Annotated in this window: 34 protein-coding genes, 1 tRNA gene and 2 pseudogenes; 19 read left to right on the top strand and 18 right to left on the bottom strand. The window is 53.8% G+C overall.

Annotation, left to right across the window (positions count from 1 at the left end):
* Nucleotides 1–127: 127 nt before the first annotated feature.
* Nucleotides 128–490: pseudogene (gene radC / locus E0L35_RS23295) on the top strand (DNA repair protein RadC); the annotation flags it as partial.
* A gap of 193 nt (nucleotides 491–683) precedes the next feature.
* Here the strand turns inward: radC and E0L35_RS23290 are convergent.
* The 5 genes from E0L35_RS23290 to E0L35_RS23270 all read right to left on the bottom strand — a co-directional run bounded on the left by E0L35_RS23290 (nucleotide 684) and on the right by E0L35_RS23270 (nucleotide 10,365).
* Nucleotides 684–2,081 (bottom strand): DUF2235 domain-containing protein, encoded by a 1,398-nt coding sequence (locus tag E0L35_RS23290; RefSeq protein WP_138801562.1) that lies wholly within the window; start codon nucleotides 2,079–2,081, stop codon nucleotides 684–686.
* Nucleotides 2,082–2,513: 432 nt separating this feature from the next.
* Nucleotides 2,514–3,956: a hypothetical protein gene (locus tag E0L35_RS23285; protein ID WP_138801561.1), complete on the bottom strand. Its 1,443-nt coding sequence runs from the start codon at nucleotides 3,954–3,956 to the stop codon at nucleotides 2,514–2,516.
* 358 nt (nucleotides 3,957–4,314) lie between these two features.
* Nucleotides 4,315–8,148, bottom strand: coding sequence for an anti-phage defense-associated sirtuin Dsr1 (dsr1, locus tag E0L35_RS23280; RefSeq protein ID WP_138801560.1), 3,834 nt, complete (start codon nucleotides 8,146–8,148; stop codon nucleotides 4,315–4,317).
* 370 nt (nucleotides 8,149–8,518) lie between these two features.
* A tRNA-Ser gene (locus tag E0L35_RS23275) sits at nucleotides 8,519–8,609 on the bottom strand.
* 49 nt (nucleotides 8,610–8,658) lie between these two features.
* Nucleotides 8,659–10,365: a potassium/proton antiporter gene (locus tag E0L35_RS23270; protein ID WP_009287833.1), complete on the bottom strand. Its 1,707-nt coding sequence runs from the start codon at nucleotides 10,363–10,365 to the stop codon at nucleotides 8,659–8,661.
* A 152-nt stretch (nucleotides 10,366–10,517) separates the two neighbouring features.
* On the opposite strand from E0L35_RS23270, the gene E0L35_RS23265 reads away from it, so the two are divergent.
* Nucleotides 10,518–11,654 (top strand): ABC transporter substrate-binding protein, encoded by a 1,137-nt coding sequence (locus tag E0L35_RS23265; protein ID WP_027959544.1) that lies wholly within the window; start codon nucleotides 10,518–10,520, stop codon nucleotides 11,652–11,654.
* Between the two features lie 105 nt (nucleotides 11,655–11,759).
* Nucleotides 11,760–11,996 carry a hypothetical protein gene (locus E0L35_RS23260; protein WP_321169480.1) on the top strand — a complete coding sequence of 79 codons (237 nt, stop codon included), beginning with the start codon at nucleotides 11,760–11,762 and terminating at the stop codon, nucleotides 11,994–11,996.
* A gap of 34 nt (nucleotides 11,997–12,030) precedes the next feature.
* Here E0L35_RS23260 and E0L35_RS23255 read toward each other — a convergent pair whose 3' ends face one another.
* The 3 genes from E0L35_RS23255 to E0L35_RS23245 all read right to left on the bottom strand — a co-directional run bounded on the left by E0L35_RS23255 (nucleotide 12,031) and on the right by E0L35_RS23245 (nucleotide 15,723).
* Nucleotides 12,031–12,834 (bottom strand): alpha/beta fold hydrolase, encoded by an 804-nt coding sequence (locus E0L35_RS23255; protein WP_138801559.1) that lies wholly within the window; start codon nucleotides 12,832–12,834, stop codon nucleotides 12,031–12,033.
* Nucleotides 12,835–12,874: 40 nt separating this feature from the next.
* Nucleotides 12,875–13,543 carry a 7-cyano-7-deazaguanine/7-aminomethyl-7-deazaguanine transporter gene (locus E0L35_RS23250; RefSeq protein ID WP_009287831.1) on the bottom strand — a complete coding sequence of 223 codons (669 nt, stop codon included), beginning with the start codon at nucleotides 13,541–13,543 and terminating at the stop codon, nucleotides 12,875–12,877.
* A gap of 206 nt (nucleotides 13,544–13,749) precedes the next feature.
* Nucleotides 13,750–15,723, bottom strand: a complete 1,974-nt coding sequence (locus E0L35_RS23245) for a propionyl-CoA synthetase (protein ID WP_263364928.1) — start codon at nucleotides 15,721–15,723, stop codon at nucleotides 13,750–13,752.
* 278 nt (nucleotides 15,724–16,001) lie between these two features.
* Here E0L35_RS23245 and E0L35_RS23240 point away from each other — a divergent pair, with 278 nt between their 5' ends.
* Nucleotides 16,002–16,322, top strand: coding sequence for a metalloregulator ArsR/SmtB family transcription factor (locus tag E0L35_RS23240; RefSeq protein WP_022523354.1), 321 nt, complete (start codon nucleotides 16,002–16,004; stop codon nucleotides 16,320–16,322).
* A gap of 17 nt (nucleotides 16,323–16,339) precedes the next feature.
* On the opposite strand, the gene sohB is transcribed toward E0L35_RS23240, so the two are convergent.
* On the bottom strand, nucleotides 16,340–17,383 hold the full coding sequence (sohB, locus tag E0L35_RS23235) for a protease SohB (protein ID WP_022523353.1): 1,044 nt from the start codon (nucleotides 17,381–17,383) through the stop codon (nucleotides 16,340–16,342).
* Nucleotides 17,384–17,564: 181 nt separating this feature from the next.
* Between sohB and E0L35_RS23230 the strand changes: the two genes are divergently transcribed.
* Complete coding sequence (locus E0L35_RS23230) at nucleotides 17,565–17,876, top strand: SCP2 sterol-binding domain-containing protein (RefSeq protein WP_022523352.1); 312 nt, start codon at nucleotides 17,565–17,567, stop codon at nucleotides 17,874–17,876.
* A 25-nt stretch (nucleotides 17,877–17,901) separates the two neighbouring features.
* On the opposite strand, the gene nudC is transcribed toward E0L35_RS23230, so the two are convergent.
* Genes nudC through E0L35_RS23210 form a run of 4 tightly spaced genes read right to left on the bottom strand, consistent with a single transcriptional unit; the run spans nucleotide 17,902 to nucleotide 20,785 of the window.
* A complete protein-coding gene (nudC, locus tag E0L35_RS23225; protein ID WP_022523351.1) occupies nucleotides 17,902–18,687 on the bottom strand; it encodes an NAD(+) diphosphatase in 786 nt (261 codons plus the stop codon).
* Nucleotides 18,680–19,420, bottom strand: a complete 741-nt coding sequence (dnaQ, locus tag E0L35_RS23220) for a DNA polymerase III subunit epsilon (RefSeq protein ID WP_138801557.1) — start codon at nucleotides 19,418–19,420, stop codon at nucleotides 18,680–18,682. Before dnaQ ends, nudC begins: the two co-directional genes overlap by 8 nt.
* Nucleotides 19,420–19,890 (bottom strand): ribonuclease HI, encoded by a 471-nt coding sequence (rnhA, locus tag E0L35_RS23215; RefSeq protein ID WP_022523349.1) that lies wholly within the window; start codon nucleotides 19,888–19,890, stop codon nucleotides 19,420–19,422. The genes dnaQ and rnhA overlap by 1 nt, the downstream gene beginning before the upstream one ends.
* The gene (locus E0L35_RS23210) at nucleotides 19,883–20,785 is read right to left on the bottom strand and encodes a methyltransferase domain-containing protein (protein ID WP_138801556.1); all 903 of its coding nucleotides are present in this window, start codon (nucleotides 20,783–20,785) and stop codon (nucleotides 19,883–19,885) included. The genes rnhA and E0L35_RS23210 overlap by 8 nt, the downstream gene beginning before the upstream one ends.
* 111 nt (nucleotides 20,786–20,896) lie before the next feature.
* Between E0L35_RS23210 and gloB the strand changes: the two genes are divergently transcribed.
* From gloB to E0L35_RS23180, 6 genes are all read left to right on the top strand, one after another.
* On the top strand, nucleotides 20,897–21,664 hold the full coding sequence (gene gloB, locus E0L35_RS23205) for a hydroxyacylglutathione hydrolase (RefSeq protein ID WP_009287828.1): 768 nt from the start codon (nucleotides 20,897–20,899) through the stop codon (nucleotides 21,662–21,664).
* Between the two features lie 30 nt (nucleotides 21,665–21,694).
* On the top strand, nucleotides 21,695–22,918 hold the full coding sequence (locus E0L35_RS23200; RefSeq protein ID WP_027959550.1) for a transglycosylase SLT domain-containing protein: 1,224 nt from the start codon (nucleotides 21,695–21,697) through the stop codon (nucleotides 22,916–22,918).
* Between the two features lie 42 nt (nucleotides 22,919–22,960).
* Entirely contained in the window at nucleotides 22,961–24,901 is a 1,941-nt protein-coding gene (locus tag E0L35_RS23195; protein WP_138801555.1) for an extracellular solute-binding protein, read from the top strand.
* A gap of 77 nt (nucleotides 24,902–24,978) precedes the next feature.
* Nucleotides 24,979–26,052 carry a microcin C ABC transporter permease YejB gene (locus E0L35_RS23190; protein ID WP_007114307.1) on the top strand — a complete coding sequence of 358 codons (1,074 nt, stop codon included), beginning with the start codon at nucleotides 24,979–24,981 and terminating at the stop codon, nucleotides 26,050–26,052.
* Nucleotides 26,053–26,054: 2 nt separating this feature from the next.
* The gene (locus tag E0L35_RS23185) at nucleotides 26,055–27,131 is read left to right on the top strand and encodes an ABC transporter permease (RefSeq protein ID WP_027959552.1); all 1,077 of its coding nucleotides are present in this window, start codon (nucleotides 26,055–26,057) and stop codon (nucleotides 27,129–27,131) included.
* Nucleotides 27,124–28,707, top strand: coding sequence for a dipeptide ABC transporter ATP-binding protein (locus tag E0L35_RS23180; RefSeq protein WP_138801554.1), 1,584 nt, complete (start codon nucleotides 27,124–27,126; stop codon nucleotides 28,705–28,707). The genes E0L35_RS23185 and E0L35_RS23180 overlap by 8 nt, the downstream gene beginning before the upstream one ends.
* Nucleotides 28,708–28,844: 137 nt before the next feature.
* Here the strand turns inward: E0L35_RS23180 and E0L35_RS23175 are convergent, their stop codons facing one another.
* Nucleotides 28,845–29,549, bottom strand: a complete 705-nt coding sequence (locus E0L35_RS23175; protein WP_138801563.1) for a pseudouridine synthase — start codon at nucleotides 29,547–29,549, stop codon at nucleotides 28,845–28,847.
* 2 nt (nucleotides 29,550–29,551) lie between these two features.
* Nucleotides 29,552–30,364 (bottom strand): amidohydrolase, encoded by an 813-nt coding sequence (locus E0L35_RS23170; protein ID WP_138801553.1) that lies wholly within the window; start codon nucleotides 30,362–30,364, stop codon nucleotides 29,552–29,554.
* Between the two features lie 72 nt (nucleotides 30,365–30,436).
* Between E0L35_RS23170 and rarD the strand changes: the two genes are divergently transcribed.
* Nucleotides 30,437–31,345: an EamA family transporter RarD gene (gene rarD, locus E0L35_RS23165; protein ID WP_022523340.1), complete on the top strand. Its 909-nt coding sequence runs from the start codon at nucleotides 30,437–30,439 to the stop codon at nucleotides 31,343–31,345.
* Here rarD and E0L35_RS23160 read toward each other — a convergent pair.
* Nucleotides 31,316–32,978, bottom strand: a pseudogene (locus tag E0L35_RS23160) (methyl-accepting chemotaxis protein). The gene rarD and the pseudogene E0L35_RS23160 sit on opposite strands and share 30 nt — an antisense overlap.
* Before the next feature lie 266 nt (nucleotides 32,979–33,244).
* On the opposite strand from E0L35_RS23160, the gene sulP reads away from it, so the two are divergent.
* From sulP to E0L35_RS23125, 7 genes are all read left to right on the top strand, one after another.
* Nucleotides 33,245–34,945 (top strand): sulfate permease, encoded by a 1,701-nt coding sequence (gene sulP, locus E0L35_RS23155; protein ID WP_138801552.1) that lies wholly within the window; start codon nucleotides 33,245–33,247, stop codon nucleotides 34,943–34,945.
* Between the two features lie 224 nt (nucleotides 34,946–35,169).
* Nucleotides 35,170–36,330, top strand: coding sequence for a TAXI family TRAP transporter solute-binding subunit (locus E0L35_RS23150; protein ID WP_138801551.1), 1,161 nt, complete (start codon nucleotides 35,170–35,172; stop codon nucleotides 36,328–36,330).
* Between the two features lie 52 nt (nucleotides 36,331–36,382).
* Nucleotides 36,383–38,392 carry a TRAP transporter fused permease subunit gene (locus E0L35_RS23145; protein WP_138801550.1) on the top strand — a complete coding sequence of 670 codons (2,010 nt, stop codon included), beginning with the start codon at nucleotides 36,383–36,385 and terminating at the stop codon, nucleotides 38,390–38,392.
* 59 nt (nucleotides 38,393–38,451) lie between these two features.
* The gene (locus tag E0L35_RS23140) at nucleotides 38,452–39,864 is read left to right on the top strand and encodes an enoyl-CoA hydratase/isomerase family protein (protein ID WP_138801549.1); all 1,413 of its coding nucleotides are present in this window, start codon (nucleotides 38,452–38,454) and stop codon (nucleotides 39,862–39,864) included.
* 3 nt (nucleotides 39,865–39,867) lie between these two features.
* Nucleotides 39,868–41,061 (top strand): acyl-CoA dehydrogenase family protein, encoded by a 1,194-nt coding sequence (locus E0L35_RS23135; RefSeq protein ID WP_138801548.1) that lies wholly within the window; start codon nucleotides 39,868–39,870, stop codon nucleotides 41,059–41,061.
* Between the two features lie 7 nt (nucleotides 41,062–41,068).
* Nucleotides 41,069–42,187, top strand: coding sequence for an acyl-CoA dehydrogenase family protein (locus E0L35_RS23130; protein ID WP_138801547.1), 1,119 nt, complete (start codon nucleotides 41,069–41,071; stop codon nucleotides 42,185–42,187).
* A gap of 35 nt (nucleotides 42,188–42,222) precedes the next feature.
* On the top strand, nucleotides 42,223–43,002 hold the full coding sequence (locus E0L35_RS23125) for an enoyl-CoA hydratase-related protein (protein WP_138801546.1): 780 nt from the start codon (nucleotides 42,223–42,225) through the stop codon (nucleotides 43,000–43,002).
* Here the strand turns inward: E0L35_RS23125 and E0L35_RS23120 are convergent.
* Together E0L35_RS23120 and E0L35_RS23115 are read right to left on the bottom strand one after the other, a co-directional pair.
* On the bottom strand, nucleotides 42,984–43,943 hold the full coding sequence (locus tag E0L35_RS23120; protein ID WP_027959565.1) for a nitronate monooxygenase family protein: 960 nt from the start codon (nucleotides 43,941–43,943) through the stop codon (nucleotides 42,984–42,986). The genes E0L35_RS23125 and E0L35_RS23120 overlap by 19 nt on opposite strands.
* 81 nt (nucleotides 43,944–44,024) lie before the next feature.
* Nucleotides 44,025–44,951 (bottom strand): FAD-binding protein, encoded by a 927-nt coding sequence (locus E0L35_RS23115; RefSeq protein ID WP_138801545.1) that lies wholly within the window; start codon nucleotides 44,949–44,951, stop codon nucleotides 44,025–44,027.
* Between the last annotated feature and the right edge of the window lie 67 nt (nucleotides 44,952–45,018).

The following is a 45,018-nucleotide window of genomic DNA, read 5'->3' as shown; positions in this document are numbered from 1 at the left end:
ATGACCCAGCCAAAAGGCGCGGGTAGGGTTGAGTTCACAGGTCATGGTGATCTCCAAAACCAACAAGAGATCATTAGTGTGAAGAGGCGTAATTAGCTTGAGTAGATGGGTTTGGTGGCTCGCTTACCAGCCCTCGCAGGCATTTGAACATTTACAGCTGCTGCTTCAAGACTACGAGTATGAGGTGTTTAGCGTGCTGTTCCTGGATAGTCAGCACAGGGTTATCCGCTTTGAAGAATTGTTTCGAGGCACCATAGATGCGGCAAGCGTTTATCCAAGGGAAGTGCTAAAGGCGGCACTGACCTACAACGCTGCCGCAGTCATCCTCGTTCATAACCATCCTAGTGGTGATCCTGAACCTAGCGATGCGGATCGGCATATTACCGAGCGACTGAAGGAAGCACTGGGGTTGATGGATATCCGGGTGATTGATCACGTGGTCGTGGGGAGTGATGGATGTAAGTCGTTTGCGGAAATAGGGTATTTGTAGGTGGATGTTGGGATAAAATGGAGCTGCCCCGCGAGGCAGCTCTCTTAATCAGGTAAGCTTTATTTTTGGTCAAGACGGTAAACGGCCAGGAACAGACGTTCAGATGATTCTGATATGACACTGTAGCTTTGCGGCGCAAAAGAGCACCAGAGTCTGTCCGGCAACAGCCATTTGTTATGTTGCAATCAGTTGACTAAAAGCATTTTGTTATAAGTTGACCATTGACTAGAATACATGAATTTGACTCATCGCCACGCTCTAATGAAACAAGCTCAATTCTTGAAACTTTATTTTCTGGAATGGCTTTCCATAAACTTTCTTCTATATTTAAAAACTGTTTTTTATCAGGAAATCTTTTATATCTAAAATTAATTCGCTTAATTCCATCAGAATCTTCAAATGACAAATTCACAACCTCGACAAGATTGGAGGCATATCCTGATATAACTCTCAAAGTATCATCGCTCTTAAGAACGTCAAAGAATATTGGTGACAACTCATTGTATGAGTAATACGAACTAGATGAATTCTGGATACTTTCTACATTTCTCGCTGCAAGATCTTCCGCGCGACCTTTTGATATTGGTACGCTGTTTACAATCTCTTTTTGTCTCACATCACTGGGGTTTACTAAATAAGACTCAATTCCAGCTGCTTTAGACAACCAGCCCCTTGAATCATGAGAACCTTGATTAAAAAAATCTTCAGAAAACTCCATTTCGTTTTGTGAAATTAGGCCATAATTTGATAATAAAAGACCGCCAATAAATCTATAAAATGTACCTATTCCGGATATATATGATGCACCAATATCAGAATGAACACCGGGCAGTTCTAGCTGTGTTAATCTAGGAGTAGTCACCATATTTTCGCGAACTTCACTTTCATATGCCAAATCTTTATCTATTATAACTGGGAAAAGCTTTCGCCGTTCATCTCTGGCAACAATATGTATGAGATAATCTGTAGTGGGTGCGATACCTAATAATAAGTTATCTACGACAGAGGTTGCTACCGTATCGAAAAGCAAACCATAGCTTCTAACATTATAAACACTTCCTATAGGCCAGTTCTGACTTACAAGATTCATAAAATGACGGCCAATTGCTGCTCCTCTGCTAAAGCCTAGAACAACTACCTTAACGTCTACGCCTGAACTGGTAGAAATTTCATTTTCAATCTTATTATTTAAACTGCTAAGTGCTTCATCTGCTTTAATGGAACATGAATAACAAAATGCAGAATCTAATTTGCTGTTAATTCCAGGACCCTCTAAATACTCTACATCATACCCATACTCCTCTAATTTATTAGTTAAATAACCAACAGTGGTTTGCCTCTCTTTCGCATCGTTTATATTATTTCGGTCATTTTCAGTGCCATCGAACGCGAACACATATATCTTCGTTTCATCTGTCTTAGAAAGATCAAAAAAACTAGGAACATGACCTAACTTAAGAGTTGCATTTTTTGCAATTTCTCTATCAGAGAAGCTTAAAGGCTGAGGTTCAGCGCCAGAAAAAATTGAAGAGCAAGAAGCTAAAAATAAAAAAGACGGCATTATTAATATTAAGCTAAAAAAACGCACCATAAAAACACCCCAATAACTAAGTCAATTGAAAACTTCCAGTACAAATCTAGAAGTGAGGCCTTATAATGCTGAAAACAACACAACAGGTATAAAACAGACCATCCTAATATTAGATGACGAGACGACAAGTTCTTCCGACAAATGCAGTCTACAAAACTCACTCTAAGTTATTGATAGGCATAATTGCTATTTTTCATTACGGTGTATATCCACATTCAGCACACCCGCTGCATTTCTCAGCAATTCCGCTAAAGGTCGATAGCACCTATGCTTGATCATTCCAATTTCAACCAAGAGCGGACGTCAATATGTTACTGATATAACGCCCGCCTTAACTGCAGTAGGTCACTAGCAACTTCTATGCCTTTTGTACAAAAGGCGAAAGTGGCAAAAGGTCAGATTGCAGGTGCTTGCTATGTTACGTATGGCTTACTATGTGCGTTCTTCCTTAAGCTTCATATATTCTTTCAGGCCAAGATGCACCTTAAATCTAGTTGCGTTAGAGTCCCAGCCTAATTCAGGGTTCGCAAACTTTGATTTCCAGCCAGAACCGCCATACCCTGACCTTGCTTCATACTCAATAATGCTAAAATTGTACAACTCTTCAAGTGACTGCGCATCTGAATAAGTTTTTTGATTTTTTGAACTAGTAACAGCATATGCAGCTGAATAATCTTCTATTTTGAAATAAATCTTACCAATCCTAGACAAAGCCTGAAGACACACCTCCCAGTCTTTCCAATGAGGTAATATTTCGTCATCAAGCTCAAGCTTTAAATAGTTTGAATACTTTGGTCGAGACTCCACTACATCTTTATTTTCAAATACTAATTCATCATCATCTTTCTTTTTTGTCACATCTAACAACGTATTCATAAAAGAAATGACATCTCTCGGCCTCATAAGGGTACGATCAATGATGTGCTTCCATTTTGGTTGTTTATTTATTCGTCTTCCATCATCGATATCATCCCAAGAGTATTCCGCCCCCAACAAAACACCAATTCGTTTTTGAATCATCCCAAACAACTGCTCATGGTTCCATTCAATAAAATCTGAATTTGACTCTGATATTTTATTTTTATCAGAAAATACTAACTCATCCCATATGTCGCGTCTAAGATATACGACTGATTTAAAATAAGTACTGCTACTTGATAAATATTTTTTAATTTCTTTGGAAGCTAAAACCAATCCAATTATCAAATTTTTCCTTGAGGTCTCTAATACTGTTATTCCTCTATCCAACTCATCGAAGTGTAAAAATACTCTTTCTAATTCTGACACCTCAGAAATCCGTTTAACATAGGACAGTATTTTCTCTGTCAATGCATTTAATTCAGACCCTAACTGCATGTTATCTTGCCGACCAGTTAGTGAAATCTTCCCTATCTTACAGCCCAGTACTTGCGGTTCCAAATCGCCGCTGATTTTTAAACCAGATGGAGAGAATATATTTTTTATTGCCGGGTTAGAGGTACCATAGTTTTCATCAAGGAATTTTTTAAGCTCTATAACCTCAGTCATTTGATATCTGTCTGAAAGCTTTATTACGATTTTGGCAAACTCAACAGCAATAAGATATTTCCAAGAAGCAACATATGACTCAACATATTCTACACCATCATCCTTGATTTTTTCATGTACTTTCCATGGATAGCCGTTCAGGTTCAATCCTGATGAAAAATCTTTGTGCTTATCTTCTGTAAAATATCGATAGAGTGCAGTTTTACCTGACCCCTTCCTGCCTAGCACAAGAAACGTATCTTGACTATCCACATTTTCTGTAATATTCATTTCGACGAAGTAATCTAAGACTGCATCATCTTCAGCCTCAACTTTTCCGAAATTCTTAACACTCCTTAATCCGCTCATTAAAACCGTCCTATTCGTCTTTTTAGTATTCTTTATAAGTCGCACTACATGGATAACACTGATGAAAATATACCAGATATTAGATGGCCGCTCTATTATTGGATGAACGTGCCACCATGCTTATCTATAAAATACAGCCTGCAAAATATTCGCATCTACTGCATTTTCCTATGCATCCACTTCGGGTCGTTAGCATCTATAAACGATACGAACACTCCAATTTCGGGCAAGAGCTGAGGTTCTGATAAAGCTAGTCTACGCTCCTCATCTAAGGCTGGCTTGGAGCGCAGTAAAAACCAGCCTAATAACATGCAATTGCTAGCACCTTATCGAGAGGGACACGCTTCACATTTCACCACTACATCCGGCGCCTCTGGAAGTATTCTTGCAGCCGAAGATACTGGATATCTTGCGCAAGGTGTGGACGCCCTTCCTCAATCTCGTCCAAGCAATGGCCTAACTCTTTGGGCGCCCACTGCTGGTCGGAAATTACAGCATTCAGCAGCATTAATACCTCAGCAGCGAATCGCCTGCACAAACCCGATTCATGTAGTAGGTGTATAACATAATGAGGGTGTTCAATGGGTTGCAGCCAGTCTTGCACCGCAGCCAATGCCGCGGGAAATTCGCCTCGTGCTGCAATGGCCAACCTCGTCAAGGATTCCGCGATTCGCGGAGTAGCCAAGCCACGTGACTTAGGCCAGATCTGTTGCCAAAACGGCTGCGCACGATTTTTCCAATAGTCTTCTCGCTGATCGGCTGCGCCTTCAAGTGCCTGATAGAGCGCTTGCGCGGATTCCTCGAGACCGTCCTGTGGGAGCACACCAATAGCAGACCGGAGTTCATCTACGGTGTATCCCTCAGTCGGGCCCAGCGCTACATAAATCAAAAACGCCGCATACTGTTGGCGGTGCTCGCCAAGGTCGGCATAGTGGTTTGCACTTTCTAGGAAGTGGGTCTTAAAGGCCATTAACAACGGCTGGTATAGGCGAGGCGACCAGAGAAAGCCTTCCCACACGGCTTTAGCTTCGACAAGATTGCTCCAGTCGAACAAAGGCAAAAGGTACTTTTCGGTCCAAGGGCGATCGACACGGAAAAAAGCGATTAGCCGCGAACCGAGAAGTACCCGGCCATGGCGGAAACTGATCACCTGAAGATCGCACAGTCTGGTGAACATAGGTTTAAGATCAACTGGAAGCAGATCGTTGTCGTTAGGATTCTGTTTGAACCACAGGTTTATCAGAGCCTGCGTGATGTGCCCGACTGGGTGGTTAATCGCAGATCCGACGGGGTCATAGGTTTCGACATCTTTATTGGTGATGCGGGAACCTGGGCCAGATTCAAGCGATAGTGCCAGTACCCGACTGCACAACTCCATTAGGATGCCCTCATGACGGTTGATGGACTTGGATGCGGCTTCTATCCACCAAGTAACTGCGTGGTCAATATCCTGAAGTACGGCATCAGGCATTGTTTTCACCACCGGTGCCGCGTAACGCCATGAGTGCTTTACAATACCTTTGTCACTCCAAGCCTGAAGAGCTACGCGCCATCTCTCAATTGGCCACTCTCCTCTTACAGCCAAATCACTCAGCGCACAGAGGCTGTTCAACAAGTGCTTACGGCAAACATCTCGCCACGTATCCTCATAGAAAAATCGTGGTTCGGGTACAGGCTTAGTTAGCCATTTGACAAGCTCTCCCCGCTTGCGGGGAGCAATGGCAACTTCAAGGCTACCCTCAAAATCCGGATCTCCAGTGCCACTCATCCAGTGCGAAAATTCGTCACGCTCGTTGGTCGCCAACTGCCATTCGGGGTAGGTTTTGGATATTTCTGCTAAGCGTGCTGCTGCGGGCGCCCCCAACGAGCTGACCGATATGTTCAGCTTGGCCAGATGCAACCAAACGGAACGAGCCACCAAGTCCTGCCAACGATCTACTTCCAGGTCGTCCCGATACATATCTCGCGGAGGGCCAGCCAAGATTGCAACCTCCAAACGTTCTTGTGTGGCTCCTGCCAAATGACAACCCTGCAGAACCAGCAGCCTGAATACTTCCCGCCCCGTATCTCTAGACCAAAGCCACCATGCTCCTTCGGTCACCAACCAATCCACCCACTGCTCGGGCGGGATGCAACCATCCTGACTGGCGGCAAATAGGGCCAGGCGTTTAAAGGTAGGATAAGGCAATTCGAACCAAGTCTCTGCGATTCGTGTCGCGCGCAAACTGTCGTTGACACGAACCTCCAACCACGCATCTCGCAACAATTCGATCAAGCTCACCCAATCACGGAAGCCCCGGTTCTGCCAATGTGGCGTAATGGAAGGAAGATCCCAATGTGATCGGTCATTACTGCCATCAGCCTCGCCCAACTCGTTTAGTAGATCCAACGCATCACGCAATAGTTGCTGGAAATCCTCCTGCAGGAGCGGCAGGGCCAATATCCAGTGTTTGTCGGCCAAATCGCGTAGAGTTGAATTCACATTATCAGCGGCTAGCACGAGCTCCCAGTCCACTAGCTGCTTGATATGCGTGGGTTCGTCAGCGTTATTTGAGTCGTCGTCATTCCAGTGAAACGGCTTCTTCAAAACAACCTTAGGTGCGAGCAAGTCGCGCAACTCCAAACGCAGCGTAGTGGTCAGACCTTCTCGCTGAAGACGGCTCTTCCAGCGATACAAATCGGAATCGGCCCATGGGGACTTCACGCGGCCACTGAGGAGCAGGCGCCACAAAATACGCATCAGGGAATCGGGAATGGCCTTGGGGGCATGTAATCGGATCTCATCCAACTCGGAGGTCTTGCCATCACGCTCCAGCGAAGCAAAGCGTTCAAGTTCGTTTTCTATCAGCCACGCCCAACGATCGTGCAAATGCCCACCGCGTTCCGCATTCCAGATAACAAGTCTAGGGTCACCCAAGTGCCGTACCAGCCAGCGGGCCAGATGGAACATAACATCATCCCACTGGCAGCCGGTAATACCTTCGGAAGCCAGCAGCATCGGCGATGCACGGCCATAGGGTGCAAGTCGCCGTATCAAGCTAAAGCGAAGCTTGGTGTCCACTTCCTCACGTGGTGGAACACCAAAGCGGGCCAGATCCTCGTGCCCAAAACGCTCTTGCCCGAATGACTCCAGCAACCATTCCAATGAAGGGGCGGGATTAAAGTCGGCGAAACGCTTCGCTGGCAAACCTGATTTATCCGACAAAGCCCAAAGCATTCGCCCGACGAAATCGTCCTGCCGTGTGCTGCCTTGTGGCCGTGCCAGGGCGTGTTTGACGACGATGGCTTCTTTGCCCTGCACACCGTCACGATATGTATCGGCCCAGGCGACCAGAGTCTGGTGCAACGCGGAATGATCGTGGCTACCAGCAAGTACGCTATAGAGGATAGGCGTGACGCCCTTGGCTTCCCATTCGACGGTCTTCCGGAGCTCTTGCCCTGGTTCGCAATCACCTAGTGCCCAGGCATGCGGTGTGACTTCGCCCAACATCCTATCGGCCGCCAGCGCATCCATCATGTAGCGCAGCACTGGGTCGTTGATGCTGTAACCCACGAAGCAGACCACGTAATTGCGGAATAGCTCGCTCACAAAGCGTGCTGCCCAGCGCTCTATGAGGTATGCCAATCCAAAATCACCACTGGTGACCACCAAACGATTCAGGGCATTGTCATCCACCTTTTGGGGTAGTAGGCCATGCAGATACACCAGACCGTTCCATCGGCTGTTCTTAGGGATCGGCAACATCGGGGCTCCGTATGTATCGAACGTTTGGTTAGTGCGTTTGGCCGCCAGATGAAAGATGCGGTCAAAGTTGGTGGTGACCAAACGTAACGCACCTTCGCGACCTCGTGCCAAACGCAAAAGCGCTGCCTGCGTATCGGTGGCACCCTTGCGGCGAGTTTTTGCTTTGAGTGCCTGCACCAGCTTTCTTCTGACAGCCAGCCGTTGCCCGGGAAGGCGCCTCTCAAGCAAATCAAGTGTGGCGTCAAACTGTCCTCGCTCGAAGGCATCTTTCTCAATGTCTGAAAATATTGTCCCGTTTAGCCGATAGATTTCTTCCACTAGCCCCTTAAAACCTGGCAGGCCAGCGGGATAGGAAATTCCCGCACCACAGAAAAAAACCACACGGCCTTCCTCGTGCGCCTGCAAGAGCTCATCTGGGATATCGGGGCCGTTGGTTATGAATTGCATTCCGTGTGTTTCCTCTGGTCAATCAAGGCGGAGGCGTCAATTAAGCAGTTTAAGGACGATGAATATTCCTACTACTCGGCCCAGCATGTCCCTAATGTGACGGTGCCAACAAATCGCCAGCACTCATAATTCTTAGATAACAGTATCTTAATGAAAAGTGGCTGTCATCTCTCCAGAGCGTGTGCACAGGAAGGTTCAATTGGAATGTGATCTGAAAGCAAGTAACAAAAAATGACTAGGAAAAGAGGAGTGTCCAAAATAGTTCAGTTCTGCTCAATGAGAGCCAAAACCAAAGTATGGGCTGGGGTATGGGCTAGCTAAATTACAGGTACAAAAAAGCCGCTGAAATCAGCGGCTTATTCGTAATAGTTGGCGGAGGGACAGGGATTCGAACCCTGGATAGGCTATTAACCTATGCCGGTTTTCAAGACCGGTGCATTCAACCGCTCTGCCATCCCTCCGGCTTATGGGTGCGTATACTAACAGCTTTTCCTTGGAAGTCAACGCCTTTTAGTACAAACGTAACCCGACGCGGGTAATCTTTCCGCCTTCCATATCGCTGACCACCCAATGAATACCATGCCAATCGACGTCGTCCCCGATAACCGGGTGGCCGCCCACGCGCAGGGCGATAAATTCCGCCAGTGTCATGTCCTGCTCACCGGGGCTGAGCGTTAGGCCATAGGCTTGGGCGATATCCTGCATTTGCGCGCTGCCATCCAGGGTAAAGGTACCGAAGAAGGCGCGCTCCTGCTTGAGCTTGGCATCGCCATTGAATAGTCGGTTAAGCGCGTACAAGTCCTCTGAGCGGCCGATCACACAAATCACATCGCCCAGCTTCAAGCGCGTGCTGCCCTTGGGGTGCAGCATGGCGTGGTCGCGGAACAGCGCGGAAATCAAAGCACCTGAAGGAAAACGCAGCAGCCGAATGGGCACGTCCTCTAAATCCTGGTTTTCGACCCCGTACACAAACAGCTCAAAGTCGTTTTCCGGCAGGATGCCCAGCGGGCCGCGCCGGTTAGGCACGGTGCCTACCGGCACTTCCACCTTCAACCACTTGGCCATCAGCGTCAGTGAGCCACCCTGAATCAGCAGCGACATCAATACCACGGCGAAGGCCACATTAAAGTAGAGCGAGGCGTTTTCTACCCCGCCAATGACCGGGAAAATAGCCAGCACGATAGGCACCGCCCCTCTCAAGCCCACCCAGGCAATGAAGAAGGTTTCCCGCCAACGGAATTTGAAGAACGGTTTGATGGTGATCAGCACCGCCAACGGGCGGGCAATAAATATGAGCGCCAGTGCCACCAAGCCCGCGGGCAGTGCCACGTCCCATAACTCACTGGGTGTAACCAGCAGGCCAAGCACCAGGAACAGGCCGATTTGGCTTAGCCACGCCAAGCCGTCGTGCACCGGCAGAATAAAGTTAAGGTGGCGCCCAGGCTGGTTACCAATCATCAAACCAGCAAGGTAGATGGCCAAAAATCCGCTACCGCCCAGCACACTGGTTAAACCGAATACGCTGAACCCCAGAGCCAGCGCCAGCATGGCATAAAGGCCTGGGGCTAAATCGAGCCAGCGAAGCAGCTTGGCACTCAGCCAACCGCCCCCTAGGCCGACAATCAAACCAATACCAAACTGAGAAAGGAAAAACAGCAGGGTTTCAACGGGGCCGCCAATATCACCAACAAGCAGCTCAACCAGCATCAGGGTCAGGAAAATTGCCATCGGGTCGTTGGTACCCGACTCGATCTCCAGCGTCGCCCCTACCCGTTCGTTGAGATTAACGCCGCGACCGCTGAGCATGGAGAAAACCGCAGCGGCATCGGTTGAACCTACGATGGCGCCAACCAGCAGGCCCTGTACTATCGTTAGGTCAAAAATCCACATCGCGATAACGCCAACAATGGCGCTGGTGATAAAGACGCCGAAGGTCGCGAGGGAAAGCGCGGGTTTAAAACCCACTCGGAAGGTTTTGAGGCGAGTACGTAAGCCACCGTCTAACAAAATCATGGCCAGCGCGAGGTGGCCGATGGCAAAGGCCATGGAGTAATCGTCAAACACTACGCCCAGTACGCCCTCTTCACCTGCTAGCATGCCTAGCCCAAGGAAGATCAGCAGCAGCGGCACACCCATCATCGACGATAAGCGGCTGGCCAAAATGCTGAGGGCCATAAGAGAACCGCCTACCAAAAAGAACGTATAAATTGTGTCCATGACTCTCCGTCTCTACATCAATACAGCGCTATTATTGCATGTAACCGTTGAATTTACTGTCTCTTCTCAGCGCCCCCTTATGCTCAAGGGGCTGGTCAGAAGCTTTCCCAGGCGGCTACACTTCGCCGTTACAACCCCTGGAGTTACTGACTATGTTGCGTTGCCTCTTACGCTGTTGGCACCCTATCCTGTTGAGTCTTATCGTCACCTTATTGTTTTCTAATTCAGTTATTTACGCAAATGAAGAGCGCGAAGAAAGCCCTTCAGAAACGGCCCCGCTGACGCTAGATACAGATGTTGAGGTGCCGGAAGCATTTTGGCGAAACATTGACAGCGAAAGCGTCGAGGAAGTGCCCACCACGGCGCAAACCCCGGCACCGCCGCTCGAACCACCGCCGGTTAAACACATCACGCTAATGCTGGATTGGTACTTGAGCCCGCAGCACGCAGCCTTGGTGATTGCTAAAGAGCGAGGGCTGTACGCTGCCCAAGGACTTGAAGTGGAGATTCAGTCACCGGCCGACCCCTCCATCGCTATCAAGCTGCTAACCGCAGGTGAAGTCGATTTGGCGCTGACCCGCCAGCCGCTGCTTCATATGCAGGCTCATAACGGCGCGCCAATCGTCCGCATCGCGACACTGATCGAAACCTCGCTGACGGCAGTCATTGTGGCGGGCGAGGAGCAGGCGGAAACCGAAAATACCTTGGCAGGGTTACACTATGGTTATACCACCGGAGAAGGTCGCGACCTGAGCATCCCGCGTTTACTCCCCCGCTCGGTACAGCAAACCGATGATTTCACCCCGCCCATCAACCTGCACTTCGACCCCATTCGAGCAATGCGGGAGGGTCAGATTGACGCGGTCGCCGATGGCTTTTACCACTACCTTCCTCAGCAGTTGGCGACTGAAGGCATTAACACCCACGTCATTCGCTTCGATGAGTTAGATATCCCCCGTAATGACGGCCTGGTGGTATTGGCCAATAGCGATACGCTTGCGCGCCGCGCTGATACCTGGTCTCGCTTCGTGCTTGCCGTTGAGCAAGCCAGCCACTGGATTATCGACAACCCTGACGCCGCATGGGAGCTGCTGATTAGCGCGCACCCTGTGCTCGATAATGACATTAACGCCAACGCCTGGGAGGACATCCTGCGCCGCATGGCGCTGAGCCCCGCGGCGTTAGATAGCCGCCGTTACGCTGACTTTGAAACCTTTCTACACAAAATGGGCCTTACTGACGAGACGCTGCCCGTATCGCGTTTAGCAGTAGATCCACACACTTTATAGCCAAGTATTAATAGCTCTCCATCCACTACCATGGCGGCCCATGAGCGAAACAGCTTTAATTTTTGCAAAAGGTAAGGGGCGTTGTTTTGCCAATCAGGTGGGCAAGTGCCGTGTGGCGCGTGCAATGGTCAGGAGTCGATAGCAGCGCATACCCAGGGGGCGCAGGAAGCGCTCACCCAGCTTCAGGTCAATGTTTGGCCGTGGCCGGGCAGCATTGCTATTGAGGGGCAGTCAGCGGGCGCTACAGCAGCGCCCGCACGCTTTGATGTGGATAGCTACCGAATTTTGAACCGTTTCTTGCGTTACCCAGAGCAGCACGGCTTAACGGTCACGCCACTGTGATAAAACAGCGCTTCTTAAGTATTTGAACACGCATCTACTGCGCGTCTAGAAACGCCGTCACTGCCTGCTGGAAGGCTTCCGGCTGGTCGGCGTGTAGCCAGTGACCGGCATTTTTGAGCGTTACCACACGAGCGCGGGGTAACACTTCACGCAGCGCGGGGATCATATCGTCAGCCACATAGTGGGAATCGCCGCCGCGTAGCACCAGCGCCGGGCCTTCAAAAGGCTGCTCGCCATCGGGCACGCCGATAATGTCGCTATAACCACGCTTGATCTGATCTAAGCCTACCCGAAGCGCCATCACGTTATCGTCATTGCGCACCAGATTAGTGGCCAAGAACAACCGTGTGGGTCGCGACTCAACATGCTCGCCCAGCAGATCATCGGCTTCACGACGATTTTTGGGCTGGCCTTCCCGCACATTATCGAGCGCGGCAAACACATCATCGTGGCCGTGCTCATAAGCCACCGGGGCAATATCCGCCACAATCAACGACGCCACCCGCTCAGGCGCCAAGCGCGCCAAACTGATCGCCACTTTGCCACCCATGGAGTGGCCCAGCACATGAGCGCGCTCGATCGAGAGCTTGTCCAATAGCGCTATCACGTCATCCGCCATGGTGGCGTAACGCATTCCCTCTGCATGGGGTGAGCGGCCATGGTTACGCAGATCCAGCGCAATCACCCGGCGGCTGCCCTGCCACACTTTTAAGTGCGAACGCCAATTATCGGCACTCCCCAGCAAACCATGAATCACCACCAGCGGAGGTGTATCCGCGGCGGCTTCGTCGGCGGGCATATCGATAAAGTGGAGATCAACGGTGGCAACGTCAGTCATGCTAGCTCCTCAGCCTTGCGGACTCTGTGTGTTTACGCGATTACGCCGTACGGGGCTCGGCATCCACCTGGCCTGTCCAAACCACCAAGCGGCGCGTTAGCCAGGCAAGCAGCAAGCCATACAGCGGAAGGAAAAACAGCAGGCTGATAGCGAGCTTAATGGCATAGTCGACGGCGGCAATTTCTATCCAATTGGCGGCCATAAACGGGTCTGGGCTGTTATAGAACGCCGCCGAGAAGAATGCAAAGGTGTCGGCCAGGTTACCCAACACCGTTGAGCAAACGGGTGCCACCCACCATGCCCACTGGCGCAAGCGGTCAAACACTTGTACATCCAGCAACTGGCCAATCACATAGGCCAGGAAGCTGGCGAGGGCGATACGGGCGACAAACAGGTTCCACTCCGAAAGTGCCTCAATCCCGGCAAAGCTGCCGCGGGGAAATACCACGGATACCACATAGGAGACCAGCAGTGCGGGAAGCATAACGCGCAGAATAATCGATCGCGCCGGCCCTTTGCCAAACAGACGTACCGTTAGGTCGGTGGCTAGAAAAATAAACGGGAAGCTAAACGCGCCCCAGGTGGTATGAAAGCCAAACAGCGTAAACGGCAGCTGAACGAGATAGTTACTGGCGGCAATAATGCCGATATGGAAAGCCACCATCACCATTAGGCAACGGCGGTGTTGAGTCTCACTCAATGCAAACATGCGGGTAGACCTTTTTTTAATAGATAAGAGGGGTTAGGGAACCCTCGGGGTAGTAAGCGCATCGCCAAATCAACGTTGATAAAACTGGCGCTGTTCTGGGGAGCGCATTATACGGCTTATACATGATATTAAAAGCCAAGGGATGGAAGCCGCCACCCCTTGGCAATCTGCATGCCCTCGCACTTGGCTAATAAAAAGTAGCCGCATCAATCCAGCGGTGTGGCTCTATCAGCGGCACCTACCGAGCGTTCACGCATGACGGCGTGAACATCGGTCAGGCTGGTGGGGTCATCAATGGTGGAGGGAATACCAAACTCTTTGCCATCGGCAATCGTGCGCAGTAGCTTGCGCAGAATTTTACCCGAACGGGTTTTGGGTAAGCGGTCGACCACTAACACCTGCTTGAAGCAGGCAATTGGGCCAATATGCTCGCGAACCCGCGCAATGAGCTCGGCCTCCAGTGTCGCTTCATCGCCATTAAAACCATCTTTAGGAATCACCAGGCCAATCGGCAATTGCCCTTTAAGATCGTCATGAATCCCAATCACCGCGCACTCGGCCACCGCGGGATGGGCGCCAACCACCTCTTCCATTTCACCGGTCGAGAGTCTGTGCCCTGCCACGTTAATGACGTCATCGGTACGGCCCATAATGAACAGATAACCCTGCTCATCAAAATAACCGCCATCGCCGGTCAAATAATAACCGGGGAACGCCGCCATATAAGCGCTATGAAAACGCTTCTCGTCGCGCCAAACGCCGGTCAAACAACCTGGCGGCATGGGCTGTTTGATCACTACACTGCCCTGCTCCATGGGTTTGGCCTGTTCACCATCACGGTTGAGCACCTGCACATTGAAGCCAGGAACGGGGAACGTTGCGGATCCCGCTTTGGTGGGCACGGCCTCTATGCCGGGCAAGTTGGCGGCGATGGGCCAGCCGGTTTCAGTTTGCCACCAGTGATCAATCACCGGTACGTCCAAAAGGTCATCCAGCCAGTGAAACGTGGGTGGATCGAGGCGTTCTCCGGCCACATAGAGGTGCTTTAGGCTGCTGATATCGTAGTTCAGTAACAGTTTAGCATCAGGATCCTCTTTCTTAATCGCACGGAAGGCCGTGGGCGCAGTGAAGAAACTCTTCACCCGGTACTCCTCGATCAAGCGCCAGAAGCTGCCCGCATCGGGGGTTTTTACCGGCTTCCCTTCGTATACCACCGTGGTGCAACCAAGTAGCAAGGGGGCGTAAACAATGTAGGAATGCCCAACGACCCAGCCCACATCCGAGGCGGTAAAGAACACTTCACCGGGCTCCATGGCGTAGATCGCCTGCATCGAATAGGCCAGCGCTACCGCGTAGCCACCCGTATCGCGCATAACACCTTTGGGTTTTCCGGTGGTGCCTGAGGTATAGAGGATATACAGCGGGTCGGTTCCCTTCACCGGCACGCATTCAGCAAACGGCGCCTTCGCAACCAACTCTTCCCAGTCGTAATCGCCCTCCTCCAGTTCAGCCCGGTGCGCTTCACGCTGATAAACGACGCAGGCATCCGGCTTATGGGCGCTTAATTCAACGGCTTGGTCTACCATTGGCTTATAGGGCAACACCTTGCCCAGCTCGATACCGCAGGAAGCGGCAACCACCACTTTAGGCTCGGCGTCTTCAATCCGCGCCGCCAGCTCATGGGGGGCGAAACCACCAAATACCACCGAGTGAATAGCGCCAAGCCGCGCGCAGGCGTACATGGCCACCAGCGCTTCGGGGATCATCGGCATATAAATCACCACGCGATCCCCCTTAGTGATGCCTAGTTGCGTTAGCGCCCCCGCGAAATACGCCACTTTATCGCGCATTTCGCGGTAGCTAAGGGTGAGCTTGGCTTGTGCGGCAGGCGAATCCCAGAAAATCGCCGCCTGATCACCGCGCCCATTTTCGACATGATAATCCAGTGCAGCGTAGCTAAGATTCATTTCACCGTCGCTGAACCAACGAGCATGCTCTTTCCCAGGGCTCTGCTCATCGTAGCTGAGAATGGTTTTGGGCGGCGTATACCAGGGAATACGTTTGGCCTGCTCGGCCCAGAACGATTCAGGGTGTTCGATGGAGCGTTGGAAGGTGTGTTGGTAGCGGTTCATGGTATCCCTATCTTTTTTGTAGTAACGATCAAGGAGAATTGTTGACACTTTATAAAGGAAACCGATATTTCGCCCTCATACTATGGGCTAAATAGCGACCAAAGCGGTAGACAGGTACCAACATTGTCGACAAGATGTCGAATGACTACCATTGATTAACCGTTAAACAGAAGTTTGGACAAAACTCGCTAAATTACTGATCATTAAACAACATGATCCTCGCGACGCGACGATGCCTCGACAACGTACAGCAATGCCTTTAAAACGACGCCTTTAAAATAATGCTTATAAAACGCTGATGTAACAGTGTAGGCAAGGAGATCATTATGTCTGCTTCTACAAGCGCCGCTACACGCCTGCTTGAACATAACTGTCGCGCTATTGAGGCGGGAACCAACCTGCTAAAAGCGTTGGCCAATGAAAAACGGCTGCAAATCCTCTGCCTTCTTGCCGAGAAAGAGCTGTCAGTGACGCAAATTAATCAACAGCTTGCGTTAAGTCAGTCGGCACTTTCGCAACATCTGGCTATTTTGCGGCGTGATGAGCTCGTCGATACCCGACGGGAGTCACAAACCATCTATTATTCGTTAAGCAGCGAAAGCGCCAAGGCCGTGATTGACACCTTGGCACACCATTACGCTGCATAACGCTTCAGGGTTTAATCTCAGCGCCGCTGCCACCCAGCGGCGTCGATTAGACCAAGCGCTTTCAGCGCTGCTTTTTCAACACCTTCTGAAATGGCCAACCCCAGTTTACGACTGACGGTTTTAGGGGCTTCTAGCTTCACTGTGAATACTTGCGCCTCGGTCATACGTTCTACCAGATAGGCTTCGCTAGTCCCTACGCTGTCGACAAGCTGTAAAGATAGCGCCTCGCTACCGTACCAAATCTCGCCTGTGGCGAGGGTGTCAATATCCATGCTGGGACGCCGTTCTGCCACATAGCCTTTAAACAAGCGGTGCGTATTCTCTAAATCCTCCAAGAACTTCGCTTTACCCTCTTCGGTATTTTCACCCAGCACGGTTAAGGTACGTTTGTATTTACCGGCGGTAAGCAGTTCGACGTCAACATCATGGCGCTTAAGCAGGCGATGAATATTGGGAACTTGTGCCACCACGCCGATGGAACCAATCACTGCGAAAGGCGCGGCCTTGATGTGCTGTGCAGTACAGGCCATCAGGTAACCACCGCTTGCCGCCACCTTGTCGATACAGACGGTTGTGTTTAACCCCGCCGTACGCAGCCGGTCTAACTGCGCCGCTGCCAACCCATAGGCATGCACCAGGCCACCCGCGGACTCAAGACGCACCACTACCTCGTCTTCCTTAGCGGCGACACCGATGATGGCCGATACCTCTTGAGCAAAATGCTCGGTTTGCGAGGCTTTCAGATCGCCATGGAAGTCGAGCACCCAAACCCTTGGCGCTGAGGCGCCGTCTTGCTCCGTTTTGTGCTCCTTGTGACGCTTTTTATCTTCACTGCGAAATAGTTTCAGCAGTTTTTTGCGCGCACCAGGGAGCGTGGCAGCCAGCCGCAAACGCCGGACACGGCGGCGTCGTTGATCGTTAAGTGGCTCGATCGTGAGTTTCAGCTCGCTCTCTTTGTCCTGCTTGGTTCGTGCAATCAGCAGCAGGCCAAAGCCTATCAGCGCCATCACGATGGTGGTTTGCACAACAAAGGTGCCTATCTCTGCTACCCATTCACTCATTGACGTTCTCCATTAGAGGATTAATTCCTTTATAGCTCGTACGTTGTATATGCGTATGCTGATAGTGACTAGCGCGCTTGATTGGAACGCCCGTATGAAATAACCTCGCTTGCCTTTACGATTGTTTCTTTTGGCTCTGGTCGCTAGCCTTAGCCTGATCTACTTAACCGAGAGATATGTTATGTCAAACAACACCCTTGAGAAGTTAAAAGCGCGTTTTAATCCGGAAGCGGCAAAGGGCATGGATGAAGTTTTCCAGTTTCACTTTACCGATGCGGGCAGCTACTACTTAAATATCCAAGATGGCACGCTGGACGTACAAGAGGGTGAGCACGACGATCCTTCTGTCAGCTTAAGCCTAACCACTGACACGCTAAAAGGCATTATGAGCGGTGAGATCAATGGTATGACGGCCTTTATGACCGGTAAGCTAAAAGCGACTGGTAATGTCATGCTGGCCACTAAGCTGACTAGCTTATTCCCTAGCGAGTAATCGTCATATCGGCACGCGGCGCCGCTTACTCTTCGCGCCAGCGTGCCAAATGGGTTTCGATTAGTTCGCGGGATATCGAGTAAGGCGGCGGCAGAGAGGGCAACTGACGAGGTGAAAACCACGCCGCATCGCTAATTTCCACCCCATCGATGCGAATGCGCCGGGTGGTGGCTTCGGCGAAGTAACCAAACATCAACGAGTGCGGGAATGGCCACGCCTGACTTTGGTGATAACGCAGTTGATCGATATGCACGCCCACTTCCTCAAACACTTCACGATGCACCGCCTCTTCCGCTGACTCCCCAGGCTCGATAAAACCCGCCAAGGTGGAGTAGCGCCCGGGTGGAAAGCGCGGACTGCGGGCAAGCAGCATCGCCTCCCCGCTGGTCACCAGCGTGATAATACACGGTGAGATACGCGGATAGTTGCGGTGCCCACAGGCGTGGCAGTGCATAGCAAATTCCGCAGTTAGCTTGGTGGCCGGTGCACCACAGCGGCCGCAGAAACGGTGATTCTCTAACCAAGCACCTACCTGCAGCGCCGTGGAAAGCAGGCTAAACCAAACGGTTGAAAGCTCGCTCATCCATTGACGACCATCAATCCAATCGTTTCCAGCTTGGGATTCCACAAGCAGCGCCACCGGTTCATCATCCCAGTAACACAGCGGCTGCATCTGCTCTGTCCAGGGTTGATAGGGCTGCAGCGGGGTCAACTCTTCACTACCGTTTAACGGTGCGGGCGCCAATAGGCTACGCGACAGCCGAATAACCCGACCAGCTTGTTCGTGATGGGGGATTTCTCGCCTAAGCATCGCTGGCCGCACCCTCCTCAAACCAGTTCAATTGATGCGCCTCGCACTTGGCCTGATGGGCCGCTCGCTCTTCGTCTGTTGGCCGCACCACGCGCAACTGGCCCGGCGTTAAAGAAAGCCGCTGAATCGACATTCCCTCATTGGAGGTATCCGCCTGCTCCTGTTCCGCTGCGGAGGCCGCGTCCAAGGTCAGCGCGGTCTGTCCACCGGTCATCGCCAGGTAGACTTCGGCGAGGATTTCAGAATCTAACAGTGCGCCGTGCAGTACCCGGTGGCCATTGTCGATATCGTAGCGTTTGCACAATGCATCAAGACTGTTGCGCTGACCGGGGTGCATCTTCCGCGCCATGGTCAGCGTATCTAATACGCCACAATGATCGCTTACCGGCCCCAACACAGGGGATTTACGCTGCCGATTCAACATGCCCAGCTCGTGGTCAATAAAGCCCACATCGAAGGGGGCGTTATGAATCACCAGCTCTGCGCCTTCAATAAATGCCCAAAACTCATCGGCAATTGCCGCGAAGACCGGCTCGTCAGCGACTTTGGCGTCATCAATCCCGTGAACGGCGACTACTTCAGCATCGATATGCCGCTCAGGATTGATGTATTGGTGATAAGTGCGACCAGTGAAGCGTCGATTGACCATCTCAATAGCACCAATTTCGACTAGGCGATGGCCATCTTTGGGGTCAATACCCGTGGTTTCAGTATCCAAGATCACCTGACGCATCATGCTCTCCTCTTTTGGTGCTCATCAATCGCTTCATTGGCCAGCGCATCGGCGCGCTCGTTGCCAGGGTGGCCGCTATGCCCTTTTACCCAGTGCCACTCGACTTGGTGGCGCTGGGTCTCTTCGTGCAGGGTCTTCCACAGTTCGGCATTTTTGACCGGCTGCTTGGCAGCGGTTTTCCAGCCGCGCTTGATCCAGTTATGAATCCACTGGGTAATCCCCTGGCGTACATATTGGGAGTCAGTCCAAAGCGCCACTTCACAAGGGGTATTGAGGGTGCGTAGCGCCATAATCGCAGCCATTAACTCCATGCGATTATTAGTGGTATCTGCTTCATAGCCTTTCAAGGTTTTCTCATGCTCGCCACTCGCCAGCACGACGCCCCATCCGCCGGGCCCTGGGTTGCCCCTACAAGCCCCATCGGTATACACCGTTACCCGAGGTAGATCTCCCGCCGCCTCTTTAGTCAATCTCCTGATCCCCCGGTCTATGTAAAACAGATTTATGTAAAACAGGCTTCTGTGGATCAGCTTTATTTGAATCAGCTGTGTGCCTATCCGTTTGCCGTGTTTTGGCTTGCGATGTTCTAGCGGGAGGCGTTTGATAAGCTTGGTAGTGGGTGGATGAGCCTGAGCGGGTAACTCCCAACGACGCCGGGGACACTGGCGCCTTCAAACCAAATTTCAAACGCTGCACTGGCGCTTGGCGCTGCTGTCGGCGTGCTTGAATCATATAACTTTCGCCCAGCGGCAGGTTATGCCGCCGCCCTAACGACTCCCAATACTCACCGCACTTGGCGTTCATCCGCCCCCTGAAACAGCAATAGTCTACCCGCTCCACCTCAAAGTCGACAAACGCCAACCAGTCCCGCAGGCGGCTAGCCGAGCGCCAGGTACCGCTCAAGGGAAACGTCTGTTGGCGCTTTCGCAACTGCCGGGTAAGACCACTCACACCGACAGGGTTAAAACCAAACAGCACCATAATGCCGTTGTCAGCAGTGACACGCGCAGCCTCCTGAAGCGTAAAGTGGGCATCGGTTAAGTGCTCAAGCCAGTGGTGGATGACCATCACATCTAAACAGCGATCCGGCAGCGCAAGCTGATCCGGTGGGCATACCAAGGTGCTATCGTTTTCGGCTAACTGACGCGTAGGCAACCAGCGTATGGGGTGCGCAATGGCCGACATGGTCATCAGTGCCGGCCCCATGCTCATTTCCAAGCTGTGGCCGCCCACACGCGATTCCACAACGGGCCCTAAGCAGGCACGCTGTGTTTCCCACAGCGAACGCCCCGCCTCTGTTTGCCAATAAGGCTGGCTACTTTGTAAGCGCTTAGCCAGTGTCGTGGCCATCGTCGAATTTGACATGAACAGCGCTTCCCTCCACAGTAACGGCTTTTTAACGCCTTTTACGCACCGATTTAGCGCTAATAAGCGCAATGTTTGATGTGTTTTTTCGTAACTTAAAGGATCTCGCCGATGATGAGCGTGACACCGATCCCCGCCCTTAGCGACAACTATATTTGGCTATTAAGACAAGATACCAGTCAAAGCGTTTGTGTGGTGGATCCCGGTGAAGCTGCCCCGGTGATCGAGTTTCTTGAGCGTGAGTCGCTCACCCTAAGCTGCATTCTGATTACTCACCATCATCATGATCATACCGGTGGTTTAGCAGAATTAATTAAACGCTACTCTCCGCACGTTATCGGCCCCGACAATCCCAAGATTGAAGGCATCGATGAAACCGTGGGTGATGGCGACGAAGTCCGCATTATGGGTCGCTTGTTTGACGTCATGGCGACCCCCGGCCATACGCTGGATCATATCAGCTACTTCACAGCGGGTATCCCTGCACTACTGTTCTGCGGTGATACCCTTTTTTGCGCGGGTTGCGGTCGTTTATTCGAGGGTACCCCGGAGCAAATGTACACCGCGCTGAAAAAATTTGCGGAACTCCCTGAAGATACACTGGTCTTTGCAGCCCATGAGTACACTCAGGCAAACCTAACGTTTGCCCGTGCTGCGGATCCTGAAAACGAAGACGTCAAACACGCCTTGCAGGAGTGTGAAAAGGCGCGGGCATTGGATCGCCCCACCTTACCCAGCACGATAGGACGCGAGCTGAAAATTAATCCCTACCTCCGTGTGGGCACTGATAGCGTGCGCCAAGCGGCAGGCACCCAGGGTGTTAATAATGATGATCTCGCTACGTTCACCACTCTACGCGAGTGGAAGAACCGTTTTTAAGAACGCTATCGAAACCAAACGAATGCAACTATGACCTATCGAACGATTCGCCAGCGCTTGATGCTGAGCGCTGGCAGTACCGTAATAATGGGCCTAATGTTAGCCGCTGCGGCAAGCTCACAAGCCTCTGCGACAGCCTATGAAGGATCTACGGCATCAACCAGTAAATCAGTAGACGCTACAAAACCACGCCCCACGCCGTTCCGAATCCATTTTTGGGAGGCGCTGGAGCTGGAACCTCAGGACGCTTGGACAACGCTGCGTAAAAGCTTTCAGTGGCAAGAGAAGTCACTGCCAGACGAGGCCCAAGCACGGGTAGACGAATGGATTGAGCACTACCGTTCCAGCCCCGAAAACATTGCTACTATCACCGAACGCGCCTCTCCCTGGCTTGCCTGGATTACCCAGCAAGTTAGCGAGCGTGGCCTGCCTGGTGAAGTCGCGTTAATACCCTTCGTCGAGAGCTCCTTTGACCCAGGCGCGCGAAGTCATCGCGGCGCTGCTGGGCTATGGCAGTTTATGCCCGGCACTGGTGATGCATTGGGTTTGGTACGCAACGGAAACTACGATGGCCGGTTAGACGTTTTAACCTCCACCGAAGCGGCGCTGGACTACTTGGAAATGCAGGCCGATCAGTGGTATGAAGGCGATCTGATGCTTTCATTAGCGGCTTATAACGCCGGCGCAGGCACCGTTAACCGCGCTCGACGCCAGGCCCAAAGCCAAGGCCTAAACGGTGATTACTGGGATCTCTCGCTGCCCTATGAAACCATGCAGTATGTGCCCAAACTGAAAGCCATCGCGACCATCATTAACGACCCTGAGCAGTACGGTGTCAGCTTGCCGGAAATACATGTTGATCCGGCCTTCGCTAAAGTTAAGTTGGCCCAAGCAGTGACGCTCTCAGAAGCCTCTCAACTGCTGGGTGTCAGCCAAACCGCGTTAGCCGAATTAAACCCTGGCTTGCTCAATGGCAGCATTGACCCCCGTAGTGCTCAGACACTGCTGGTACCTGAAGAAGTGGATACCCAGATGCTAGCGCAGCTTTCTCAAGGCGGCAGTCAAACACAAGACAGCAACCAAGCGCTTGCGCAAAACAGCCGTGGCAATACCCACCGCGTTGAAAGAGGCGACAGTCTCTCTGCGATTGCGGCCCGGTATAATATTGACCAGCAAGACCTTATACGCTGGAATGCGATTGACCGCCCCAGCACTCTGCAACCAGGCCAACTGCTGACACTTTCAGGGCGTTAAACCGGGTTAACTAGTTGGCTTTGTTCACATGGGATGTCTCAAATGCCGCGTGGTTTGTTTTTTGCGAAAACGCTTCTACTCATCAGTGGCCTGCTGTCCAACGTTTCAATACTGGCTTCAGACGCCGAAACAATAGCGTCAGAGTCGACGTCTATCACCGCCACCAACACTAATGTGGTGGGTGATTTGAACACCGACGCAAACAACGTGGTTCCTATTGAAACAGTTCATGGGTTATCGCTTTACGATAGCCCCGAGCTGCCAGCCGACTTCCCCTACTTCCCTCACGTAAACCCACAGGCCCCCAAAGGCGGCACCATTACCCATACCGCCGTGGGGAGCAGCTTTGACTCGACCAATCCGTTTATTATTCGCGGCACGCCAGTTACCGGCATTTCACAAATTTATGACACCCTTATGGTCAGCAACCCCAACGAGCCCTTTAGCCTCTACGGCTTGCTGGCCGAAGGCGTGCGCCTTGACCCTGACAGGGAGTGGATTGAGTTCGACCTGCGCCCTGAAGCGCGTTTTCAAGATGGGGAACCTGTCACGGCCTACGATGTGGTGTTCTCGCTTAATCTGCTCCGCGAAGAGGGAAATCCGTTTTACGCCAGTTACTACGCGGGAGTGGAAGAAGCCATCGCCCTCAATGAGCATCAGGTACGGTTCACCTTCAACGACACTCAATCCCGAGAGCTGCCGTTAATCGTCGCCCAGTTACCCATACTCCCCCGCCACTACTGGGAGCCCCGCGAATTCAACTCCCCCACCCTTGCGGCACACCCAGGCTCCGGGCCCTATCGCATTAGCGAAGTAGACCCAGGTAGGCGAATTGTTTATCAGCGCGATGAAGATTATTGGGGTAAAGATTTGCCGGTCAACGTTGGCCGATACAATATTGATCGCATCATTTACGACTACTACCGTGACCGCGATATTGCCTGGGAAGCTTTTAAAGCGGGACTGACGGACTTCCGTACCGATGCACGCGCCGCCACCTGGGCGATTGGCTATAATTTTCCAGCCTATGAAGAGGGCTTGGTTAAGCGGCTAACAGTGCCTGATGTTAACCCCTCCATGATGCAGGCGTTTGTCTTCAACCTGCGTAAAGAGAAATTTCAGGATCCGAGGGTGCGGGAAGCACTGAGCCTGACCTTTGATTTTCCGTGGCTCAACACCAATATTTTTTACGGCACTTACCAGCGCACCAAGAGTTTTTTCCAAAACTCTGAAATGGAAGCCACCGGCTTACCCTCTGAAGAAGAACTGACACTATTGGAGCCTTTTCACGAAGCGTTAATAGCCTCTCACGGCTCTGACCGTCTCTTTACCGAGCCGCTGCCCATTGAGCAGCCCACTGATTTGCGCGAGAGGCTGCGCAAAGCGCTCGACCTGCTGCGTGAGGCAGGTTATCGCGTAGAGGACGGCGTGCTAGTCAATCAGGAGACTGGACGGCCGTTAAGCCTCGAAGTATTGCTCTATGACTCAGGCCTTGAACGGGTCGTTCAACCCATGCTTCGCAACATGGCCCGCTTGGGGGTGCAGACATCGCTGCGTATCGTTGATATTAATCAATATTTAAACCGGCAGCGCAATTACGACTATGACATAGTGATCAGCCATTTCCCGCAGTCGAACAATCCGGGCAATGAGCAGCGCGACTTCTGGACCAGTGCCGCCGCCGAAGCACCGCAAAGCCGTAACCGGATGGCGCTGGCACATCCGGCGGTCGATGCACTGGTGGAGGAGATCATTAGTGCTGAGGGCCGTGAAGAGTTGGATACCGCCACGCGCGCGTTGGATCGGGTACTGCGCTGGGGGTTCTATGTGATTCCCCACTACCACTCTGGGGAGACCCGCATCGCCATTTGGGATAAGTTTGGTTACCCCGAACCCTTCCCCAAATACGCCATGGATCTGGATGCGTGGTGGGTAGACACTGACCGTGAAGCAGAACTGCAGCGCCGCCAGCGCGGCCGTTAACTTTGGCCCGATTACAACTTCTTAAATGCAACGGCTTGTCCTCAACGGTTTCATCGTCATAAACCTCGGAGTGCTCTGTGGCCCGTTATACCCTACGCCGACTGCTGCTAATGATTCCGACCCTTTTCGGGATCATGCTACTCAATTTTATTATTGTTCAGGCGGCGCCGGGTGGGCCAATTGATCAGATGCTGGCGCGTTTTGAAGGCGCCGACGCCATGGCCAGCACTCGCTTGGATATGGGGGGCGCCGATGTCCAGGTCAGCGATGACTCCCGGGGAGCCCGAGGTATTGACCCACGCTTTATCGAGCAGCTGGAGCAGCAGTTTGGTTTTGACAAACCCGCCCACGAACGCTTTATCGGCATGATGGCGGATTACCTCACCCTCGATTTTGGCACCAGTTTCTTCCGCGACCGCCCGGTCACAGAGCTGATGATCGAGCGGCTGCCGGTTTCCATATCACTGGGGCTCTGGACGACACTGCTGGTCTATTTAATCTCTATCCCGTTAGGCATTAAAAAAGCGCTACGCCACGGCTCCCGGTTTGACGTCTGGTCGTCGGGGTTAGTGATTGTCGGCTATGCCATTCCGGGCTTCCTGTTTGCCATCCTGCTCATTGTCCTGTTTGCCGGGGGCACCTACTGGGACTTATTCCCTTTACGCGGTTTGACCTCACCCGACTTCGACCAGCTTTCAGCCTGGGGCAAGGTCAAAGACTACTTCTGGCATATCACACTGCCGGTTATCGCCGCCTCGATTGGCAGTTTTGCCACGCTGACGATGCTAACCAAAAACAGCTTTCTCGATGAGATTCACAAGCAGTATGTAATTACCGCCCGCGCCAAGGGGGCCGACGAGCGGCGCGTGCTTTACGGCCATGTGTTTCGCAATGCCATGCTGATTATTATCGCGGGCCTACCCGCCGCCATGATCGGTATTTTCTTCACCGGCGCGCTGCTTATCGAAGTGATCTTCTCCCTGGATGGGCTGGGCCTGCTCGGTTTCGAAGCGGTCATGCAGCGGGATTACCCGGTGATTTTCGGCACCCTATTCCTGTATACCGTGATCGGCTTAATCCTCAAGCTGATTTCCGATTTGACCTACGTGTGGGTAGACCCGCGTATCGATTTTTCGACTCGGGAGTCGTGATAATGGCCTCTTTATCATCACGTTTATCGCCTATCACTCGCCGTCGACTGTCCGCTTTTAAAGCCAATCGCCGTGCCCGGGTGTCACTTTGGTTATTTGCCACGCTGTTTATTCTTAGCCTGTTTGCCGAGCTAATTGCCAACGACAAACCGATCATCATGCAGTACGACGGCCAGTGGTACTTTCCCATGCTGGTGGACTACCCAGAAACCGAGTTTGACGGCTTTCTACCGACCCGAACGGACTATCTGGATCCCTTTGTTCAGCAACAAATTGATGATCATGGCTGGGCGCTATGGCCCATTATTCCGTTTTCATATCAGACCCTGGACATGAATATGACCCGCCCTTCTCCGGCCCCGCCGGATAGCCGCCACTGGCTGGGCACCGATGACCAAGGGCGGGATGTGACCGCACGGGTGATTTATGGCTTTCGACTCTCGGTAGCCTTTGCACTGGCACTCACCGCAGGATCACTAGTCGTCGGTGTGGTAGTGGGCGGTGTGCAGGGCTACTTTGGCGGCAAAATTGATTTGATCGGTCAGCGATTCACTGAAATTTGGTCCGGCTTACCGGTGCTCTTCCTGCTGATTATTTTAGCCAGCTTTGTTCAGCCGGGATTTTGGTGGCTGCTGGGGATTATGCTGCTCTTTTCGTGGCTGGGCCTGGTCGATATCGTGCGTGCCGAGTTCCTGCGTGCACGCAATTTGGAGTATGTGCGCGCGGCCAAAGCCATGGGCTTGCCGTCACGTTTAATCATGTGGCGTCACGTGCTACCCAATGCCATGGTCGCCACGCTGACGTTTATTCCGTTTCTGTTTACCGGCGCCATTGGCACCTTGACCGCTCTGGATTTTCTCGGCTTCGGCCTGCCGCCGGGTGCTCCCTCGCTGGGTGAGCTTGCTGCCCAAGGCAAAAATAATCTACACGCCCCTTGGCTGGGCATCACGGCGTTTATGACCTTGGCGATCATGCTGTCACTGCTGGTATTTATCGGCGAGGGCTTGCGCGACGCCTTTGATCCCCGCCACGTACAACAGCGCCAAGCAGGCCCAGCTCAGGAGACTCAGCATGCCTAATCCCCTGCTGCGCATTGAACACCTTGATGTCACTTTTGATAGCACCCCGGTGGTTCACTCACTCTCACTCACCCTCCATGCAGGTGAAACCCTGGCCATTGTCGGTGAGTCCGGCTCGGGTAAATCGGTATCGGCGCTGGGCATGGTGAATTTGCTGCCCAGTAATGCCAGCGTTCAAGGCGAACGCTGGCTAGGTGATACCAATCTGGCCACTTTAACGGAAACTGAGTGGAACACGGTGCGTGGCAATCGCGTCGGTTTTATCTTCCAGGAGCCGATGACCTCGCTCAACCCCCTGCATCGGGTGGGCAAGCAGATTGGTGAGGCCTTGCGGCTGCATCAAGGACTGCGGGGCCAGGCGGCCCGGGAACGCTGCAAAGAACTGTTGGAACAAGTGAAACTACCGCGCCCGGACGAATTGTTGGATGCCTGGCCCCACCAGCTCTCGGGTGGGCAGCGCCAGCGGGTGATGATTGCCATGGCGATTGCCAACAATCCCTCACTGCTGATTGCCGATGAGCCCACCACCGCGCTGGACGTCACGGTACAGCAGGAGATTCTCGCCCTGCTGCGTGAACTACGCGATCATCATGGCATGGGCATGCTGTTTATCAGCCACGACTTAAACCTGGTGCGCCGCCATGCCGATCGCATTTGCGTGATGTACCAGGGACGTATTCAAGAAATCGGCCCGGTGGAGCAGGTCTTTCAGCACCCTCAAAGCGATTACACTAAAGCGCTACTGGCCGCTGAGCCGGAAGGTAGGCCCCAAGCTATAGAGCATACAGCGCCGCTACTGACCGCTCGTCAATTAAGCGTGAGCTTTAAGCGCCCTAAGACCGGCTTATTTAAGCGCCAGCCCCCTGCTTTTGTGGCGGTGCATCCAATAGATTTTCAAATCACGCCAGGGGAAACCCTGGGCATTGTCGGTGAATCCGGCTCAGGTAAAACCACGCTGGCGTCAGCGGTCATGCGGCTGGTCACTAGCCAAGGCGATGTTACCCTTGGCAAGGATAAACTAAGCGCCCTAACCGGCGATGCGTTACGCCGCCACCGCCATCGCCTGCAAATGGTGTTTCAAGACCCCTATGGCGCGCTTTCACCGCGCATGCCAGTGTTTGATATCGTCAGCGAGGGGCTGCGCTTTCACTACCCCCATCTCACCACTGAAGAAGTCACCCAGCGGGTTAATCAAACGCTGCACGAGGTAGGTTTGCCCGAGAGCTGTGCCGCGCGCTACCCCCACGAGTTCTCCGGCGGTCAGCGCCAGCGCATTGCCGTGGCAAGAGCGATTATCTTAGAACCGGAACTATTGGTGCTGGATGAGCCAACCTCGGCGTTAGACCGTACCGTGCAGAAGCAGCTAGTCGCCCTGTTGCGCGATTTGCAGGCACGCCGTCAGCTAAGTTATTTATTCATAAGCCATGACTTAGCCGTTGTGCGTGCCATGGCACACCGTATTATGGTGCTCAAGGATGGCGAAGTGGTCGAACAAGGCCCCTGCCTAGAGGTGCTTTCAGCGCCACAGCACGCTTATACTCAAGCGTTGATTGCCGCTGCGCATCTGACTCACTAGTTCTGACTTACTAACTTTATCGAGTCACGATACTTGCTATTGTTGGTGTCAGAACAAAGATAACGGTATAAATATTCAGATAAAATAAAGCCGCTTACCCTTTTGGGAAGCGGCTAATAGAGACCTTAAGCAAGGACTCAGAAAAGCGCGATTTCGTCGGCGGTTAATTCTCGCCACTCGCCGGGCGCCAGGTTGGCATCCAAAGCCAAGTCACCGATAGAGCTGCGGTGCAGTGAATTCACGTGATTACCCAAGGCGGCAAACATACGCTTCACTTGGTGATAGCGCCCTTCGGTAATGGTGAGTTCTGCCTGGGTGGGCGAAAGCAGCCTGAGTGTTGCAGGCTGTGTCGGGGTCTCCTCTCCATCCAGCATCAGGCCATCGGCGACTTGACCAATCGCCCACTCCGCCGTCGCACCTTCCATCGGTTCCGCTAGCTCAGCGATATACACCTTGGCGCAGCGATGGCGCGGTGACGTGACACGGTGCGACCACTGGCCATCATCGGTTAATAGCAGCAGTCCCGTGGTATCCACATCCAACCGCCCTACCGGCTGTAACCGATCGGCTTTGGGCAGATCTATCAGATCTATCGCGCGCTGATAGAGTCCGCGGCGGGCATTGCATTCAACGTCGACGGGCTTGTTCAGCATAATGTAGCGCAAGCCAACCAGCGCCAACCGCTCGCCGTTGAGCACCACCACATCGTTATCGGTATCGATCTGGGTCGCCGACTGCTTGATCGGCTCGCCGTTGAGGGTTACCTCACCATTTTTGAGTGCCCGCTTAGCCAGGCTACGGGTTAATGGCGTGGTTTCACTCAAAAAGCGATCAAGGCGCATCATTAACCCACTCCTGGCAGCAGCTTAAAGTGGTCGGCATCTTGCCAGGCAGGAAATTTTTCACGAAAAGCATCAAGGGCAGTTTTATCCAGCGTGCCCGTCTCTATAAACGGGGTATGGGCAGGTTTATCAATTAACGCTTCACCTTTGAAGTCGACCAACAGGGAGTCGCCGCTGTAGGCAAGCCCTTTGGCATCTTCTCCAACGCGATTAACGCCAATCACATAGCTTAAGTTCTCTACCGCACGGGCTTGTAGCAGCGTACGCCATGGATGACGACGCGGTGCTGGCCAGTTGGCGATACACAGCAGCGCATCATACTCGAAATGCTCCCCTTCTGCTGGTTGCTGACGCATCCACACCGGAAAACGCAGGTCGTAGCAAACGCTCAGCAGCAGCTTAAAGCCATTGAGCTCTACCACTTTACGCTCACTGCCCATACCGTAGCGCTCATGCTCACCGGCCATACGGAATAGGTGACGCTTATCGTAGTGGGTTAACACCCCCTCCGGCGTTGCCCAAATCAAGCGGTTATAAAACTCACCGTCCTCTTCGATCGCCACGCTGCCGGTCATCACGCAGTTGCGCGCCTTCGCCTGGGCCTGTAGCCAGGCAACGCTTTGACTTTCCGCCATCGGCTGGGCCATTTCGCGGGAATTCATGGTAAAGCCAGTGGCAAACATCTCAGGCAATACAATAAGATCCGTGTCGCGGCTATCCAGCTCGCCCAGCAACTTCTCAAGATGAGCGTGGTTGGCCTGGGGATCTTCCCAGCGCAGATCACACTGCACTAGCGTGTTCCTAAGTTGACTCACTTAACACCTCCAATTCGTCAGTCTCAAGACAACGTTTATGCTAGATTAGCATCTTTAAATAATGAGGCTGCTATGCTTCCTACTCCAACACGCGACCCTGATGCCGTCAAAGGCGTTATGTATGGGCTAACCGCCTACACCATGTGGGGCTGCTTTCCGCTATTTTTTGCCCTGTTTGACGGCATTCCCGCCTTTGAAATATTGATTCACCGTATCATTTGGGCGTGTCTTTTCTTGGTCGGCTTGATTACCTTACTGCGCCGCTGGCCGCCGGTGGTCACTGCACTGGGTGAACCCAAGCGGCTTGGCCGCGTGTTGGCCTGCGCGCTATTGATTGCGTTTAACTGGGGTATCTATATTTATGCAGTGGAGTCGAAGCAGGTATTGCAGGCGAGCCTGGGCTACTTCTTAACGCCATTAGTGAACGTCGCGCTAGGCATGCTGGTACTTCGGGAAGTGATGGCCAAGCTGCAGCTGGTCGCCTTGGGCTTGGCCAGCGTGGCCATTGCCACGCAATTTGTGATGCTGGGTGAACTGCCCTGGCTTAGTCTACTACTGGCGTTAAGCTTCGGCAGTTACGGCCTGTTTCGTAAGCAGGTGCCACTGGACGGATTATCGGGACTGTTTGTGGAAACCCTGTTGCTATTCCCCCTCGCCCTGATCGCCTTGACCTGGTTAAGCTGGAACGGCAGCTCGCATTTTCTACAAGATACGTCATCGACTGGCCTGCTGATCGCCAGTGGGGCTTTGACCGCGCTGCCGTTAATGGCCTTTGCCGGCGCGGCACGCCGGTTGCGTTTGGCAACCCTGGGCTTTTTGATGTACATCAACCCCAGCATTCAGTTTCTGATTGCCTTAACCGTGTTCGGCGAGCCCCTGGGCCTTATTCAGTTGGCAACGTTTGTGCTTATTTGGATCGGGCTCGCGCTCTACTCCTGGTCGGCATGGCAATCACGCCCGCGCTACGCTACGGCTGGTTAGTGCAAGCGGTGGTACTGGGGCGGCCTCTGACTGCAACGCAGGGGGAGTCGCTATATCACGCTCAGGCTGGTAGCCAACCCGGAATCCGCCCCAGTGCTTACCCTGCACATACACCGGCACAGAGAGGTCGTGCATGATTTCGCCGGTATCGCGCTTGTAGGTTTGCAGTAGCAGCGGCTTTTCATGAGCCCCACAGCGGCTGCCCGTCGGGTCATCGAAAATGCGTTTGTTGCGGCAGAACTTTAAATCGTGCGCGTAGTCACCGGTTGGTGCAAGACTGACCGCTTTGTTATGGGTCGGCACATAGCCTTTACGGTCACAGGCAATGGCATAGCTTAAGCTTAGCTGCGTGAGCAAAGGCTCCTGCAAATCGGGCAGGTACCTATCAGTGAAACTATCAAAGCCGGTTTTATATTGCGGCGGCTGCGTACCCGGAATCTGTTCATAATGGGGCTGGAACAGGTGGGTGTCTGAAAGCTCCCCGCGGGCAATCGCTTTTTCCAGCAGCTTACCCAACTTATCGGCGGTTAATCGTGCAGCGTGGAATACCTGCTGGTGGCGACCCTCCAAATGCTGTTGAGCCAGTTCACCATCGACCCCTTCGGCAGCCTCCATCAATGCCCGGGCCTGCTCAGCCAAATCATGCATATTACGATTGCCTTCATCGACATCATCTTCCAACTGGCTCAGGCTGTCCGCCACGGTTTGACTATGTTCGCGAGTGTTTTCCATGGCATCGGCAACACGGGTAATTTCCCTCTGCACTTGGTCGAATTCTTGAGTCATCGTACCCAGACTGTTGCCGACCACTTGTAGCCCCTTGGAGCGCTTGCTGATACGGGTCATTAACTGGCCCATAGTGGCGACGACCGACTGGCCGCTCTGATGCATATCCCTTAACCAGCTCATCGACACTTTGCGTTGCGGTAGAGGTCTTGAGTGCCAGGTTGCGCACTTCGCCGGCGACGACTGCAAACCCTCGCCCGTGTTCACCCGCTCGGGCCGCTTCAATTGACGCATTGAGCGACAGCAGATGGGTTTGTTCGGCGATATCCTCAATCATGGAAGTAACGTTACGTACACGCTCAATTTTATCGTTCAGCGCGGTCAGCATTTCCAGCGCTTGGTTTGAGCGGTCGGCAACATCGCTCATGTCCTGAATAATATCGTCCAGTTCAGCATGGTTGTGATGACTGGCCTCCCGGGCGCTCTCTGCCAGCGCTGCCACTTGGCTGGCGCTGGCACTCACCTGCATAATGGCTGCATTAATGGCCGTCATGCTCGATGAAGCTTCACGAGCCATGGTTTCTTGCTTTGAGAGGCGCTGATCCATCAGATCGGCATAGTGCGACACTTCTGCCGAGGCAATCGCTGTGCTGCTAGCGCGGTTCATTAACCTGTAGGCCATGGCGCGAAGCGAACGGTAATCACGCAGCGGCTTAAAGCCAAGCCGATGCTGTTCCAGGCGACGTTGGTCGGCTCGGTAGACGCCTTCCAGTACGCTGAGTAGCATAGCGCCACCGCCTAGCGCGGCGAATAGAAGTGCCAGATAACGCCAGAGCCCTCCTTGTATGGCAAGCCCTATCGACAGCACTACAAACAGCACCGGAACACACAATCGCAGTAAGCGCATGAGCTGTACTCTTTTATTGATGTTATTGAGTATCGAAAATACTACTTCTGAGGGGTTCAACCCCCTTTGCGACTAAGCTTAGCGTGTAACGCTTATGAAAGAAGTAGCACTTTGGGGGAAGGAAGTAGCACTTTTGGCGAAGACACAAATCCTATAAGCGCTTGGTCATCATTGGGTTACCGCAGTAAAAATGAATATAAGCACTGCAATGAAATGGAATATCCCTTACTCTCTTGGTTCTGCCACTTCTACAACACCAGGACCCCATGCTAAAGCGCTACTTGCCGATCCTGACATGGCTCCCCCACTACCATAAACGCCTATTGGGGGCAGACCTTTTGGCGGGCTTGATCGTCACCGTGATGGTCATTCCCCAATCGCTGGCCTATGCGCTGCTAGCCGGGTTACCTGCGGTGGTGGGTCTCTACGCCAGCATCCTGCCTCAACTGATCTATACCCTGTTTGGCACCAGTAAAACCCTCGCGGTCGGGCCGGTGGCAATCATCGCGCTGATGACCGGTGCCGCGCTCTCCTCAGTAGCAGCCGCGGGTACGGAGACCTACTTACAGGCAGCGCTGATCCTGTCACTGCTTTCCGGTGGCATGCTGGTCGTGATGGGGCTGCTGAAAATGGGCTTTTTCAGCAACTTTTTAAGCCACCCGGTTATCTCCGGCTTCTTAACGGCGTCGGGTATTTTGATTGCGGCCAGCCAGCTTGGCAGCTTACTGGGGGTTGAGAGCAGTGGCTTTACCCTGGTGGAACGTCTTATCACCCTGGTACCAAACTTAACCACCTTTAACTTACCCACCCTACTGATTGGCAGTGGAACCCTGCTGTTTTTGATTGCCATGCGGCGCCACGGTAAAGCCGCCCTGCTCACGCTGGGCCTGCCACGCACTCTGGCGGACTTGATCGCCAAAGCGGGGCCAGTCTTTGCGGTCGTGATTACCACCCTGGTGACCTGGCATTGGCAGTTGGCCGATAAAGGCGTCTCCGTGGTAGGGCAAATTCCCGGTGGTTTACCCTCGTTAAGCTTTCCTTGGGCAGACTACTCGCTATGGCGGGCACTGCTAATCCCAGCGCTGCTGATTAGCCTGGTCGGCTTTGTGGAGTCGGTCTCCATGGGCCAGATGTTGGCCGCCAAACGGCGCCAGCGCATCTCCCCCAATCAGGAGTTAATAGGCCTGGGCGCCAGCAATTTAGCCGCCGGGTTTTCCAGCGGCATGCCGGTAACCGGTGGGTTGTCCCGCACCGTTATTAACTACGATGCAGGGGCGCAAACACCTGCCGCCGGTGCCTTTGCAGCACTAGGTATTGCGCTGGTCACCCTGTCATTTACCGGCTGGCTCTACTATCTGCCCATCGCGACCCTGGCCGCAACAATCACCGTTTCGATTTTGACGCTGGTAGACATTCCCATGCTGCGCCAAACCTGGCGCTACTCTCGCAGCGATTTTGCCGCCATGGCGGTGACGATTCTACTCACGCTGTGCGAGGGCGTTGAAGCCGGCATCATCAGCGGTGTGACACTTTCTATTGCGCTATTTTTGTACCGTACCAGCCGTCCGCATAGCGCCTTGGTAGGTCGTGTGCCCGGTACCGAACATTTTAGAAACACTACCCGCCACGATGTCGAAACGGTCAATACCGTTGCCCTCTTGCGCATCGATGAGAGCCTCTACTTTGCCAATGCGCGCTATTTGGAAGACACCGTTTATAACCTGGTGGCGAGCCAACCCGAGCTTGAGCACGTTGTGCTGATCTGTTCGGCGGTCAACCTGATCGATGCCTCTGCGCTAGAGAGCCTTGATGCTATCAATGCGCGTTTAAAAGACTCCGATGTAAAACTGCATTTATCCGAGGTAAAAGGCCCGGTAATGGATCAGCTTAAGAAGAGTGACTTTCTGGATGCGCTTACCGGGCGGGTGTTTTTAAGCACCTACGCCGCTTGGCGTGAATTTTCTTAACTGCATTGCTCTCGCTACTGCTCTGAAAAACCAGGCTTTTGCCTGGTTTTTTTATGCCTGTTGTATACCAACGGGCACCGCTGCTGACAACAGCATTGACAGCCACCCAGCGGCTTCTCTACTATCAGCCGACCACTTAGCAAAACCAAGTACCGCATAGCAAAACACTATGTAGCAAAACGTAACTAAAACCTTAAGCACAACCACAATAAAGGAGCATCCCAATGCATCCATTTGCTCACCGCCTACTCATCGCCGCCTTACCTTTATCGCTACTCGGCGCAGCAGTCAGCCACGCCAGTGACATTGAACTCCCCGGCACCATGGCCTGGACGGCCTACGGCACTAACTCAAGCGGCTATGCCCAAGCCGTCGCCATCGGCAATATGCTGCAGAACAAATACGATTCATCAGTGCGTATCCTGCCGGGGGACAACGATGTTTCACGGATGACGCCGCTTAAGCAGGGCCGCGTTGACCTTTGCGCCTGCGGGATCGCCAGCTACTACGGCGCTGAAGGGGTAATGATGTTTGCCGACCGTGACTGGGGTCCTCAGCCACTACGCGTGATTACCACTTCCACTGCCTCTTTTGGTCTTTCCCTTGCGGTTGCGGGCGACCTGGACGTTGAAACGCCCGCTGACTTGGCGGGCAAACGCATCGCCTATATCCGTGGCGACGATGCGCTCAATAAAGGCACAGAGGCGTACCTCGCCTTTGGCGGTTTAACCTGGGATGACGTAGAGCGGGTTGATTACCCCGGCTACGGCCGCTCGTTCGACGGCATTATCGCTGGCGATGTGGATGCCTCCTTTACCACAACGGTCACCCCGCCCGCCCAGCAGTTGGCCAGTAGCCCTCGCGGCATTAGCTGGCCGGTGCTAGACCCCAACGACGACGAAGGCTGGGAGCGTATGGCTGCGGTGGCGCCCTACTTCCGTCCTCACGAAGTCACTTCCGGGGCAGGCGGCATCAGCGCCGAAAACCCGGTGCCTAGCGCTAGCTACCCTTACCCTATTGTTGTCGCCAACCAAGACCTGGACGACAACGTGGCTTATGGCCTGATCAAGGCCATGCAGGAAAACTTTGATGACTATAAAGACAACGCTCCAGGCGCACTTGGCTATGCACTAGAGCAACAAGATCTTCAATGGGTAGTGCCGTTCCACGATGCGGTCGTGGAGTACTACAAAGAAATCGATGTATGGACTGATGAAATGCAGGCTCATCAGGACAAGCTCGTTGAACGCCAGAACGTGCTTTTAACCGCCTGGGAAAGCTTTATGCAGGACGCACCCAGTGAAGATGAGGCATTTACTACCGGCTGGATGGAAGCCCGTGCCACCGCGCTGAGCGATGCCGGTTTCGAACCGATCTTCGAGTGATACACCACGGGGCGGCACTTGCCGCCCCCTGCTGATTGACGGATGTCCCCCCATGACCACAGATACCTCGCCTGCCAATAATCAGCAGGTTAAAGAAAAGATCAGCCAAATTCGTCAGCTTCCTACTGCACTGCGCTGGATTCCCGCCACGGTCACCGTCATTTTGATGGCGATGACGCTGGATTATCTTTTCAACGTTGGCTTACTGACGTTCGTAACCGGCTTGGAAACGCAGTTCTACTATGCCGTTGTGGCGCTGCTGCTACCGCTGGTGTTTTTGCTTTGGCCCATGCGCAGTCGCCAACAAGAGCAGCCTATTCCCTGGTACGACTACACATTGAGCGCCATCACGCTTATCGTTGGCGGCTATTTTGTTTACAACGCAGTACCTATTTTGGAGCGCGGCTGGGCCTTTTCAGCGCCCGAAATCGCCATTTATGCCAGCTACGCCTACTGGCTGCTGATTGTCGAAGCAGCACGCCGGGCGGGTGGTTTACCCATTGCGATTATTGCCGGGGTATTCTCGCTCTATCCGCTGGTGGCCGATATCGTCCCTGGCCCGATCCAGGCGTTTCCTTCCACCCTTGAACAAACCGCCATGTACCACACCATGAGCACCGAAAGCATCATGGGGGTGCCGCTGCAGGCGTTCGCGGGCCTGGTGATCGGCTTTTTGGTCTTTGGTGTCGTGCTGCAGAAAAGCGGCGGCGGTAAGTTTTTTATTAATCTGGCCTTTGCGCTCCTGGGTCATGTACGCGGCGGCCCTGCTAAGGTGTCGATTTTCTCCAGTGGCCTGATGGGCTCCATGAGCGGCAGCGTGATCAGTAATGTATTGACCACCGGCGTGCTATCGATTCCCGCCATGCGTCGTATCGGTATGAGCCGCTCCTTTGCGGGCGGTGTAGAAGCCTGCGCCTCAACCGGCGGTGTATTGATGCCCCCTGTTATGGGTGCCACCGCTTTTGTCATGGCGATGTTTTTGGACATTCCCTACTCCGCTGTGGCGCTGGCCGCCGTGATTCCTTCGATTCTGTATTTCCTGGGTCTGTTTATTCAGATTGATGCCTACGCGGCCCGCCACGACATTAAAGGCTTGCCCGCCGTTGAGCTGCCTTCACTTTGGCAAACCCTCAAAGAGGGTTGGTATTTTATTTTTGTCTTCGCGTTATTAGTCTGGATGCTGCTGATTATGCAGCGCGAAGCCGTAGCGCCTTTTTACGCTACCGCGCTGCTGTTAGTGCTGAACCAGCTTTCCAAGCATAACCGCTGGGGTTGGAAGGATGTGGCCGACACGCTGTCATCTGCCGCCAAGCTGTTTGCCGAACTCATCGCTATTTTGGCCGGCGTGGGCATGCTGGTCGGTGCGCTTTCGATGACCGGCCTTTCCGGCACCATCGCTAACGACTTTATCAATATTGCCGGTGGCAGCGTGCCGCTGCTACTGATTATGGGCGCCGTGACCAGTTTCGTACTCGGCATTGGCATGACCGTGACTGCCGCCTATATTTTCCTTGCCGTTGCGCTAGCCCCCGCGCTGATTCAAGGCGGAGGGCTGGATCCCATGGCGGTGCATATGTTCATCCTTTACTGGGGCATGCTGAGTTTTATTACTCCGCCGGTCGCACTCGGTGCCTTTGCCGCCGCCACCGTGGCCGGTGCCCGGCCCATGGAAACGGGCCTGCAGGCCATGCGCCTGGGTAGCGTGATCTACTTTATCCCCTTCCTCTTTGTGCTTAATCCGGCGTTGATTATGCAGGGCGCACCGCTGTTGATCGTGGCCGTGTTTATCCAGGCCGTGCTCGGCATCATTCTGTTTGCCTCCGCCATGCAAGGCTACTTGATGGGCGTTGGGCGACTGGGCTATGGCGCGCTGCAGGAGATCATTATTCGCGCCCTGGTACTGGTTGCGGGACTATTACTGGCACTGCCTGGCGGTGGAATGATCCCCCTTAGCCAGTGGGAACTGATCGGCCTTGCGCTTGCTGCACTAGTGCCCGGCGTGTTGATGGCGCGCTTAAGCCAGCGCCACCATCGGCGTACGCAAAGCGCCTCTGCTGCTTAATAGGTGTAACGCCAAGGTTATTTTCAATTCACTATCATGCGAAATACGAGAACCTAATTATGTCCGTTCACTACCAGCGCCACGGTGATATAGGCGTTATCCAAATTGCTAACCCGCCGGTTAATGCCCTGGGTCAGGCCGTGCGCAGCGGCTTAGTCAACGCGCTCAAAGAGGGTATTGCCGACGCCGATGCTAAAGCGCTGGTCGTGCTGGCCGATGGCCGCACGTTTATTGCCGGGGCGGATATTCGTGAGTTTGGCAAGCCGCCCCAAGCTCCCCTCCTGCCCGATGTGATTACCCACCTGGAAGCCTGCCCCAAACCGCTGATCGCCGCCCTGCACGGCACGGCCCTGGGCGGCGGTTTGGAAGTAGCACTCGGTTGCCACTACCGAATCGCGCTGGCAGGAACCCGCGTAGGGCTACCAGAGGTAAAGCTTGGCCTACTGCCTGGCGCCGGTGGCACCCAGCGTTTACCACGCTTAGTGGGCGTTGAGCGCGCGTTAGAGATGATTACCAGCGGTCGCTTTGTGGAGGCTGAAGAAGCGCTTGAGGCGGGGATTATCGATGCTATCAGCAATGCCCAAACGCCTCTTGAAGCGGGTTTAGCCGCCGCCCAGGAAGTGCTGGCAGGCGCCCAAACGCCCCGCATCACCGGCCAACTTCCTGCCCCGACGGCGAACCCCCAAGCCATCACTAAGACGTTGGAACATCTTAACCAACAGTCTTCCGAACTGTTCTCGCCGTTTCGCATTGTCGAAGCGATTCAGGCCTGCGTGGAAGCCGAATCACTTGAGGCTGGATTACGCCGCGAGAGAGAACTGTTTCTAGCCTGTATGGACTCCCCCCAGCGCGCCGGGCTTATTCATCTGTTTTTTGCCGCACGCAGCCCCCATCTGGTGCCCGATATTGAGAAAACCAGTGCTTTTAAACACGTGGCGCTGGTCGGTGAGCATCCGCTCTTTGAACGTCTGCAGAAGGCGGCGCAAAAGGCAGGCATAAGCTTAACCAGCGCGTCCCACGAGGCCACCGAACTTTGCCTACTGGCGCCAAATGCTACTCAGGATTCCCTCGCGAATTACCCTGTTGTCGCACTGGAAGAAATTGGCATCGACAGCGATACGGCACTAAGCCTGATCATTGCTGAAAATGGCCAAATAGGTGAGCTAGTCAATGTAAGCGCAGAGCCACTTACTCAGCAGCGAGTCGCACTCACGCTTAAAGCGTTGCGGCTAAACATCGTGGTCAGCCAGCAAAAAAGCATACTTCGCTCGATGCATGCTGCGATTCAGCAAGCTTCAGCCAGTGAAAAGCAGTCAGCGCTTGAACAGGCAAGTATCAATATAGCGGAACAGAGCTTCTGCTACCGGGAAAGTGACATCGATTTACTCGCGGTGGAAGCGTTTGGCTACCCGCGTCACCTAGGAGGGCCACACCGCCAGGCCACGCTCTCAACTGTTGCTAAGGATGTATAGCCCATGAACCTCACCTTTAGCCCCGAAGAGCAGGCATTTCGCGAACAGGTACGCCGCTTTCTAGCCGATGCACTGCCCAGCGATATCAGCCAGCGCGTGCGCTTGGGCCGCCACCTGCGCGCTGATGACTACCTGCGCTGGCAGAATATTCTTAGCGAACAGGGTTGGTTGGCGTCTAACTGGCCAAAAGAGTTCGGCGGCCCAGGCTGGGGGCCGGTACAGCGGCATATTTTCGACGAAGAGTGTGCTGCTGCCCATGCACCTACAGTCGTACCCTTCGGCGTTAACATGGTGGCTCCCGTCATCATGAAATTCGGCAGTGTCGAGCAGCAACAGCACTATCTGCCGCGCATTTTGAGCAACCAGGATTGGTGGTGCCAAGGCTACTCAGAGCCCGGCGCTGGCTCTGATTTAGCGGGCCTAAATACCCGCGCCGTGCGTGATGGCGACCACTATATCGTCAATGGTCAGAAAACCTGGACCACCCTGGGCCAGCACGCCAACATGCTGTTCTGCCTGGTACGCACCGACCCAGACGCCAAGAAGCAGGCGGGCATCAGCTTTCTGTTGATTGATATGCAGACACCGGGTATCACCGTGCGGCCAATTATTACCCTTGATGGTGCCCACGAAGTTAACGAAATCTTTTTAGATAACGTGCGCGTACCCGTCGACAACCGCGTCGGTGAAGAGGGCCAGGGCTGGACCTGCGCTAAGTTCCTGCTCACCCACGAACGTACGGGGATTGCGGGGCTTGGTCACGCCAAGCAGGCGCTGCGCCACTTGAAGTCGCTGGCGAGCCGGATTCAGCATCGCGACAAACCGCTGCTGGAGCTACCCAGCTTCCGTCAGCGGGTGGTGAAAGCGGAACTCGAACTAATGGCGCTGGAAGTGACTAACCTGCGCGTGATTGCCGCTGCCCGAGATGGCGGTGTACCCGGCGCAGAGAGCTCGCTGCTAAAAGTACGCGGCTCGGAGCTTCGCCAGGAGCTAAGCGAGCTTACCCGGCGCGCCCTGGGCCCTGCTGCGCTGCCATTCTTTCCCGACTTCCTGCATGGCGACGACAGCCTGGATGACGAGCGCGCCCAAAGCGCGGCCGCCAGCGCTCAGTATTTCAATCGTCGCAAGCTGTCGATTTATGGCGGCGCCAATGAAATACAAAAAAGTATCGTCGCCAAAACCATTCTAAATATGTGAGGTCACCATGGATTTTGCTTTAACCGACGAGCAGCGCATGCTCGAAGAGACGCTCACCCGTTTGGTGGCCGACCAGGTTTCCGCCGAGCAGCGCCGCGCTATGCTGGCCGCTGCTCCAAACCGCGATTCTGCACTATGGCGCACCTTTGCCGAGCTGGGTTTGCTGCATATGCCCTTCATCGAAGACATGGGCGGGCTAGGGGGCGATGGCACCGACCTGATGATTATTATGCAGGCACTGGGACGAGGCTTAGTGCCCGAACCCTATCTGGCTGGCCTAGTGCTGCCCGGCCAACTGCTGGCCGTTACCGCCAACAGCGAACAGCAAACCCGGTGGCTAGCCCCACTGCTTGAAGGTGAGCATCAGTTGGCGCTTGCTTGGCAGGAGATTGGCGCCCGCTACGACGCCTTTACGGTAGCTACCCAAGCTACCCAGCAAGGCGACCAATGGCAGTTAAATGGTAAAAAACACGTGGTACTTAACCTTGAAGCCGCTGCGGCTACGCTGGTCAGCGCTCAATTAGCCAGCGGCAAGCTAGGGTTATTTATTGTGCCAGCGGATGCACCGGGCACATCTACGCACCTATATCGCACTATCGACGACCAGCCCGCCGGCGATCTGACCCTGGACAGCGTCACGCTGCCGTTAACCAACTGCCTGAGTGAAGATGTTAGCGATGTGCTAGCGGAGGTACTGGCTGTTGGTCGCGCAGCGCTCTGCGCCCAAGCCATCGGCGCAATGGAGGAGGCCTGCGACCAAACGCTCGCTTATTTAAAAGAGCGCAAGCAGTTTGGCGTACCGCTTTCGACCTTTCAGGCCCTGCAGCACCGCATGGTGGATATGCACTTGCACCTGGAGCAGTCCCGCTCCATGGCGATTTTAGCCGCCACTAGCCTCGCGCTCCCTGCAAGCGAACGGGATTACAAAATTGCCGCGGCCAAAGCCTACTGTGGTGAATCAGCTCGCTTTATTGCCGAACAGGCGATCCAGCTGCATGGGGCGATGGGTATGACCGAAGAGTGCTATGTCGCTAACTACGCCAAGCATCTGGTGATGTTCGATCACTACCTGGGCGACAGCGACTACCATCTCGAAACGGTCAGCGAGCTGTTAAAGGTTGCCTGAGAACGTTGCCAGAAAAGTTAATTAGGGAGCGATACATGCCAGATTACGTCGGCAAGTTAGTGACTGTCAGCGCTATTGAAAACGGTATCGTCGAAGTCGCCATTGCACGTCCAGAAGTACGCAACGCTCTGAATGAAGCCACCGCCCTGGCCCTCAATGAGGCGCTGGCGGCGGTGGCAAACAATGAGCAAGTTCGCTGTGTGATTCTGCGAGGTGAAGGTAGTGCGTTTTGCGCCGGCGCTGACCTGGCAGAGTTTGAGAAGGCAACGTCTCAGCCTGCGAGCGAACGGCTGGAAACGCTCTTTCTGCCCGCTCTGCGCAGTTTAATGGCAATGAATAAACCGGTGATTGCAGCGGTTAGCGGTGCGGCTGCGGGCATCGGTGTTTCCTATGTGCTCGCCAGCGATATGGTGGTGATGGGCCACTCCGCCTACCTGAAGCTTGCCTTTATCAATATTGGGCTCATCCCCGACGGCGGTGCCTGCTGGCATCTGGTGCGCCAGCTTGGCCATGCTAGGGCATTTGAAATGGCTGCCCTAGCGACGTCCATTTCGGCAGAGCGATGCGTGGCACTGGGCCTGGCCAACCGGGTTGTCGAAGATAACCAAGTACTAATGGAAGCTCGGTCGTTGGCGCAAGCACTGGTGAGTCAATCGCCCCAGGCGTTAAGCGCTACCAAACGCGCCTTACGGGAAGCTGCCCAGCGCCCGCCAAATGACACGATGCAATTAGAGGGCGAGCTTCAAGATCAGTGCAAGGCGTCGGAAGATTTTCACACCCGGGTGGCGGCGTTTCGTCAAAGCCGCCGTAAATGATCTAACGCTTTCTGGTAATCCTGGCGCAGCGTGGCCACTTCTTCGGCCACGCTGTGCATAGAGGCAATAGCGCCTACGCCCTGCCCCGCGCCCCAGATATCCCGCCACGCTTTTGCCTTACTGCTCCCCCCTGAGCCATAACGCATAGCGGTTTTATCACCTTCAGGCAGCGCATCAGGATCCAATCCCGCCTGCTCGATACTTTGCCGCAGATAGTTACCGTGCACGCCGGTAAACAGGTTGGTATAGACAATGTCGCCTGCCGCTGCGTCCAGCACCATCAGTTTATAGGCCGCTTGAGCGTTTGCCTCTTGGGTGGCGATAAAGCGCGTGCCCATATACACCAAGTCCACGCCTAGCGCCTGGGCGGCAACGATCTGTTCACCTTTGCTAATCGCCCCCGCCAGCACTAACGGGCCATCGTAAAAGCGGCGCACCTCCGCCACAAACGCAAAGGGGTTTAACCGCCCGGCATGGCCGCCCGCGCCGTGGCAGACCAGTATCAGCCCATCAACTCCCGCATCGATCGCTTTCTTGGCGTGCCGCAACGTGGTCACATCGTGAAACACCAGCCCGCCATAGGCATGCACCTTTTCCACCACTTGATTAGGCGCGTGCAGACTAGTGATGACCAGCGGCACCTTGAACTCGGCGCATAACGCGACATCGTGCTCTAGACGATCATTGGTGGGGTGCACAATTTGGTTCACCGCAAAGGGCGCTGAGGGTTGTTCGGGGTGCTGCGCGTCATAGTCGGCCAGGGTTTGAGTGATCTGCTGTAACCACTCACGTAATACGTCAGCAGGTCGGGCGTTGAGCGCGGGGAAAGCACCCAGAATGCCCGCTTGGCACTGGGCAATCACCAGTTCTGGCCCGGAGACGATAAACATGGGTGAACCGATCACCGGCAGGTTTAATGAAGCGGTTAGACGCGTTAGCATGGGAAACTCGCTGGTTGTTATTGTGAGGTAATCTGCGAAAGGCCCCGATTGGGGCCTTCCGTGAACTGCTTTTAGATGCGCTTACAACTTGCTCTCAAGCTCGGGCAGGATCTCAAACAGATCCCCCACCAGGCCGTAATCCGCCACCTGGAAAATCGGTGCTTCGTCGTCTTTGTTGATCGCGACGATCACTTTGGAGTCTTTCATGCCCGCCAGGTGCTGGATGGCACCGGAAATGCCCACGGCGATATACAGATCCGGGGCAACGATCTTGCCGGTCTGGCCAACCTGCATATCGTTGGGCACAAAGCCTGCGTCGACGGCGGCCCGGGAAGCACCAATGGCAGCCCCCAGCTTGTCGGCAATGCCGTCGAGCAGCTTGAAGTTTTCGCCGTTGCCCATGCCGCGGCCGCCGGAGATCACCACCTTGGCTCCGCCCAATTCGGGACGATCTGACTGCGCCAGCTCCTCTTTGACAAAGCTGGACTGGCTGTTGTCCACCACTACGTCGACGGCTTCCACCGTCGCGCTGCCGCTGGTGCCAACCGCATCAAAGCCGGTGACGCGCACGGTGATGACCTTGAGGGCATCGTCACTTTTCACCGTCGCAATGGCGTTACCGGCGTAGATCGGACGCTTAAAGGTATCGGCGCTGTCCACGGCGATAACGTCCGACAGCTGGCTAACATCTTTTAGCGCGGCTAAACGTGGCAGCACGTTTTTGCCGGTAGTGGAGGCGCTGGCCAGCACGTGGGTGTAGCCATCGGCCAGTTCGACCAGCAGCGCGCCCATGGGCTCGGCGAGCTGGTGGGCGTAAACGGCGTTATCCGCGACGCGGACTTTGCTTACGCCGTCGAGCTTGGCGGCAGCTTCCGCGGCGGCCTGAACCCCTTCACCGGCCACCAGAACGTCAATATCGCCACCGATGGCTTGGGCGGCCGCCACGATGTGGGCGGTGGCGCCGGCCAGTTGGCCTTCGTGTAGATCCGCAAGTACCAGAATGCTCATGGCATCAACTCCTTTCAAAGCTCTTTTCTTAAAGTACGGTTTTCAAAGCACTTATCTTAAAGAGCTT

Origin of the sequence: Halomonas sp. ATBC28 (assembly GCF_005937175.1) — a bacterium.
GTDB classification, from domain to species: Bacteria; Pseudomonadota; Gammaproteobacteria; order Pseudomonadales; family Halomonadaceae; genus Vreelandella; species Vreelandella titanicae.
Note: the sequence above shows the minus strand (reverse complement) of the source record. Positions and strands in the feature narration are given on the sequence as shown.

Excerpts from the sequence above, each read along its gene's own strand:
- E0L35_RS23290 (WP_138801562.1), bottom strand. The coding sequence starts at position 2,081 with ATGGTGCGTTTTTTTAGCTTAATATTAATAATGCCGTCTTTTTTATTT.
- E0L35_RS23285 (WP_138801561.1), bottom strand. The coding sequence starts at position 3,956 with ATGAGCGGATTAAGGAGTGTTAAGAATTTCGGAAAAGTTGAGGCTGAA.
- dsr1 (WP_138801560.1), bottom strand. The coding sequence starts at position 8,148 with ATGCAATTCATAACCAACGGCCCCGATATCCCAGATGAGCTCTTGCAG.
- E0L35_RS23270 (WP_009287833.1), bottom strand. The coding sequence starts at position 10,365 with ATGGACACAATTTATACGTTCTTTTTGGTAGGCGGTTCTCTTATGGCC.
- E0L35_RS23265 (WP_027959544.1), top strand. The coding sequence starts at position 10,518 with ATGTTGCGTTGCCTCTTACGCTGTTGGCACCCTATCCTGTTGAGTCTT.
- E0L35_RS23255 (WP_138801559.1), bottom strand. The coding sequence starts at position 12,834 with ATGACTGACGTTGCCACCGTTGATCTCCACTTTATCGATATGCCCGCC.
- E0L35_RS23250 (WP_009287831.1), bottom strand. The coding sequence starts at position 13,543 with ATGTTTGCATTGAGTGAGACTCAACACCGCCGTTGCCTAATGGTGATG.
- E0L35_RS23240 (WP_022523354.1), top strand. The coding sequence starts at position 16,002 with ATGTCTGCTTCTACAAGCGCCGCTACACGCCTGCTTGAACATAACTGT.
- sohB (WP_022523353.1), bottom strand. The coding sequence starts at position 17,383 with ATGAGTGAATGGGTAGCAGAGATAGGCACCTTTGTTGTGCAAACCACC.
- E0L35_RS23230 (WP_022523352.1), top strand. The coding sequence starts at position 17,565 with ATGTCAAACAACACCCTTGAGAAGTTAAAAGCGCGTTTTAATCCGGAA.
- nudC (WP_022523351.1), bottom strand. The coding sequence starts at position 18,687 with ATGCTTAGGCGAGAAATCCCCCATCACGAACAAGCTGGTCGGGTTATT.
- dnaQ (WP_138801557.1), bottom strand. The coding sequence starts at position 19,420 with ATGCGTCAGGTGATCTTGGATACTGAAACCACGGGTATTGACCCCAAA.
- E0L35_RS23210 (WP_138801556.1), bottom strand. The coding sequence starts at position 20,785 with ATGTCAAATTCGACGATGGCCACGACACTGGCTAAGCGCTTACAAAGT.
- gloB (WP_009287828.1), top strand. The coding sequence starts at position 20,897 with ATGATGAGCGTGACACCGATCCCCGCCCTTAGCGACAACTATATTTGG.
- E0L35_RS23200 (WP_027959550.1), top strand. The coding sequence starts at position 21,695 with ATGACCTATCGAACGATTCGCCAGCGCTTGATGCTGAGCGCTGGCAGT.
- E0L35_RS23195 (WP_138801555.1), top strand. The coding sequence starts at position 22,961 with ATGCCGCGTGGTTTGTTTTTTGCGAAAACGCTTCTACTCATCAGTGGC.
- E0L35_RS23185 (WP_027959552.1), top strand. The coding sequence starts at position 26,055 with ATGGCCTCTTTATCATCACGTTTATCGCCTATCACTCGCCGTCGACTG.
- E0L35_RS23180 (WP_138801554.1), top strand. The coding sequence starts at position 27,124 with ATGCCTAATCCCCTGCTGCGCATTGAACACCTTGATGTCACTTTTGAT.
- E0L35_RS23175 (WP_138801563.1), bottom strand. The coding sequence starts at position 29,549 with ATGCGCCTTGATCGCTTTTTGAGTGAAACCACGCCATTAACCCGTAGC.
- rarD (WP_022523340.1), top strand. The coding sequence starts at position 30,437 with ATGCTTCCTACTCCAACACGCGACCCTGATGCCGTCAAAGGCGTTATG.
- sulP (WP_138801552.1), top strand. The coding sequence starts at position 33,245 with ATGCTAAAGCGCTACTTGCCGATCCTGACATGGCTCCCCCACTACCAT.
- E0L35_RS23150 (WP_138801551.1), top strand. The coding sequence starts at position 35,170 with ATGCATCCATTTGCTCACCGCCTACTCATCGCCGCCTTACCTTTATCG.
- E0L35_RS23145 (WP_138801550.1), top strand. The coding sequence starts at position 36,383 with ATGACCACAGATACCTCGCCTGCCAATAATCAGCAGGTTAAAGAAAAG.
- E0L35_RS23140 (WP_138801549.1), top strand. The coding sequence starts at position 38,452 with ATGTCCGTTCACTACCAGCGCCACGGTGATATAGGCGTTATCCAAATT.
- E0L35_RS23135 (WP_138801548.1), top strand. The coding sequence starts at position 39,868 with ATGAACCTCACCTTTAGCCCCGAAGAGCAGGCATTTCGCGAACAGGTA.
- E0L35_RS23130 (WP_138801547.1), top strand. The coding sequence starts at position 41,069 with ATGGATTTTGCTTTAACCGACGAGCAGCGCATGCTCGAAGAGACGCTC.
- E0L35_RS23125 (WP_138801546.1), top strand. The coding sequence starts at position 42,223 with ATGCCAGATTACGTCGGCAAGTTAGTGACTGTCAGCGCTATTGAAAAC.
- E0L35_RS23120 (WP_027959565.1), bottom strand. The coding sequence starts at position 43,943 with ATGCTAACGCGTCTAACCGCTTCATTAAACCTGCCGGTGATCGGTTCA.
- E0L35_RS23115 (WP_138801545.1), bottom strand. The coding sequence starts at position 44,951 with ATGAGCATTCTGGTACTTGCGGATCTACACGAAGGCCAACTGGCCGGC.